The sequence below is a fragment of the Sulfitobacter sp. 1A15258 genome (assembly GCF_043557045.1).
GTDB lineage: Bacteria > Pseudomonadota > Alphaproteobacteria > Rhodobacterales > Rhodobacteraceae > Sulfitobacter > Sulfitobacter faviae.
Map to the genome: position 1 here is coordinate 56,388 of NZ_JBIFFK010000005.1, position 55,893 is coordinate 112,280.

Genomic DNA, 55,893 nt, shown 5'->3' on the forward strand with positions numbered 1-55,893 from the left:
GCCCGCCACTTTGCCTATGTCGATGGCGCATGGGTCGCGGGGGCGCAGAGCGATGATTTCAACGTGACCGATCCGGCCAGCGGCGCGGTGCTGGGCGCGGTGGCCAAGCTTAGCGCCGAAGACAGCCGCGGCGCGGTGGATGCCGCCCACGCTGCCTTTCCCCATTGGTCGGGCCTTCTGCCGCAAGAGCGCGGCGCGATCCTGCGGCGCTGGCGCGACCTGATGCTGGAGAACCGCGAAGATCTGGCGCGGATCATGACCGCCGAACAGGGCAAGCCCATCTCCGAGTCGCGCGGCGAGATCGACTATGCCGCGTCCTTCTTTGAGTTCTATTCCGAAGAGGCCCGCCGCCCGAACATCGAAGGCGTCACCTCGCATCTGCCGGACGCCGAGGTGGAAATCTGGCGTGAGCCGGTGGGCGTGGCCGCGCTCATCACCCCGTGGAACTTCCCCTCTGCCATGCTGACCCGCAAGGCGGGGGCGGCGCTGGCGGCGGGCTGCACCGTGGTGGCGCATCCTTCGGCAGAAACGCCCTTCTCAGCGCTGGCGCTGGCCGAATTGGGCGAACAGGCAGGGCTGCCCAAAGGGGTGTTCAACGTCGTCACCGGCGAGGCGCCCGAGATCGTGAAACCGTGGATGGAGGACACCCGCGTGCGGGCCATCTCTTTCACCGGCTCCACCGAGATCGGCAAGCTACTGTACCGTCAGGCATCGGACAGCGTGAAACGTCTGGTGCTGGAGCTCGGCGGCCATGCACCTTTCATCATGTTCGATGATGCCGATATGGACCGCGCCGTCGAAGAGGCGATCAAAGCTAAGTTCGCCACCTCAGGTCAGGACTGCCTCGGCGCGAACCGCTTCTTCGTTGCCCGCGACAGCTATGCCACCTTCTGCGCGCGTTTCACCGCCGCGACCGAAGCGCTCACCGTGGGCATCGGGGCGGATGACCCCGACATCGGCCCGTTGATGAACGAGAAAGCCGTGGCCAAACAGGAGGAACACGTCAAAGATGCGCTTGACCGTGGGGCGCGGCTGCTTTGTGGTGGCAAGCGTCACGCGGCGGGGCCGCTGTTCTTTGAGCCGACGGTGCTGGCGGACGTGCCGCCCGATGCGCTGATCATGCGCGAGGAAACCTTTGGCCCCGTGGCCGCCATCGCGGCTTTCGACAGCGAGGATGAGGCGATCCAGCGGGCCAATGACACGGAGTATGGCTTGGTGGCCTATGTCCACAGCCAAGACCCGCGCCGCATCTACCGCGCCAGCCGGGCGCTATGTTTCGGCATGGTGGCGGTGAACCGCACCAAGGTGACCGGCGCGCCGATCCCCTTTGGCGGCACGAAACAATCGGGGATCGGGCGCGAGGGATCGCGGCTGGGGCTCGAAGCCTTTACGGAAGTCAAATACGTCTGCCGTGACTGGGCCTAAGATTTGAAAGATACGGCGCAAAGCCGCGCCGGAAGAAAGGAAAGACCAATGCTGAAGAACGATATGCTCGAACAATGGGACCGTGAGAATTTCTTTCACCCCTCCACCCATCTGGCCCAGCACGCCCGCGGCGAAAGCCCGACCCGTGTGATCAAGACCGCCAAGGGCAGCCACATCACTGACCGCGACGGCAACGAATTGCTCGACGCTTTTGCGGGTCTCTACTGCGTGAACGTCGGCTATGGCCGCACCGAGATTGCCGAGGCGATTGCCGAGCAGGCGCATGAACTGGCCTATTACCACTCCTACGTCGGCCATGGCACCGAGGCGAGCATCACCCTGTCCAAGATGATCCTCGACCGCGCGCCCGAAGGCATGAGCAAGGTCTATTTCGGCCTCGGCGGGTCGGACGCGAATGAGACCAACGTCAAGCTGATCTGGTATTACAACAACATCCTTGGCCGCCCCGAGAAGAAAAAGATCATCTCGCGCTGGCGTGGCTATCACGGCTCGGGGCTGGTGACCGGCTCGCTCACCGGGTTGGAGCTGTTCCACAAGAAATTCGACCTGCCGCTGGCGCAGGTGGTTCACACCGACGCGCCCTATTACTACCGCCGCCCCGACGCCAACATGAGCGAAGCGGAGTTCACCGCCCATCTGGTGGGCGAGTTGGAAGCGCTGATCGAACGCGAAGGGGCCGACACCATCGCCGCCTTCATCGGGGAGCCGGTTCTGGGCACCGGGGGCATCGTGCCGCCGCCCGAGGGCTATTGGGCCGCCGTGCAAGAGGTGCTGAACAAGCATGACATCCTGCTGGTCGCGGATGAGGTCGTCACCGGCTTTGGCCGTCTGGGGTCGATGTTCGGCTCGGATTACTACGGGATGAAGCCTGACCTGATCACCATCGCCAAGGGGCTGACCTCGGCCTATGCGCCGCTGTCGGGCTCCATCGTGGGCGACAAGATGTGGAAGGTGCTGGAGCAGGGCACCGATGAAAACGGCCCCATCGGCCACGGCTGGACCTATTCGGCCCACCCCATCGGCGCGGCTGCGGGGATCGCGAACCTCAAGTTGATCGACGATCTGAAGCTGATCGAGAATGCCTCGGACGTGGGCGGCTATCTGAATGCGCAGATGAAAGCCGCATTGGGCGATCACCCCAAGGTGGGTGATATCCGGGGCGAAGGCATGCTCTGCGCCGTGGAACTGGTCGAAGACCGCGATGGCCGCACGCCCTTTGATCCGGCGCGCAAAGTGGTGCCGACCATCGTCGGCGATATGGTCAAGGCCGGTGTCATCGCCCGCGCCATGCCCCAAGGCGACATCATCGGTTTCGCGCCGCCCTTCTGCCTGACCCGCGAAGAAGCGGACAAGGTCGTGGGGGTGACCGCCGACGCGATCAAGGCGACCTTGGGCTAAGGCTCAAATCTACGAGACATTTAAGCGGCCCGGCGGAGACGTCGGGCCGTTTGCATTGGAGGGAATCACACCCCGCGAGAGGTGCTGCAGCTAGACCGATCAGAAATGAAAAAACGGTAAACAGGGCCGTTCATCGGGCCAAATTCCCCCGATATGGAAACAGTGCCCCGGTTTGTCGCCTATTTACTAAGAATTCGCCAAAATTAGGCCACAGTTCCCAGAGAAATTAGAAGAAAGCAGCGGTCCGTCCAGTTTGGGGCCCAAAGATTTTTATCTGTGGAGAGATGTAATGAGAATTCTGGCGGTGGATGACGATCCGATTATCCTCGAATTGCTTGGGCAATTTGTAGAGATCATCGGCGCGCATGACCTGACGACCGCCCCATCGGCTCTGCATGCGGTTGATATGTTGGGCGATCCCAATCTCGAGCCGATTGATTGCTTCATGCTTGATATTCAGATGCCGGGCATGGATGGGATCGAACTGGCGCAGCACATCCGCAATTCGGCGCGCCATGCCGATACGCCGATCTTGATGCTCACCGCGATGTCCGACAAACGCTATATCGACGCCGCCTTTGCCGCCGGGGCGACCGACTATGTGACCAAGCCTTTCGAGATTGCCGAACTGAAAGCCCGCATCGGGCTGGTCGAAGGCATGGTGAAAGAGCGTCAGCAGCGGACCAAGAAGATTTTCGCCGCCAAGACCATCGCCGATCAGGCGACGCATATGGAGCTGTTCGAGCCGGTCCCGATCTATGACGTGGACAATGTGATCGACTATACCGCGATGGAGAACTACGTCGCCCAACTGTCGCGCAGCGCGCTTTTCGGCTCCACCGCCTTCGCCTTCACCATCCGCGAGGTCGACGCTTTCCACGCGACGATGACCTCTTTCGAGTTCTATAGCCTTGTCTCAGATGTGGCCGAAATCCTGTCCGATACGCTCGTCGATCATCAGGTGCTGATGTCCTACGCGGGCAATGGCACTTTCGTATGCGTTACAGAGAGCGGCTGGCGCCCGAATATGGGCGGTTTGATGGATGCGGTTAACTTTGAGTTGTCTCAAACCGAATTGTTCGACAATAATGGCGAGCGTGTTCACCCGCGTGTCAGCGCGGGAGAGGCCGTGCGGCTGATCTGGAAAAGTGGCAATTCCGTCATGGATGCGCTGGCGCAGGCCCATGCAAGTGCAGAAGCCGCCAGTGAGGCGCATACGAGATCGCTCAATGATTTTTGGCAGAATGATCAACAAGCATGACTAAAATGTTAGCGGAACTTCCCGGCATAGAGCGCATCAGACAGCGCTTTGTCGAAATGCTGGACGAGCGTCAGACGCTGATCGCAACCCATGGTCTGGCCGCCTGGGACGGGACCACCGTGGACGAGATCAAAGGCAATCTTGCCAGCGCGCAGGCCATTCTGCACCAGATCGCGGGCAGCGCCGGGTCGCTCGGCTTTGAAGAGCTGGGCCGTCTGGCACGCAAATGCGAAACGCAGATTGTCGAGCATCTGGCCGGACCGCGCGCCAATCACGCGGATTGCCCGATCGAGATCATCTCGGAACTGGATGGGTTCGTCGCCCATTGCCGGCAGGAAATCGACGCCCACGCCTAAGGGCGCGGCGACCGGTATTGAGCCGGTCCAGAACTTACTGACAATTTACCGCAAACCCGCCCGGAAGGGCAGACCAAAGGCAAGTCGGCTTAGCCTGCTTGCATTGCCGCCTTGACCTGATCCGCCAGCGAGATCGGATCGAAGGGTTTGCTGATCACGTCAGCCGCCCCCAGATCACGAAGCTCTTCGATCTCATTATGCTGGGCGCGGGCGGTCATGAAGATCGCGGGCACGTCGCGCAGGCTCTCCATCTCGCGCATCTTCTCAAGCGTCTGGCGACCGGTCATGCCGGGCATCATCATATCGAGCAGGATCACATCGGGCGTGTAGGACTGAACCTGATTCAGCGCCGCTTCCCCGGTCTCGCATTGGACGACGTCGAAATCGCCGCTCAGCTCAAGCGCCATCAGCGCGATTTCACGAATATCGGCGTCATCCTCGACGTGCAGCAGTTTGATCATTCCATACTCTCTCTAGGAGGCTTCGCGCAGCAACGCGGCCGGTTCCTCTGCCGCTACCTGAGAATTTTTCTTCGGCAGGGTAAAGTAAAATGTCGTACCAAATCCCTCACGGCTGTCAAAACCTATTTTACCGCCGAGATTCTCGACAATGGCTTTGCAAACGCTGAGGCCCAGCCCGGTGCCGCCTTTGTCGGCCCGGTTGGAATTGGACAGATCGGCAAACCGCTGGAACACCTTGTGCTGCTCGGAAGCCGGAATGCCGGGGCCACGGTCGGCCACGGAGATGCGCAATTCGTCGTCATTCTCTTCGGCGCGGATGGTCACACGCTCCCCAGGTTTGGAGAATTTGGCCGCGTTCGACAGGAAGTTCGTCAGCACCTGAATGACCCGGTTCGGGTCCGTGGTGACCTTGTTCAAGTCCTCCGTCCCTTCGACGTGAATGCGCACGCCATGGCGCTGTTCGAGTGAGGCATTGGCGGCGCTGGTTTCGTGCAGAAGTTCCGCGATGTCGACTTCTTCAAGATTGAATTCTAACCGCCCGTTGGCGATTTTCTCAAGATCGAGGATGTCGTTGATGATCAGCACAAGCCGGTCGGCGTTGCGGTGGGAGATCTCCAGCAGGGCACGCGCCTTGCTGGGCAATTCGCCCGCCGCCCGCGACAAGAGCAGCCCCATGGAGCCCTTGATCGAGGTCAGGGGCGAACGTAGTTCGTGACTGACCATCGAGATGAACTCCGACTTCATCCGCTCTTCGTTGATGATATCCGAAATGTCATGCAGCATGATCAGGAACCGTCCCGCCGCCCCGCCGGTGGGCAGCAGCTTGATCGTAACTTGGAAATGGTTGCCAAACAGTTGCGTGTCGAACTGCGTCATCGCTTTGCCCGACTTTTTCAGCGCGCGGCAGGCGTCCAGCAGGGCCGGGTTGTCGCTTTCCTCGGTCAGGGTTTCGAGCGTTTGCGTGCGGTAGCTGTCCTTGCTCCAGCCGGTGCGGCTCATGGCGACGCGGTTCATATAGCTGAACCGCTCTGTCTCGGCGTCGACGATCCAGATGTCATCGCGCAACTCATAGAGCGTTTCCGCCGTGTCGCGTTCGGCCAAAAGTTCGTTGGCATGGGTCACATCGGTACGGGCCGAGATCGACCCGGCCCAAGCGCCCTTTTTGTCGAAAAGTGGCATCACGGTGCACTGCGTCTGGATCACCCGGCCATCGGCGCAGCGCAGCGGGGTTTCGCCCTGCCACGTCTTGCCTGCCATCAGGGTGGCACGGATCTCTTCGGCAAGTTCGCGAAACTCTTCTTGGTAAAGCATCGACACAGGCTGGCCGATCAATTGATCGCGGGTGTAGCCTGTCAGTTCGATGAAACGGTCGTTGACCTGTTCCAGCATCCCGCCCGTATCAACGATATTCACAATGGCATGGCTGTCGAACGCCTTAAGCCTTTGTTCCATATCTGAATTATCGGCAGGAGACTGCGGGTTTGGTTGCAGTGCGTTCGCGGCAAAGGGCGTCAGCCCCGCCAGAATGATCGCACCAACGACGGGGATAACCTCCCCCATTTGGCCCGCGAAAATTGCGGATGTTGCGGTGTACCAGCTGCCGGAAATGGCAGTGCCCAGAAAAAATGTGGCGGCGGTACGCTTGGTAAATGGCTTTGACGACACTTGGAATTCCTCGCCCCGAAGCGGACATGCTTAAAACTATAGCATGACTTGTGCATTGTAATTTAATCAAAATGCCAGAGCATATTGGCAATAATATGGCATGTCGCACTTTAGCGTCACTCCGCTGAAATGCCACGGTTTATAATGCGCCGGTTAAGAGGCGCGGGCGGTTGTCCCCGTAATTGAGTTGACCACCGAGCTGATACCGCTCCGTGATTTGACAAGGTTGATCCCCACGCGGGGGTCGGGTTCGCGGTTGTTGTCTGCGGAAAGGCTGATGATCTTGGCCGCGGGATGCAGGCGGGTGATGTCTTCCAACAAAGAACGTGCATCGCCATCGGGCAGCGACCAATCAAGGATCACGACGTCGAGTTCATCCTGGCCGATCATCTGCCGCGCTTGGGCAAGGTTGGTGACATTGGTCACCTCCGCCACGCTGTCCAACCCGGTGCGGATCACCTCGGCGAAGTCGATGTCGTCTTCGATATGCAGCACGCGCAGCTTGGTGTCCCGCTCCTCTGCTTCCACGTCGGGTGTGGCGGGCGTTTGCGCGGTCTGTGCCTCGGCGATGGGGCAGGTGAACCAAAAGACGGTGACGCCGTTGGGGATGCTTTCGAACCCGATGGTGCCGCCTTGGCGTTTGATGATCTGCCGCGTGATGTTGAGCCCCAGCCCGGTGCCGCCTTTGGCGCGGGTGTCGGAGCCATCGGCCTGCGAGAAAGCCTGAAAGATGCGCGGGCGGAAGTTTTCCGGCACGCCGGGGCCGGTGTTCTGGATAAAGACGATGGCCCGGTCCCCCAGCCGCTCGGCGCGGATTTGCACCTCGCTCTCGGCATCGGAGTATTTGCAGGCGTTCGAGATCAGATTGGCCAGCACCTGCCGGGTGCGGCTTTCATCCACCCGAACCGTCAGCGGCTTGTCGGGCAGTTGCAGGCCCAACGTGTTGTTATGGGTGATCGCAAAGGGCGACATTTCGTTGACCGAGTCGGTGATCACCTTGTTCAGGTCGACATCATGGAAGTCGAACTGCACTTCGCCCGATGAAATCTTCTCAAGGTCAAGAATGTCGTTCACGATATGCGACAGGCGGTCGGCATTGCTGCGGGCAATGTCGATCAGGCGGATATGCGCGGGGAGGAAGCGGCTGTTGTCCGTGGTGTCGATCAGCCCCAAAGCGCCTTTGATCGAGGTCAGCGGCGTGCGCAGCTCATGGCTGACGGTCGAGACGAACTCGCTCTTGATATGTTCCAGCTTCTTTTGGTCGGTGATGTCGTTGATCTGAACGATAAAGACATAGCCGCGGGCGTTCTTGTCATAGGTCCAAGAGACGTTGAACAGGCCCCAGCGTTCATAGCCCAGCTTGTGGGTAATGCGGTATTCGGCCTGATAGTTCTGCGAACTGCGGGAATCGACCAGCCCGCGCACCTCACCGTAGAGCTTTTGCAGATCGCCCTCGGGCATCAGATCGCCCAGTTTGGTATTCGACAGAAGCTCTTCTTCGCTATAGCCGCAGAGCGTGCAGAGCGCGCTGTTGACGCTGTTGAACACGCCGCCTTCGCCCAAGATCGCCATGCCCACCGGGGCCGCGGCCAGCACTTGGCGAAACCGCCGCTCGCTGGTTTCAAGGGCGTTGCGGGCGTGGACGATGTCGGTCACATCGGTCTGGGTGCCGACCATTCGCAGAGCGGTGCCATTCTCATCGCGTTCGGTCACCAGCGCGTCAGAGCGCATCCAGCGCCACTCACCGGTGCCGATCTTCAGCCGGTATTCGGTGACGGAACGTTGTTGCTGCCCCGAAATGCAGGCCTGATCGGTCTGGGTCAGCAGGGGCAGGTCATCGGGGTGGACACGTTTGAGGAATTCCCCCTGCGGGTCGGGCAGCCGCTCGAAATCCGCCATCCCCAGAATGCGCCGCCATGTGTCGGACACCTCGGATTTGCCGGTGCGCAGGTCGATGTCGAAAACCCCGATCTGCGCGCCTTCGAGGGCGAGGTCATAGAGCGCCTTGTTCCGCGCCAGCTCATCCTGCACCGCCAGTTCCGAGGTCAGGTCACGCACGATTGCGGTCACCCGCCGTTCGCCGGTGTGGGTGGTCCAATTGTTGCGTTGCAGATTAAGCTTGAGGTCTTGGCCAAAGCAGGTCTTGCCCGCCGCGTTGACCTGTTCGTGGTCGTGATCCTTAACCAGATCGGTGACGAGTTCGCTGAACTCCATTCCTTTGAGCGCCTCATGCCCATAGCCAAAGCAGACCAGCGCCGCTTGGTTGGCGAAGAGCACCCGGTCATTGCTGTCGAGCAAGAAGATGGGCGTTACCGCGTTCTCGATAACGGCGCGGTTTTCCTCTTCATGGGCGTCGATCTGGCGTTCGCGCAGCACGGCAAGCTCGCTCAGTGCGGCGCTGCGCTGGCGCAGGCTGCGGAAGGCCACGAAGAACAGGATCGCCAGAAGGATGCCAGAGACCAGCAGGATTTCCGGCACCGCGCTATGGGTGGCGCGGTCAAAGCTGGCGGTGCTGACATGCACAACGGTCCAGGGGCGGCCAAAGCGTTCGATGGTCTGGGTGATGCTGTGGTGGCCGGTGGCGATGCCTTCGGGCGTGCTGTCAAAAATCCGGTTTTCGGGGGCCGTGGTCAGCCCATCGTAGACTTGAATGTCATAGGACTCTCCCTGAGCTGGGGTCAGCCCGGACAGCAGGTTGGCCCCGACAAAGGGCGCATAGACCCAACCGATGAAACCGGCGGTCTCCTGCGCCGGGCTGTTGTCGGCGGCAAAGACCGGGCGCAGCAGGAGGAAGCCGGGCTGGCGGGTCTTGTCCTGCACCAGCAGGATGCGCGGCGTCAGCTTCGGCTCTCGCGTCTCGCGGGCGCGCAGGGCGGCGCGGCGGCGGTCTTCGTTAAAGCTGATATCAAGGCCCACGGCCTCTGCATTCGGCCCTTGGGGGTAGATATACTGGATCACCATCTTCTCGGCATTGCCGGTGTCGGGGTGAATGCGGAAACCCTCGATCCCGAGGGCGGTGACCTTTTCGATGAACGCCTCTTCGGTGCCTCTGGCGACGGGGGCAACAAAGCCGATGCCGTTGATGCCGGGCAGGAAGCTGTCGATCTCCAGCGTATCGACATAATGCGCGAAGTCGCTGGCCGTCACCTCGTCCGAGGCGTTCATGAAGGCGGCGATGCCATTGAGGCTTTGCAGATAGGTATGCATTCGCGCATCAAGGCTTTTCAGGCTTTCCTCGGCGATGCGATCAAAGGCCCGGTCGGCGGCGGCATCATTGCTGCGACTGCTGTAGAGGAACACCCCAAAGGTGATGGCGAGACATCCGAGAAAGAGTATGAATTCGGGTCGCCGCACCAGTTCAAGCCTTTGTTTCTGGCCACCAATTGGCGGCAAAATCTTTCCCCGAAATGAACGTCGCGCATCGCGGGAGGGGTATGTCCAATCCGGTCATATTCACTCATGGGTCGAAAAAATCAACAAACGGATTCGCCGCGCATGCAAAGCGCGGTGATTGTGGCTTTGCGGCAAAAGCCCCGGGGGTCCGGGCGATTTACGGCAGGGATTGTGACCCGTCACCGCGCGCTCTACCAATGACGGGCCGGGGAGGCGGGACAGAATATCGGGAGAGAGCACCATGAACGACGAGACGCAGCTAGAGGGCCGCTATGACTATATCATTGTCGGTGCGGGCACCGCGGGCTGTGTCTTGGCCAACCGTCTCAGCGCCGATCCGGCCAATCGGGTTCTGCTGCTCGAAGCCGGGGGGGATGACAATTATCACTGGGTGAAGGTGCCGGTGGGGTATCTTTACTGTATCGGCAACCCGCGCACGGATTGGATGATGAAAACCGCGCCTGAGGCGGGGTTGAACGGGCGCTCTCTGGCCTATCCGCGGGGCAAGGTGCTGGGCGGCTGCTCTTCGGTGAACGGCATGATTTACATGCGCGGGCAGGCGGCGGACTATGACCATTGGCGGCAACTGGGCAATGCCGGGTGGAGCTGGGACGACGTGCTGCCCTATTTCCTGAAATCCGAAGACCACCACGCGGGCGACAACGACATGCACCGCGCGGGGGGCGAGTGGAAGGTCAGCAAGCAGCGCCTGCGGTGGGACATTCTGGAGGCCGTGCAAGACGGCGCGCGGGAGTTCGGGATCGAGCCGCGGGCCGATTTCAACGATGGCGACAACGAAGGTTCGGGCTTTTTCGAGGTGAACCAGAAGGGCGGGGTGCGCTGGAACACGGCGCGCGGTTTCCTGCGCCCTGCGATGAAGCGCCCCAACCTGCGGGTGATCACCCATGCGCATACCGATGGGTTGGTCTTGGACGGCAAGCGTGTGACTGGCGTGCGTTTCACCCATAAAGGCCGCGCGATGCGCGCCGAGGCCGAGGGCGAAGTGTTGCTTTCGGCGGGGGCGATCAATTCGCCCAAGATCCTTGAGCTGTCGGGGATCGGGCAAGGTGACCTTTTGAGCGGCATGGGGATCAACACGCTGCACGATCTGCCCGGCGTTGGGGAGAACCTTCAGGACCATTTGCAAATCCGCACTGTCTATAAGGTGCAGAACACCAAAACGCTCAACACGATGACCCATTCGATCTGGGGCAAGGGCCGGATGGGGTTGGAATACCTCCTGCGCCGCAGCGGTCCCTTGGCGATGGCGCCCAGCCAGTTCGGCATGTTCACCAAGTCCGACCCCGCGCTTGAGACGCCGGATCTGGAGTATCACGTGCAGCCCCTGTCGACCGACAAGCTGGGGGATCCGCTGCACCCTTTCCCCGCGATCACCGTCTCGGTCTGTAACCTGCGGCCCGAAAGCATCGGCTCTTGCCATCTCACCAGCCGCGACAGCGCGGTGCAGCCCGATATCCGGCTGAACTACCTTTCTGCCGAGAATGACAAACGCGTGGCGGTCACGGCGATGAAACAGGCGCGTCACATCATGACGGCCAAGGCGCTGCGCCCCTATGCGCCCGAGGAAATCCTGCCCGGCCCCGCCGTGCAGAGCGACGAAGACCTGCTCGACAAGGCGCGCGACATCGCCACGACGATTTTCCACCCCGTCGGCACCTGCAAGATGGGCAGCGATCCGATGGCGGTGGTCGATAGCGATCTGCGGGTGCATGGCTTAAGCGGTCTGCGGGTGGTGGATGCGTCGATCATGCCCAAGATCGTCTCGGGCAACACGGCTTCGCCGACGGTGATGATCGCCGAAAAAGCCGCTGATGCCATTCTGGCGGGGCGGTAGGCGATGCTGACCACGCGGCTGACCAAACGACTGGGGATCGACCACCCGATTATCCAAGCGCCGATGGCCTTTGCCGCAGGCGGGCGGCTGGCGGCAGCGGTCTCAGGTGCCGGGGGCTTGGGCATGATCGGCGGGGCTTACGATTCCGGCGATTGGATCGCTGAGCAGCAGGAACTGGCGGGCAACCAATCGGTGGGCTGCGGTTTCATCACTTGGAAGCTGCGCGAGCATCCGCAGGCGCTGGAACAAGCGCTCGACCGTGATCCGGCAGCGATCTTTCTTTCCTTCGGCGACCCGGCAGTGTTCCTCCCCGCGATCCGCGCGGCAAAGGTGCCGTTGATCTGTCAGGTGCAAACCCTGCGCGATGCCGCCCATGCGATCGATCTGGGCGCCGAGATCATCGTCGCCCAAGGGGCCGAGGCTGGCGGCCACGGCGAGAAACGCGCGACCTTTACCCTCGTCCCCGAAGTCGCGGATCACATCGCCCGCCATGCGCCCGAGGTGCTGCTTTGCGCCGCAGGCGGCGTGGCGGATGGGCGCGGGTTGGCAGCGGCGCTAATGCTGGGGGCCGATGGTGTGGTCGTCGGCTCGCGCTTCTGGGCTTCGGAAGAGGCGCTGGTGCACCCCGCGATGCGAGAGGCCGCGCTCAAGGCCAGCGGTGATGACACGCTGCGGAGCACCGTGACGGACATCATGCGCGGCTATGATTGGCCCAAACGCTATACGGGCCGTGTCTTGCGCAACGATTTCACCGACCGCTGGCATGACGACCCCGACGGGTTGCGCGCCGCGCTGGCGGAAGAGTTGCCGCACTGGCAGGCGGCGGTGGCCGCGGGGGATGCTCGCACTGCCAACGCCTTTGTCGGAGAGGTGGCGGGGCTGATCGGTACGATCAGCCCCGCCGCTGATATTTTGCGCGATATCGTCCAAGGGGCCGAAGCGGCCTTGGGCCAGACCTTTACCCGGTAACGGGGCGGGGGCGGGCCAAGGCGGCTTAGCCGTGATCTTCGACCTCTTCGCGGCCCGGCACATGTTCGCGGGCGGGGGCGGTCTCCCAATTCTCGATCACCTCCATCGCTTCATCCGCGCTTTCGACAAAGCGGAACAGGTCGAGGTCTTCGGCTGAGATCGTGCCCGCATCGGCCAGCGCGTCCCAGTTGATGATCTTTTCCCAGAACTCACGCCCAAACAGTAAGAAGGGCACCCGGTTCATGCGGCCCGTTTGGATCAGCGTCAGCGCCTCAAAGAGTTCGTCCATCGTGCCGAAACCGCCGGGGAAGACGCAGATCGCGCGGGCGCGCATCAGGAAGTGCATCTTGCGGATCGCGAAGTAGTGGAAGTTGAAGCAAAGCTCCGGCGTGACATATTCGTTGGGCGCCTGCTCGAACGGCAGCACGATGTTGAGGCCGATGGAGTGGCCGCCCGCGTCGAGCGCGCCGCGGTTACCCGCCTCCATCACACCTGGCCCGCCGCCGGTGACGATGACATTCTCGGTGCCGCCGCTTTCCATCGACTTTTCGGTCATTAGCCGCGCAAAGGTGCGCGTCTCGTCATAAAAACGCGACAGATCGGCCAGCGTCTTGGTCCGGGCGGTGTGTTTTTCGGCTGGTTCAGGAATGCGCGCGCCGCCAAAGAGCACGATGGTCGATTGGATGCCATGGGCGTCCAGCAGCAGTTCTGGCTTGAGCAGTTCCAGTTGCAGACGCACCGGGCGCAGCTCATCACGGCACATGAAGTCATCGTCGGTAAAGGCCAGACGATAGGCAGGCGCGCGGGTTTGCGGCGTGTCGGGGGCGTCTTGGGCTTTGGCGCGGTCCACATTGGCGCGGCGCAGGGGGTGGCGGTGTTCGTCGGTCATCCTCGGGTCTTTCCTTGGTCTGGGGCTTGGCTCAGGTGGCGCGATGGCCGCTTAGGTCAAGATGCCCTGTTGTTCGGCGAATGACCACGCCCCTCATCGGCCGGCAATTGCACCCTAGGCAGTGCAAGGCTATAGCCCTCAAAAGGCCTTTTCATCATTCGGAGACTTGCCCCATGTCCAACGCCCAACTTGAAACCGCCATCGAAGCCGCTTGGGATACCCGCGATCAGATCACATCCGCCACCACTGGCGAAGTGCGCGACGCCATCGAAGAGACGCTGAACGCGCTCGACAGCGGCAAGCTGCGCGTGGCGGAAAAGCAGGACGACGGTCAGTGGCACGTCAATCAGTGGGCCAAGAAGGCCGTGCTGCTGGGCTTCCGCATCAAGGACATGGAACATCAAGAAGGCGGTCCGCAGGGCGCTGGCTGGTGGGACAAGGTCGACAGCAAGTTCAAAGGCTGGGGCGATGCCGAGTGGAAAGAGGCGGGCTTCCGCGCCGTGCCGAACTGCGTCGTGCGCCGCTCGGCCTATATCGCGCCGGGCGTGGTGCTGATGCCGTCTTTCGTCAACATCGGCGCCTATGTCGACTCCGGCACCATGGTCGACACATGGGCCACCGTCGGCTCCTGCGCCCAGATCGGCAAGAACGTGCACCTTTCGGGCGGCGTCGGCATCGGCGGCGTGTTGGAGCCGATGCAGGCGGGCCCCACCATCATCGAAGACAATTGCTTTATCGGCGCACGGTCAGAAGTCGTCGAAGGCTGCATCGTGCGCGAAGGCTCGGTGCTGGGCATGGGCGTCTTCATCGGCCAGTCGACCAAGATCGTCGACCGCGAAACCGGCGAGATCATGTATGGCGAAGTGCCCGCAGGTTCGGTCGTCGTGGCGGGCACCATGCCGTCGAAGAACAACGTGAACCTCTACTGCGCCGTGATCGTGAAACGGGTGGACGCCAAGACCCGCTCCAAAACCTCGATCAACGAGCTGCTGCGCGACTGAACGGAACCAAATACCCCGTCACGGCGTTGAGACCTGAATTTAAAGGAGATTGACGACATGACGGGTATCGGTTGGTTTGCCGCAATCATCGTGGGTGGCCTTGCGGGCTGGATCGCGGAAAAGATCATGAAATCGGACATGGGTCTGATCATGAATATCATCCTCGGCATTCTGGGTGCCTTGGTCGCGAACTGGCTCTTGATGCTGATCGTCGGCAGCACGCTGGGCGGTTGGTTCGGTCAGTTGGTGGTGGGCGTCATCGGTGCCTGCCTGCTGATCTGGGTCACACGGATGGTCCGCGGCAAGACTTAAGGGCAGGGGCGCGGCCCCTTTCCAAATCCAAGTGAAAAGGTTAGGGCTGCCGAAAGCAATCGGCGGCCCTTATCATGTCTGAACCCAAGAAAACCAAGAAACCTTCGCGCCAGCAGGTCTTTACCCTTTTGGTTCAGATTGGCCGCAAGGACGGTGACGGTCTGCCCGACAAGGCCACCGGTGCTGCGCTGATCTGTTTCGCCTCCGGTATCGACGAGGCCGAAGCCGTGCGAGAGACCGTGGCGATCCTCAAACAGGCAGATACCAACCCGCTTGACGTGACCGGCTACGGCACGCTGGAAGAGCGCGAAGCCGAAGGTCAGGAGATCGACGCCGAGGAACGCGCCCTGATGCAGCGCGCTTTGGAAGAAAACTCGGTCATCGTCGCGCAAATGACCCCCTTTTACGACTGACCCGCGCCCCACACGGGGAATTGCAATGCGCCCCCTTGGCATTGGCGCGATTTGCCCACACAAGTTACCGGACAAGCGATAACCCCTGAAAAGGAGCCGATATGTCCGGTCTCGACCCTGTTGATCTCACCGCGAAACTGGTGCGCTGCGCCTCTGTCACCCCTGCGAACGATGGGGCGTTGGAAGTGCTCGAAGAGGTGTTGGGCGCGGCGGGTTTCGACTGTACGCGCGTCGACCGGGGCGGCATCTGCAACCTCTTTGCCCGCTGGGGCAACAAGGGCAACACCAAGTCCTTCGGCTTCAACGGTCATACCGATGTCGTGCCCATCGGGGATGAGGCGGATTGGTCGATGCCCCCCTTCGGGGCCGAGATCAAGGACGGCATCATGTATGGCCGCGGTACCACGGATATGAAATCGGGCGTGGCGGCTTTCGTCGCAGCGGCGGTGGATTTCGTGAAGGACACGCCGCCCGATGGCTCCATCGTGCTGGCGATCACCGGGGATGAAGAGGGCGATGCCCTCGACGGGACCACGGCACTGTTGGACTACATGTCGGAGAACGGCGAGCGGATGGATGTCTGCCTTGTGGGGGAGCCGACTTGCCCCGAGACCATGGGCGATATGATCAAGATCGGGCGGCGCGGCTCGATGAACGCGCATTTCAAGGTGACGGGCAAACAGGGCCATGCGGCCTATCCGCACCGCGCGAACAACCCGCTGCCCGCGATGGTGCGGCTGATGGATCGTCTGGCCAGCCATGAGTTGGATCAGGGCAGCGATCACTTCGACCCTTCGACGCTGGCCGTGGTCACCGTGGATACTGGCAACAAGGCAACCAATGTGATCCCGGCGCAATGCCGCGGCGCGGTCAACATCCGGTTCAACGACCACCATTCGGGCGCGAGCCTCAGCGACTGGCTGCGGGGCGAGGCGGATAAGATCGCCGAGGAATTCGGCCTGCAAGTGGATGTAGAGATCACGATCTCCGGCGAGAGTTTCATCACCCCGCCGGGCGCCCTGTCCGATCTGGTCGCGGGCGCTGTTGAGGCTGAGACGGGCGTGCAGCCCGAGCTTTCCACCACCGGCGGCACCTCGGACGCGCGTTTCGTCAAGGCGCATTGCCCGGTGGTGGAGTTCGGTCTGGTGGGCCAGTCCATGCACCAAGTCGATGAGCATGTGCGGGTCGAACATATCGAACAGCTCAAATCCATCTACGGGCGCGTGCTGCGGAATTATTTCACGTGAAACCAACGCTTATCGTCATGGTGAAAGAGCCGCGTCCCGGTCGGGTGAAAACCCGTCTGGGCCGCGACATCGGCATGGTCGGCGCGGCTTGGTGGTTTCGCCATCAGACCCGCCGCCTGTTGCGTCGGATCGAAGATCCGCGTTGGCAGATGGTGCTGGCCGTGGCCCCGGACGTGGAAGGGCTGCAAAGCCGCGTCTGGCCCGCGCATCTGCCGCGCTGGCCGCAAGGGCGCGGCAACCTCGGTGACCGTATGGCGCGGATGCTGCGCAGCGCGCCGGGGCCGGCCTGTGTGATCGGGGCGGATATTCCGGGCATCAACCGCAAGGAACTGGCGCGGGCATTCGATGCGCTTGGCAACCATGACGCGGTGTTTGGCCCGGCGCCCGATGGGGGCTATTGGCTCGTGGGGCTAAAACATCCCCGCCGCGCGCCGCCCAGCCTGTTTGACGGGGTGCGCTGGTCTGGCCCCCATGCGCTGGCTGACAGCCGCGCGACCCTGCCGGGCTACCGCATCGCCGAAGTCTCTACCCTGCGCGACGTGGACGAAATTCACGATTTGCCATGACGACAGGGGGGCTGCGTGCTACCTGCTGAGGTATGAGTAAGATACCCAGCAAATCCGAGATCCTCGACTGGATCGAACAGAACCCAACGCTGACCGCCAAGCGCGACATCGCCAAAGCCTTTGGCATCAAGGGCGCGGCCCGGATCGACCTGAAGCGCGTGCTGAAAGAGCTGGAGGCCGAGGGCCATCTGGAAAAGCGCAAGCGCAGCTATCAGGATCCCGACCGCCTGCCGCCGGTCTCGGTACTGCTGGTCACGGGGCCGGACAGCGATGGCGATCTTTTTGCCAAGCCGATGGAGTGGCATGGCGAGGGGAAAGAACCTGTCGTCCTGCTGATCCCGCGCGAGAGTGACCCGGCGCTTGGCGAAGGTGACCGCATTCTGGCGCGGCTGACGTTGGTAAAAGGCGAAGATCACCACTATGAGGCCCGGCTCATTCGCCGCATCGGCTCCAACCCGCGCAAGGTGCTGGGCATTTTCCGCAAAGCGGCCGAAGGCGGGCGGATCGTCCCGATCGACAAGGGCACGGATCGCGAATGGCGCGTCGGTGCCGACCATACACATGGCGCGAAAGACGGTGAACTGGTCGAGGCCGAGCAGGCCGGACCGAAGGCGCGTATGGGTTCCCCCCGCGCGCGCATCGTCGAACGGTTGGGCGACCCGTCCGAGCCGCGCGCGGTCTCGCTCATCGCGATCCACCAGCATGGCATTCCGGACGAATTCCCCGACGATGTGATCGCACAGGCCGATGCGGCCAAACCACAAGGCCTCAAGGGTCGCGAAGACCTGCGCGACCTGCCGTTGGTCACCATCGACCCCTCCGATGCGCGGGACCATGATGACGCCTGCTATGCCCATGCCGACGACGACCCCAAGAACGAGGGTGGCCATGTCGTTTGGGTCGCCATTGCCGATGTGGCCGCCTATGTGACGCCGGGCTCGGCGTTGGACCGCGAGGCGCGCAAGCGCGGCAACTCCACCTATTTCCCTGACCGCGTGGTGCCAATGCTGCCGGATCGGCTCTCGGGTGATCTGTGCTCATTGCACGAAGGCGTGCCGCGCGCCTGTATCGCTGTGCGCATGGTGCTGGATGCCAAGGGCAACAAGATCGGCCATACGTTCCACCGGGGCCTCATGCGCTCGCCCGCCTCGCTGCATTACGAGGAGGTGCAGGACGCCATCGACGGCAACCCCAATGACCGCACCGGGCCGCTGTTGGAACCGGTGCTGAAGCCGCTTTACGCCGCCTATGACGCGCTGAAGACCGCCCGCGCCGAGCGCCAGCCGCTGGAGCTTGACCTGCCCGAACGCCGCATCGAATTGGGCGAAGATGGCAAGGTGAAGTCGGTGAACTTCCGCGAGCGGCTCGACGCGCATCGGCTGATCGAAGAGTTCATGGTCTTGGCCAATGTCGCCGCCGCCGAGACGCTGATCAAAAAGAAAACCCCGCTGCTGTTCCGTATCCACGAGGAACCCTCGCCGGAGAAGCTCGAATCCCTGCGTGAAACCGCACAGGCGGCGGGTTTCACGCTGGCCAAGGGGCAGGTGCTGCAAACCGCGCATCTCAACCGGCTGCTGGATCAGGCGGCGGGGACCAATGACGCGGAGCTGATCAATCTCAGCACCCTACGCTCGATGACGCAGGCCTATTACGGGCCGGCGCATATTGGGCACTTCGGCCTTGCCCTGCGTTCCTACGCGCATTTCACCTCACCCATTCGCCGCTATGCCGACCTTATCGTGCACCGCGCGCTGATCACGGCGCATGGCTGGGGCAAGGACGGGCTGACGCCCGAAGAGATTGAGGGGCTGGAGCAGACCGGCGCGCATATCTCCGACACCGAGCGCCGCTCGATGGTGGCCGAGCGTGACACGACCGACCGCTACCTTGCCGCCTTCCTGTCGGAGCGCGTGGGCAACGAGTTCACCGGACGGATCAGCGGCATCGCGCGTTTTGGTGCCTTTGTGAAGTTGGACGAGACTGGCGCGGACGGTCTGGTGCCGATGCGCTCGCTCGGGCGGGAGTATTTCCACCACGACGCCGAGGCGCAGACGCTGATGGGCTCGGACACCGGGATGACCATCGGCCTTGGCCAACGTGTCACCGTGCGGTTGGCCGAGGCGGTCCCCGTGACCGGGGGCATCGCGCTGGAACTGCTTGAGATCGAAGACCAAAAGGTCAAACAGGGCGGAGGTGGGGGGCGCCGCAGCCCGGCGGGCCGTAGCAAGCCGCGCGGCAAGGCCGTGAAGGCCAAGCGCAAGAAGGACAAGATCAAACGCAAAGTGACCCGCACCCGCCGCTGAGGCGGCAAACCGGCGGAGCTTCGCGGATGGCCGCCCCCCTCCCTTTCCACCGGGGCGGGGCGGGCATAGGATTTGCCGTAACTCTATGAGGTGAGGCGATTATGATCCGGCACTACGCGATGATTTCAGGCATTCTAGCGACCGCTGGCATGGGGGCTCCGGCCTTTGCGTCGGGTCCGGCTGAATCCTTGCGCCCCGCGCCGCGCGCGCCGCAGGCCGTGCTGGCCGCCGTGGCGCCAACGGCGCAGGAACCCGCGGCAGAGGCCAGCGGCGACGATGCCGGGCTGCGCGCTTGGGTGAAAGACTTCCGCCCCCGCGCCTTGCAGCAGGGCGTCGACCCGGATGTCTTTGACCGCGCGCTGGATACGGTCAGCTATGATCCGGAGGTGATCCGCCGCGACCGCAACCAATCGGAATTCACCAAAACGATTTGGGATTACCTCGACACCGCTACCTCGGACCTGCGGGTGCAGAATGGGCAGAAGGCGCTGGCCCAATGGCAACGCACGCTGGAAGAGATCGAAGCGGAATACGGTGTCGAGAAAGAGATCGTCACCGCGATCTGGGGGCTTGAGAGCGCCTATGGCAGCTTCCGGGGCGGGGATCGGGTGTTGGATTCACTGGCCACCCTTGCCTATGACGCGCGGCGGGCGGAATTTTTCGAAGGCGAGCTCCTCGACGCCCTGCGCATCCTCCAGGCGGGCGATACCGATGCCGATCAATTGCGCGGCTCTTGGGCGGGCGCGATGGGGCATACGCAGTTCATGCCTTCGTCCTTCCACGCCCATGCGGTTGATTGGGATGGCGACGGGCGGCGCGACATCTGGGGCGATGACCCCAGCGATGCGCTGGCCTCTACCGCCGCCTATCTCAAGCATTTCGGCTGGACCGAAGGGCAGCCTTGGGGTGTTGAGGTGGCTCTGCCGGAGGGGTTCGACTATCTGCTGGCCGACCGTGCGGTGACCAAGACCCCGGCGGAATGGGCTAATCTTGGCGTCACCGTGCTCGATGGCGGGGCGGTGGCGGATCATGGCCCGGCGTCGATCTTGCTGCCCGCGGGTGCGCAGGGTGCCGCCTTCATGATCTTCCCCAATTTCGCGGTGATCGAGCGCTATAACACGGCGGATGCCTATGTCATCGGTGTGGGCCATCTGGCCGACCGCATCGGCGGCGCGGGCGAGATACAGCAGGACTGGCCCCGCGAAGACCGCGCGCTGAGCTTTGATGAGCGGATCGAATTGCAGACCCTGCTGACCGAAGCGGGCTTTGACACGCAAAAGATAGACGCCAAGATCGGGCCGCTGACCGTTAATGCCGTGCGCAGCTATCAAAAGGCCGAGGGGATCGCGCCCGATGGCTATGCCTCCCCCCGTCTGCTGGCCCGACTGCGCGCAGAGTGAGGGGGCGCCCCCAATTGGGGGCAACCCGATGTTTTAGGACGCGGCCTTGAGCATGTCCTCGTCTTTCAGATCGGCATAGGTCGCATCCAGTGCCTTGGTCGCCCGTTCGGCGAAGATCTTGATCTCTTCCGGGGTAATGATCAGCGGCGGAGAGATGATCATCCGGTCGCCGACATGGCGCATCACCAGATTGTTGGCAAAGCAATGTTCGCGGCAAATGTACCCGGCGGTGCCGCTATCGGCGAATTTCGCGCGGCTTTCCTTATGCGGCGTCAGCGGCAGGGAGGCCATCAGGCCCGATACGTTCACCCCGCCTACCAGCGGATGCTCTCCCAGCTTGTCCAACGCCTCTTTCAGCGCGGGGGCGGCGACGTTTTGCACATGGGCGACGATGTTCTCTTCCTGCATGATCCGCAGGTTTTCCAGCGCCACGGCGGCGCAGACCGGGTGGCCGGAGTAGGTGTAGCCGTGGTTGAACTCGCAGGCGTTGATGACCTCGGCGACCTCGTCACAAACGATTGACCCGCCGATGGGCGCGTAGCCCGAGCTCAGCCCCTTGGCGATGGTCATGATATGCGGCTTGATGCCCATGGTCTGCGAGCCAAACCAATTGCCCGTCCGACCAAAGCCGCAGATCACCTCGTCAGCGATCAGCAGAATGTCGTGTTTGTCGCAGATGCGCTGAATCTCGGGCCAATAGGTGCTGGGCGGAACGACGACCCCGCCCGCGCCCTGAACGGGTTCGGCGATGAAGGCCGCGACCTTGTCCGCGCCCAGCTCGACAATCTTCGCTTCCAACTCCTGTGCGCGTTTCAGGCCGAAGTCTTCGGGCGACATATCCCCGCCTTCGGCATACCAATCGGGCTGGCCGATGTGGTGGATGCCGGGGATCGGCAGCCCGCCTTGCTCATGCATATAGGTCATGCCGCCGAGACTGGCCGAGCCGACCGAAGAGCCGTGATAGGCGTTTTTACGGCTGATAATATGGCTCTTCTCGGGTTTGCCCTTTTGCGCCCAATAGGTGCGGACCATGCGCAGGTTGGTATCGTTGGCCTCTGACCCCGACCCGGCAAAGAAGACGTGGTTCAGATCACCGGGGGCCAGATCGGCCAGTTCCTTGGCCAGCGCGATCGCGGGCACATGGGTCGTTTGGAAGAAGGTGTTGTAATAGGGCAGTTCGTTCATCTGTCGCGCGGCGACATTGCCCATCTCTTCGCGGCCATAGCCAAGGTTCACGCACCACAACCCGGCCATCGCATCGAGAATCTCATTCCCCTCGCTGTCGGTCAGGTAGATGCCCTTGGCCCTTGTGATGATGCGCGCGCCCTTGTCGCCCAATTCATCATTGGTGGTGAAAGGATGCATGTGATGCGCCGCATCCAGCGCCTGAAGGTCCGCGGTGGGGAGGTGATTCGTGATGGGCGGCATGGGTGTGCACCTTCTATTTGCATGAAAAATGAGCTTCGTCGCAGAATATGATCAAATTATAGCATGTCAATCGAATCAACGCGGAACGGGAAGGCCATCGAGGGCTGCGCGAATTTGGGTCATTCCTTGGGCGACATCGCCCGCCATGACCTCTCCCGCCAAAGCGGCGTTGCCCTCGGCAAAGGCCGCCAAAAGCTCGGCATGTTTATCGGGCAGATTGCTGGTGCCATAGCGACCGCAAACCACCCGAAGCGAGGGGCCGAAACGCAGCCAAAGACGGTCCACCGTCGCGGCCATGATCGGCGCTTCGGCAAGGTCGTAAATCATCCGGTGAAAGCTGTAGTTCTGCATCAAGTAACCGCCGACATCGCCCCGGTCGATGGCATGGTTCAGCGCGTTGTCACAGTCTTTCAAAGCGTTCAAACGCTCATCCGTCATGCGGTTTGCGGCGCGTTTGGTCAGTTCCGGCTCTAGCGTTTCCCGCATGAATCCCAGTTCTTCCAGCCCCGCATGGGTCAGTTCCGGCACGGTGACCCGGCGGTTGCCCAAATGGGTCAGCGCCCCTTCCGAGATCAGGCGGCGGATGGCCTCGCGCACCGGCGTCATGCCCGCATCCAAAGCGGCGGTCAGACCTTGGATCGTGACCCCCTGTCCGGGGGCCAGATCGCCGAAGAGAATCATCTTGCGCAGGCGTTCGTAAACATGCTGATGGATCGGTGTCTTGGCCGCCGCATCGGCGGCGGGAAGCAATCTCGGATCGGTTTTTTCTGAACCCATGGGAGCGGTCTTTCCGTCTTGTTTCGCCGTGTCTTGCAGCATTTCATTCTGCATGAAAGCATAAACCATCTTGCCCGAAGAGGCAAAACTTGATCAAATTGACGAAAGGTGGGGATCAACCCGACCTGTCTACCGGGAGTATGAAATGAAACATGTGCTACTAAGCAGCGTCGCCGTTGCCACCTTGATGGCAGGTGCCGCCACTGCCGAAACGGTCCGGGTCTATAACTGGTCCGACTATATCGATGAATCCTTGCTGGATAAATTCGAAGAAGAGACCGGCATCGAATTGGTCTATGACGTGTTCGACAGCAACGAGGTGCTGGAGACCAAAATGCTCGCCGGTGGGTCCGGCTATGACGTGGTCGTCCCCTCGGGCACCTTCCTGCAGCGCCAGATCACAGCAGGTGCATTCCAGCCGCTGGACACGTCCAAACTGCCCAATCTTGAAAACATGTGGGACGTGGTCTCCTCGCGGACCGAACAATATGATCCCGATAACGCCCATTCTATCAACTATATGTGGGGCACCACCGGCATCGGCGTGAATGTCGGCAAGGTGAAAGAAATCCTGGGCGAAGATGCCCCGATCGACTCCTGGGACTTGGTTTTCGACCCGGCCAATATGGAAAAACTGGCCGACTGCGGCGTGCATTTCCTCGACGCCCCGGCAGAGATGATCCCTGCCGCGCTGAACTACATCGGCGAAGATCCCAACAGCCATGACCCCGATGTGATCGCGAAGGCCGAAGAGGTCTTCATGCCGGTCCGCCCCTATATCCAGAAGTTCCATTCTTCGGAATATATCAATGCCTTGGCCAACGGTGACGTCTGCGTCGCGGTGGGCTGGTCGGGCGATATCCTGCAGGCCCGTGACCGCGCGGATGAAGCCGACAACGGTGTCGAAATCGCCTATAACGCCCCCTCCGAAGGCGCGCAGATGTGGTTTGACCAGATGGCCATTCCGGTCGACGCGCCGAACCCCGAGGGCGCGCATAAGTTCCTGAACTTCATCATGGACGCCGAGAATATGGCCGCCGCGTCGAACTATGTGTACTACGCCAACGGCAACAAAGCCTCGCAAGAGCATCTGGTCGAGGATGTGATCGGCGACCCGGCGATCTACCCCTCTGAGGCGGCGCTGAACAACCTGTTCACCACCACACCTTACCCGCCGAAAGTACAGCGCGTGGTGACCCGGCTCTGGACCAAGATCAAGTCCGGTACCTGATCTGAGACAGGGGGTGCGGCCAGTCTGGTCGCGCCCCTTTTTCTTGCCCCGCGACCCGATCAAAGCCTGAGCAAAGCCCGATCAAAGGATCTCTCAACCGTGAGCCCAACCGTCTTCGCCCCCTGGAACGACCCTGACGAAAAGCCGCTCATTCGCTTTAAGAATGTGACCAAGAAATTCGGCGAATTCGTCGCCATCGACGATCTGTCTTTGGATATTTACGCGCAGGAATTCTTTGCCCTGCTTGGGCCTTCGGGCTGTGGCAAGACGACGATGATGCGGATGCTGGCCGGGTTCGAAAGCCCCACCACCGGGCGCATCGAGTTGGCCGGGCAGGACATCGCCCCGGTGCCCCCGAACAAACGCGCGGTGAACATGATGTTCCAATCCTACGCGCTGTTTCCGCATCTCAGCATCTGGGACAACATCGCCTTCGGCCTGCGCCGCGACAAGATGGAGAAGGACGCCATCGCCGCCCGCGTGGCCGAGATGCTGAAGCTCACCCGGCTAGAGAAATTCGCCCGCCGCAAACCGCATCAGATCTCCGGCGGTCAACGGCAGCGTGTGGCGCTGGCGCGCTCGCTAGCCAAAGCGCCGAAGCTTCTGCTGCTTGATGAGCCCTTGGGCGCGCTTGATAAGAAGCTGCGGCAAGACACCCAGTTCGAGCTGATGGACATCCAAGAATCCACCGGCACCACCTTTGTCATCGTGACCCACGACCAAGAAGAGGCGATGACCGTCGCCTCCCGCGTGGCGGTGATGGACGAGGGGCGCGTGATTCAGGTGGCCACCCCGGCCGAGATCTATGAAGCGCCGAATTCCGTCTATGTGGCCGACTTCATCGGTGACGTAAACATCATCGAAGCCAGCACCAAGGCCATTGGCCAAGATCAATACCATTTGAACTGGATCGACGGGCAGCCGCCGCTGACCGCCACCTCTGCCGCGCCGTTCAGCGAAGGGCAGCAAGCCCATCTTGCGATCCGGCCTGAGAAAATCCGCATTTCGACCGAGAGGCCCGAGGATGCGCCCAATGCGCTACAGGGCAAAGTGCTCGACATCGCGTATCTGGGGAACCTCTCTACCTATCACGTCGAACTGCCCGGCGGGCAGGTGATCAAGGCGCAAACGGCCAACACCCGGCGCATCGCGCGCCGTGACATCACATGGGAAGACCCGGTCTGGATTTCATGGAGCGCCACCGCAGGCGTTTTGTTGGCGCAATGAACATGCGTCGTTTCGCCCTGATCGCGGTCCCGTACCTCTGGCTGTTGGCGCTGTTTCTGGTGCCTTTCCTGATCGTTTTCAAAATCTCCCTCTCCGATACGGCGCTGGCGATCCCGCCCTATACGCCGACGATCAAAGACGGCATCGGCGCCCTGATGGCCCAGTTGGATTTCGAGAATTTTACCTTCCTCGCCTCCGACGACCTTTATTGGAAAGCCTACCTTAGCTCCCTGCGCATCGCCGTTGTATCGACCGCGCTGACGCTCTTGGTCGGCTATCCCATCGCCTATGGCATGGCCCGCGCCCCCGAAGAGTGGCGCGCCACATTGATGATGTTGGTGATCCTGCCGTTCTGGACCTCCTTCCTGATCCGCGTCTATGCGTGGATGGGCATTCTCAGCAACGAAGGGCTGCTGAACCAACTCTTGATGGGGTTGGGTCTAACGGCAGAGCCTTTACAGATCCTTAATACCAATACGGCAGTCTATATCGGCATCGTCTATACCTACCTGCCGTTCATGATCCTGCCGATCTATGCCGCGCTCGACCGGCTCGACGAGTCGCTCAACGAGGCGGCGGAGGATCTCGGCTGCTCGCGTTTGCAAGCCTTCTGGCTGGTGACGATCCCGCTGTCGCGCAACGGCATCGTGGCGGGCAGCTTCCTTGTCTTCATCCCGGCTTTGGGTGAATTTGTGATCCCCTCGCTCTTGGGCGGGTCGGGCACGCTGATGATCGGCAAGGTGCTGTGGGAGGAGTTCTTCAACAACCGCGACTGGCCGGTGGCGAGTGCGGTGGCGGTGATCCTGCTGCTGATCCTGATCATTCCGATCATCCTCTTCCAGCGCAACCAGCAGAAACAGGCGGAGGCCGAACAATGAAGCGGATGACATGGTTCAACGTGACCTCGCTCACCTTGGGCTTCGCCTTTCTCTACCTGCCGATGATCATTCTGGTGATCTACAGTTTCAACGCCTCGAAACTGGTGACGGTCTGGGCCGGATTCTCGACCCGCTGGTATGGCGAGCTGTTGCAAAACGAAGCCTTCCTGAATGCGGCTTGGGTCACGCTGAAGGTCGCGGTGATCTCCTCCTCCATCGCCACGGTGCTGGGCACGATGGCGGCCTATGTGCTGGTGCGCGGCGGGCGCTTCATGGGGCGGACGCTCTTTTCCGGCATGATCTACGCGCCGCTGGTCATGCCTGAGGTGATCACCGGCCTGTCGCTCCTCTTGCTTTTCATCGGCATCGGGCTGGACCGCGGCGTGCTGACCATCGTGCTGGCGCATACGACCTTTTCGATGTGCTATGTCTCGGTCGTCGTCTCTTCGCGGCTGGTGTCCTTCGACCGTTCGTTGGAGGAGGCCGCGCTCGACCTCGGCTCCTCGCCATGGGAGGCCTTCCGCCTCGTGACCCTGCCGATCATCGCGCCTGCGGTGATCTCGGGCTGGCTTCTGGCCTTCACGCTCAGCCTCGATGATCTGGTCATCGCCTCCTTCACCGCCGGCCCGTCGGCCACCACGCTGCCGATCAAGATCTTCAGCGCCGTGCGCTTGGGCGTCTCGCCCGAGATCAACGCGCTTTCGACAATCATGATCGCCATCGTGACCGTGGGTGTCATCATCGCGTCGTTGGTCAGCAAACGCTCCAGCCTACGCGCGCAAGAGGAGGCCCGTGCGGCGGAACGGCCCGCCTCATGAGGCGCATCTACGCGGATTTCGCCTACTCCGAGGCACCGCGCGCGGGCTGCTGGTGGGATGAAACCTGCGCCGCGCCGGACCGCCCGGCGCAACAGGGCGACGCGCAGGCCGATGTTGTGATCATCGGTGGCGGTTTCACCGGCCTCAATGCCGCGCTGCATCTGGCGCAGGCCGGGGTCGGGGCCACGGTTCTGGAGGCCGAGCGGGTGGGCTTTGGCGCTTCGGGCCGCAACGGGGGCTTTTGCTGCTTGGGCGGCGGGATGCTGGACGACGCGGCGCTTGACCGGAAATTCGGGCGGGCAGAGCGGCTTGGCTGGCGGCAGGCCGAGGTGGCGGCGATCCGACAGGTGGAGGATTTCATCGCCGCCCGCGGCATCAATGTTGATCGGCATTCTCGAGGGGAAACCCAGCTGGCCCACCGCCCGCGCGATTTCGAAGAGATGCGCGGCAGGCTGGAGTACTACGCGGAGAATTACGGCGTCACGGCCCGGTTGACCGAAAAGGCCGATCTGGCCGCCGAGGGGCTGAACGCAGGCTTCGAGGGCGCGATCACCGTGCCGATTGGCTTTGGCCTCAACCCCCGCAAATATGTGACCGCCCTCGCACAGGCCGCGGAAGAGGCGGGGGCCGCGATCTATCACAACAGCCCGGCCACCGGGGTGACAGTGCGCAAGGGCGCGTTCGAGGTCACGACGCCGCAGGGCCGCATTCGGGCCGAGCGGGTGATCATCGCCACCAATGGCTATTCCTCCGAAGACCTGCCGCCATGGCTGGCCGCGCGCTACATGCCGACGCAATCCAGCGTGATCGTGACCCGCCCGATGACCGAGGCAGAGCTTTCCGCCCAAGGTTGGACCAGCCAGCAGGCCTGCTACGACAGCCGCCATCTGCTGCATTATTTCCGGCTGATGCCCGACAATCGCATGTTGTTCGGCGTGCGCGGCGGGCTGATGTCCAACCCCAATTCCGAACGGCGCGCGCTGGCCCGGGCCCGGGCGGATTTCGAGGCGATGTTCCCCGCGTGGCGTCATGTCGAAACGCCGCATGGCTGGTCCGGCATGGTCTGTATCGCGCGCAATCGCATGCCCTTCGTGGGGCAGGTGCCGGATCAGCCGGGGATCTTCGCAGGGCTGTGCTACCACGGCAATGGGGTGGCGATGGGCAGCTATTCCGGTGCGCTCTTGGCCGATCTGGTTCGCGGCATTACGCCCGAGCGGCCCTATCCCGCCCCCATGCGCGCCCCGCTTGCACGGTTCGAATTGGGCCGTTTTCGCCGGGCGGTCATGCCCTTTGCCTATGCAGGCTTCGCGCTGTCGGATCGCTGAGGGGGGCGGTCAGCCCTCTTCCCGCGCCGCGCGTTCCTTGGCCAGCGTCATCTGGCGCTGGCGTTCGCGGAACCGTTCCTTATCCTCTGCCGAGGTCTCATCCACACATTGATGACAGGACACCCCAGCCTCATAGGCGGGGTGCTGCGTATCTTCAGGCAGGATCGGGCGGCGGCATCCGTGGCAAAGCATATGCGGCCCCTCGCGCAGCCCGTGGCCGACGCTGACGCGGTTGTCAAAGACGAAACAGTCGCCTTCCCATGTGCTTTCCTGTTCGGGCACCTCTTCGAGGTATTTCAGGATGCCGCCTTTGAGGTGGAAGACATCCTCGACGCCCTGACCGATCAGATAGTTGGTCGATTTTTCGCAACGGATGCCGCCGGTGCAGAACATCGCGATTTTCTTGTTGTGGAAGCGGTCTTTGTTCGCCTCCCACCACGCGGGGAATTCACCAAAGCTCTCGGTCTCGGGGTCGACCGCGCCTGCGAAGGAGCCAATCGCCACTTCGTAGCTGTTGCGCGTGTCGATCACCGCCACATCGGGGGAGCGGATCAATTCGTTCCAGTCTTTGGGGTCGACGTAATGGCCCACCTTGGCGCGCGGGTCGACATCGGGCTGGCCCATCGTCACGATCTCGCGCTTGATGCGCACCTTCATCTTGCCGAAGGGCGGCTTGTCGCTGGTGGCCTCTTTCCACTCCAGATCCGCGCAGCCGGGCAGGGCGCGGAGATGGGCGATCACCGCGTCGATCCCGGCGCGCGGCCCCGCGATGGTGCCGTTCACCCCTTCGGCGGCCAACAGCAGCGTGCCCATGACCGATTGCGCCTCGCAAAGCGCCAAAAGCGCGGGTTTGAGCGCGGCGGGATCGTCGAAGCGGGTGAAGTGATATAGGGCGGCGATGGTATACATGAGCGTCAAATAAGCGCTTCGGCGGCAAAGCTCAATCCGGCGCGTGCCATTGACCTACCCCATCCGCAGCCCTACCCCTTTTGGTAAGGAGAATGCTCATGACCCATGCCCTGATCGTGATCGACGTTCAAAATGATTTCTGCCCCGGCGGCGCGCTGGAAGTGCCGCAGGGCGATGAGATTCTGCGCGGCATCAACGCGCTGATGCCCGAGTTCGACGCGGTGGTCTTGACGCAGGACTGGCACCCGGCGGGGCATTCGTCTTTTGCCTCATCGCATAAGGACAACGGGCCTTACGAGGTCATCACCATGCCCTACGGCCCGCAGGTGCTTTGGCCCGATCACTGCATCCAAGGCAGCATTGGCGCGCAGTTCCACCCCGAGTTGCAAACCGACCGCGCCGATCTGATCATCCGCAAGGGCTATAACCCCGACATCGACAGCTATTCGGCGTTTTTCGAGAATGACCACCGCACGCCCACGGGGCTCGAAGGCTACCTGCGCACACGCGGGGTCGAGCGGCTGACCATGGTCGGGTTGGCGCTGGATTTCTGCGTGAACTTCTCGGCTGTGGACGCGGCGAAGCTGGGGTTCAAGGTCGACGTGCGCGAAGACCTGTGCCGGGCGATTGATCTGGACGGATCGCTTGCCAAGGCCCGCGAAGGCATGCGCGCGGCGGGGGTGACGCTGGCCTGATCCGCCGCTTTCCCCTTGCCCATCTGCCCGACCCCTTGGCATGAAGGGGCACGCAATAAGGAACCTCCCATGGTCGACATCGCCACCCGCGTCTATAACCACAAGTGGAAAATCGACCCCATCGTGCGGTCGCTGATCGACACGGATTTCTACAAGCTCTTGATGTGCCAATCGGTGTTTCGCAACAAGCCGGACACGCAGGTCACCTTTAGCCTGATCAACCGCTCCACCCATATCCCGCTGGCCAAGCTGATCGACGAGGGGGAGTTGCGCGAGCAACTCGATCACATCCGCTCGCTCAGCCTCAGCCGGGGGGAGAGCACATGGCTGCGCGGCAATACCTTCTACGGCAAACGCCAGATGTTCCGCCCCGATTTCATGGAGTGGTTCGAAGGCATGCGCCTGCCGCCCTATCATCTGGAACGGAAGGGCGATCAGTATGAACTGACCTTTGAGGGCAAGTGGCATGAGGTCATGCTTTGGGAGATTCCCGCGCTGGCGGTGTTGATGGAGCTGCGCAGCCGCGCCGCGCTCGACCCGATGGGCAAGTTCGAGCTTCAGGTGCTTTACGCCCGTGCCATGACCCGCGTTTGGGAAAAGATCGAAGCGCTGCGCGAGGTCGACAATCTTTCGATCGCGGATTTTGGCACCCGGCGGCGGCATTCCTACCTTTGGCAGGATTGGTGCGTGCAGGCGATGCATGAGGGGCTGGGCGATGCCTTTACCGGCACCTCCAACTGTCGCATCGCCATGATGCGCGAGCTTGAGGCGATTGGCACCAATGCCCATGAATTGCCCATGGTCTATGCCGCTTTGGCCGAGGATGACGCCGCCCTTGCCCGTGCGCCCTATGACGTGCTGTCGGATTGGCATGATGAGCATGAGGGCAACCTGCGGATCATCCTGCCCGATACCTACGGCACTAAGGGCTTTCTCGATCACGCGCCGGATTGGCTGGCGGGCTGGACCGGCATCCGCGTCGACAGCGGCGATCCGGCCACGGCGGCGCAGACGGCCATTGACTGGTGGCGCGCCCGCGGCGAGGATCCGACGACCAAGCGGGTGATCTTCAGCGATGGGCTGGATGTGGACAAGATCAAGGAGTTGCACGCGCAGTTTGCGGGCAAGGCCAAGGTCTCTTTCGGTTGGGGGACGTTGCTGACCAATGACTTCCGCGGGCTGGTGCCGAATGATGCGCTGGCGCCCTTTAGTTTGGTCTGCAAAGCAGTCAGCGCCAATGGGCGGCCTACGGTCAAACTCTCAGACAACCCGAACAAGGCGATGGGTCCGGTGGATGAAATCGCGCGTTACAAGCGTGTTTTCGGGGTCGGAGAGCAGGCCGCGCAGCAGGTGATCGTTTGACGGTCAGCCTTCGCCAAGGGCGGCCACGGGGAACTCCGCCGTGGCGATTAACCCTTCGGGCTGCCAATCGTAGTGCAGGGTGCCACCGACCGCGCGGGTCAAGGACTGGATGATCCGCGAGCCGCTGTTGCGCGGAGACTTGATGACCTCCGGCCCGCCTGTTTCGCGCCAGACAAACCGCAGGCGGGCAGGCTCCTGAAGGATGGTGATATCGAGCGATACCCGCCCGGTATCGGAACTGAGCGAGCCGTGTTTCACCGCATTCGTCGCCAGCTCGTGCAAGGCCAGCGTCAGGGGGGAAACGAGGCGGTGCGAGATCAGCGGATTCGCCCCGGTGAGGTTGATCTGATCCTCGGTGGCCGAGGTGTAGGCCCGCATGATCGGCCCCATCAGCGTCTCGAAATCCACCTCATGCTGGTCGCTGCGGCCAATCGTGTCGAAATGCGCCGCGCCCAAGGCGGCCAGCCGCTCGATCACCTTGTCGGCAAAGGCCGCCGGGGTCGGCTCCTCACGGGCGGTCAGGCGGACCATCGCAGTCATAACGTTGACGATATTGCGCAGCCGGTGCAGCAATTCGTCATCGGCCAGTTGCCGGTGCTCCCGCTCCACCCGGCGGCGTTCGGAAACGTCGAGTTGCGAGCCGAAGAAGTAGATCAGATTGCCATCTTCGTCATTGATCGGCCCCAGTTGCAGGGCGTTCAGGAAGCGGCTGCCATCCTTGCGGTAGTTCACGATCTCAACCGTATCGACCCGGCGGTCCGCAAGGATTTCGCGCACGGCATCGACGCTTTCACGCGTCGTTTCGGGCCCTTGTAGAAAACGGCAGTTTTGCCCGACGATCTCATCCGAGCCATAGCCAGTCAGATCGGTGAACGCGTCATTCACATAGACGATGGGATTGTCAGGCAGGGTCGGATCGGTGATGCACAGCGGCAAGCGGGCGTAGCGCACGACCTTGCCTAGAACGTCTTCGGTCAGGGTCTGCCGAGCGGCGGAGACCGTGTTGTCGTTCATGAATTCCCGCCCTTTGATCGAAACTGGCCGTCAATGTGCCCTGCACGTGGCTTTTGGGTCAACCCGCATACTGGGGGTTGGGCCATATTTATCTACTAAATGCTGTATGCGCCATAAGGTTCCGCGAGGTTCGATAAATGCGGCTTGTCAGGAAGGGCCTAAAATGCGTAATTGAGGGCGCTTGGTGTCCCGAAAAGCGCCTTTGAGTGTGGGACCGAAAAGGGAATTCAGTAAGGGGTCGCCCGACCCTGAAGCCGAAGCCGCCCCCGCGACTGTAAGCGGTAAGCCAATGCCCCTCGTGCCACTTGTCCTTTCGGACGGGGAAGGCGGGCAAAGGCCACGACCCGCGAGCCAGGAGACCTGCCAGGCAAATGAAACGCTAGATGCCGTCGGGTGTGACGGTAAGGAGATTGAAGATGACGACGATGATTAAGACCGCCGGTGCCACGCGCAGCAAACTCGTACCGGCGCTGTTTGCCGCCGTATTGGGTGTGGCTCTGATGGCGCTGACCGGCCATGTGCAGGCCGCAGCACTGCATGATGCCGCCCATGACGTGCGCCACGCGACAGGCTTTCCCTGCCACTAAGCGCCGCGTTCGGTATTACAGGGGTCCGGGCTGCCATGCCGCAGTCCGGCTGTCTGTGATTCTGCCATTGATCAATGCCTGCCTTTCGCTGTTTTGCCCGCGCCCGCCGTTCGCTGCGTCGGGAGGGCTTTGGCACATCTTGAGGCTGGGTATGTCCTCGACCCGCGTTTCGCGCGGCGCTGAGTATCATTTCGCATCTAAGGATCATTGCGATGTTTTCACGTTTTCTGACTTCCGCCCTCTTTGCAGGGGCCTCTGCCGGCTTGTTGACCGGCCTGCTGCAACTCTATTTCGTGCAGCCCGTGCTGCTTCATGCCGAGCTTTATGAGACCGGCGCGCTGGTGCATTTCGGGGCCGACCCCGTCAGCGCGCACCCCGATTTGCCCGGTTTCGATGCCGTCCGCGATGGGTTGAGCCTGATCTTCACCATGTTGACCTATACCGCCTATGCGCTGATCCTTCTGGCCGCGATGAGCCTTGGCGAAGAGCGCGGCGCGGTAATCGATGGCCGTTGGGGCATCCTTTGGGGTGTTGCGGGCTTCGTCGCTTTCCACCTCGCGCCGGGGTTCAGCCTTGCGCCCGAAGTGCCCGGTGTGGCCGCAGCGGACATCACCGCGCGGCAAATCTGGTGGTTTGCCACCGCAGCGGCAGCGTTGGTAGCGCTTTGGTTGCTCGCCTTCGGCAAAGGCTGGGGCGCGTGGATCGGCGCGGCGGTTCTGCTGATGGCCCCCCATGTCGTCGGCGCACCCGAACCCGAAAGCTTCAGCGGCCCGGTACCGACAGAGATCGGCGCGCTCTTCGCCGCGCGTGCGCTTGGCATCGGCTTGGCCGCATGGGTGTTGCTGGGCAGTTTCGCCGGGTTCTTTTGGCAACGTGAAGGCGCGCAGAGCGCCTGAGGGAGGTCGAGATGGACAGATCACTGGCGCTATTCGCCATTGGATTGGTCTTTGGCGGTGGCATCGGTTTTGCCATCGCCGCAAGCAACGGTGTGACCTTTGACGGCCATGATCACGGCGACCCTGCCGCCCATGGCGGCGGCGGGCATGCGGCCATGGATCACGGTGGTGCGGATCACGCGCGCATGCATGGCCAGCCCATCGCGCTGGCCGCTGAAGTGGCCCCCAGCCTTGCCATCCGCGTAACCCCTGACCCGATGTCAGGCCATAACCTTTTTGTTGAGACCGAAGGCTTCGCCTTTGCCCCCCAGAACGCCAGCGGCGAAAATCAACCGGGCGAGGGCCATGCCCATGTCTATGTCAACGGTGCCAAGATCGGGCGGCTTTATGGCCCGTGGCTGCATCTGGCCGATCTGCCCAAGGGCGAGGTCACGGTGGAGGTCACGCTCAACGCCAATGACCACCGCCCCTTGGCGGTGAACGGTGCGCCGATTACGGCCCGTGAGGTGCTGACGGTTGAATAATCGCGCCGCCTCCCCTTTTCATGGCGGGCCGGAGCGCATACCCGGCACGCATAACCCGATGGGACAAGATCAATGAGCGCAACCCTACATGTCTGCATGACCTGCCGCGCCGGTGAGGTGCTGGAGGAAGACGCCCCGCGCCCCGGCGCGCAGCTTCATGCCGCCCTCGACGCCGCAGGCGCGCCCGAGGGCGTGACCATCGTGCCGGTGCAATGTCTTTCGGCCTGTTCGCAGGGCGCCGCCGTGGCGCTTTCTGCGCCGGGCAAATGGTCCTATGTCTATGGCCGCTTGACCAAGGAAGACGCCGCCGACATCCTTGCCGGAGCTGCCGCCTATGCCGCCACTCAAGACGGGCTCGTGCCATGGCGCGAACGCCCGGTCATCTTTCGCAAGCAAAGCCTTGCGCGTATCCCCCCTTTGACCCTGCCGCAGGAGCCTACCGTATGAGCGATCTCGCCAAAATCCCCGTTACCGTCATCACCGGCTTTCTCGGCGCGGGCAAGACCACGTTGATCCGCCATCTCATGACCAATGCAGGCGGGCGCCGCCTTGCGGTTCTGGTCAATGAGTTCGGCACCGTGGGGGTGGATGGGGACATCCTGAAATCCTGCGCCATCGACGACTGCCCGGCGGAGAATATCGTCGAGCTGGCCAATGGCTGCATTTGTTGCACCGTGGCCGATGATTTCATCCCCACCATCGAAGCGTTGATGGCACTGCCCACGCGCCCCGATCACATCCTGATTGAAACCTCCGGGCTCGCCCTGCCGAAACCGCTGCTCAAAGCCTTCGACTGGCCCGCGATCCGGTCCAAGATCACCGTCGACGGCGTCATCGCGCTGGCCGATGCCGAGGCCGTGGCCGCTGGCACTTTCGCCGCCGATGTCGCCGCCGTGGACGCGCAGCGTCTGGCCGATGACAGCCTCGACCACGAAACGCCGCTCTCCGAAGTGTTCGAAGATCAGATTTCCTGCGCCGATATCGTGCTGATGTCCAAGGCCGATCTCGCCGGTCCCGATGGCCTTGCCAAAGCCCGCAAGGTGATTGAAGAAGAAAGCCCGCGTGAGATTCCGATCCTTGAGATGACCGAAGGCGTGATCGACCCCAAGGTGGTGCTCGGCCTCAACGCCGCCGCCGAAGACGACCTCGCCGCGCGCCCTTCGCATCACGACGGCCATGACGATCACGAGCATGACGATTTCGAAACCGTGGTGATCCCGATGCCGGAAGTGTCGGATGTCAATGCGCTGGTGGCCTCGATCGAGCGGCTCGCGCGTGAGCAGAACATCCTGCGCGTGAAGGGCTATGTCGCGGTCGAGGGCAAGCCGATGCGCCTGTTGGTGCAGGCCGTGGGCGCGCGGGTGCGCCAGCAGTTCGACCGCCCTTGGGGCAGTGACACGCGCGCCGGGCATCTGGTGGTGATCGCCGAACATGACGACATCGACCTCGCCAAAATCCGCGAGACTTTGGGAGCCTGACCCCCCATGCATGTCGTCTTTCGCGAAAGCCACGGGTTGGAGGATACCGACACCCCCTATGATCCGGGGCAAACCCCCGCCGATCTGGTGGTGCTGTCGTTTTCCGACAGTGACCTCGGCGCTTTCGCGGCAGGCTGGCATCGCGGCGGCGGCAAGGAGGGCAAGCTGCCCTCGCTGCGGCTGTGCAACCTCGTGGCGCTGCGGCACCCGGCCTCGGTCGACAACTACATCGAACAGACGCTGACCGGGGCCAAGGGCATTCTGATCCGCCTCATCGGGGGGGAGAATTACTGGCCCTACGGCATCATGCAGGTCCAAGACTTCGCCCGCCGGAATGACATCGCGCTGGCCGTGCTGCCCGCCGATGGGCGCGAAGATCCGGTGCTAGACGCGCATTCGACTTTGCCGGTTTCCACGCTCCGCCGTCTTGCGCATCTCTGTGATGCAGGCGGGCCGGTGGCGGCGCAGGCCGCGCTGGCGCAGATGGCGCTGGCGGCGGGCTTTTACGCCGGGCCGGTCATGGGCACGAAAACGGTGCCGGATTGCGGCTATTACGACCCCGATCAAGGGGTGCTTCCCCTCGCCGACGCGGCGGGGCAGACTGTCGCGGTTACCTTTTACCGCAGCTATCTTCTGGCCGCCGATACCGCGCCCGTCGATGCGCTGATCCGCGCGTTGCGTGCGGCGGGGCTGAACGCGATCGGGCTTTTCGTGCCCTCGCTTAAATCCGATCCCGCGCGGGGCTTTCTGGGCGATGCGCTGGCGGCGATGAAACCCGTGGCCATCGTCAACGCCACCGCCTTTTCGGGGCGCGGGGATGATGGCACCTCCCCACTTGACGCGCCGGGCTGTCCGGTGTTTCAGGTGGCCCTCTCCACCGCCCGGCGGCGCGATTGGGACGAGAGCGAGCGCGGCCTTTCCCCCGCCGATCTGGCGATGCATGTGGTCTTGCCCGAGGTCGATGGCCGCATCTTCGGCGGCGTCGTCAGTTTCAAGAGCCCCGGAAAGCGCGACCCCGACCTGCAATATTCCCGCTTTGCCCACCGTGCCGAAGAGGCGCGGATCGAGGCTGTCGTCGCCCGTGTGCTGGGCTGGTATCGGCTGGCGCAGACATCGGCGGCCACGCGCAAGCTGGCACTGGTGCTCTCGACCTATCCGGGGCGGGACGATCAACTGGCTCATGCGGTCGGTCTTGATGCGCTGGCCAGCGTCGAAGACATGTTGATGCGGCTCGCGGGCGAGGGCTATGGCGTCACGCCGCAGATCGGCTTTGGCCGCAGCCTGACCGAGCAGCGCATCACTTGGCCCCTTGCCGACTATGAGGCGGCGCTGGCCGCTCTGCCGCAGGCGCTGCGCGATGACCTTCGCGACGCGTGGGGCGCGGCGGCGGATGATCCGCTGGTGCAGGACGGCGACTTTCACTTCGCCGCGCAAACCTGCGGCAACGCACTGGTCGCCCTGCAACCCGAACGGGGCGATCTGCAAGACCGCGAAGACAGCTATCACGACCTCGCCCGCACGCCGCGGCATTCCTATGTGGCCTTCTACCTCTGGCTGCGGGCGCAGGGGCATCACGCGCTGGTGCATATCGGCGCGCATGGCACGCTGGAGTGGCTGCCGGGCAAGGCGGTGGCCCTTTCGGGCGATTGCTGGCCCGAGGCGCTGACCGGTGATCTGCCGGTGATCTACCCCTTCATCGTTAACGATCCCGGCGAAGCGGCACAGGCCAAGCGGCGCATCGGGGCGGTGACGCTCGGCCATCTGCCGCCCCCGCTGAAAGACAGTGAAACGCCCGATGGGCTGTTGCGGCTGGAACGGCTGCTGGACGAATATTCCACCGCCGACGGGCTCGACCCCGCGCGCCGCGACCGGCTGGTCGACACGATCCGCGCCGAGGCGCAGGCGGCGGGGGTGGAAGATGACCTCGGCCTCGACGCCGCCAGTTCCTCGGCCGAGGCGCTAACCCGGATCGACGCCTTCGTTTGCGACATCAAGGAAAGCCAATACGGCGATGGTCTGCACGTCTTCGGCGCGGGGGCGGGCGAATGGGACGGTTTGCTGACCGCGCTGGCAGGGCGGCGCGTCACCTCCGGGCCTTCCGGCTCACCCTATCGCGGGCGGTCTGATGTGCTGCCGACGGGGCGCAACCTCTATGCCGTCGATCCGCGCGGGGTGCCCAGCCGGGCCGCCCATGCGCAGGGGGTGAAACTGGCCGAGGAATTGCTCAGGCGGCATCTGCAAGACAATGGCGACTGGCCGCGCGGGCTGGTGATCGACCTTTGGGGCTCCGCAACCATGCGCACGGCGGGCGAAGAGGTCGCCATGGCGATGCATCTCGCCGGGATCGCGCCGAAATGGGATGAGGGCAGTGAACGGGTGTCGGGTTTCGAGGTGATCCCGTTGACCCTGCTGGACCGTCCGCGCATCGACGTGACCCTGCGCATCTCGGGCCTGTTCCGCGATGTCTTTCCCGGCCTCGCGCAGCTTTTCGAAGCCGGGGCGGCGGCATTGGCCGAACGCGAAGAAGCGCCGGATATGAACCCCTATCTCACCCGAACCCCCCGTGTCTTTGGCCCCAAGCCGGGCCTTTACGGCGTGAATATGGAAGCGGCCTTGCAAGACTATTCCGAAGCGGGTCGCGCCGCAGCGGGTGAGGCGTGGCTCGCGGGGTCAGAATGGGCGATCAACGCCCAAGGCGAGGCGCATCAGGACCGCGCCGCGCTGGAGGCGCAGTTGCAGCGCGCCGATGGCTTTGCGCATGTGCAGGACTTGGCCGAAAGCGATATCCTGCTGGCCTCGGACTATGCCAGCCATGAAGGCGGCTTTGCCGCCGCGATGGCGCATCTGGGCGCGCAGAAACCGGCGATGTACCACCTTGACCACACCCGCGCAGGCAGCCCCCGCGCGCGCTCCATGCCCGAAGAGATCGCTCGCGTCGTCCGCGCCCGTGCGGCCAATCCCGGCTGGGCCAGCGGCATGATGCGCCATGGTTTTCGCGGCGCGGCAGAGGTGGCAGCGACACTCGACAACCTTGCTGCCTTTGCGCATCTGACGCGCGAGGTGCCTGCGCATCTCTTCGACCTCTATTTCGACGCCACACTGGGGCGCGAAGATCTCGTGGCCTTCATGGAGGCCGAGAACCCCGCCGCCTTGCAAGCCATGCGCGACCGTTTCGCAGCGCTGCGCGAGTCCGGCCTCTGGCTGACCCGCCGCAATTCGATCTCGGCCACATTGGACGGGGTGACGTGAGCGCGGCTCCGGCGATCAAGGGCTGGTGCCCCGGTGCGCTGCGTCCGATGCTCTCGGGCGATGGGCTGGTGGTGCGTCTGCGGGTGCCGCAGGGACGCTTGACCCCGGCCCAAGCCCGCGGCGTGGCGGGGCTGGCCACGCGCTATGGCAATGGCATGCTCGACCTGTCGAACCGGGGCAATCTGCAACTGCGCGGTGTCGATCCCGCGCGGCACGAAGGGCTGATCGACGCGCTGCGCGCGCTGGCGCTGATCGACGTGGATGAGCGGACGGAGCGGCGGCGCAACATTATGGTCAGCCCCTTTTGGCAGGCGGGCGATGATACGGATTCCCTTTGCCAAGCCCTCTCTGCCGCCGCGCAGGCCCATGCGCTGCCGGATGTCTCCGCCAAATTCGGTTATGCGGTCGACGCAGGGCCGCAGCCGGTGTTGCAGGCCGATCCCGCCGACATCCGGTTCGAGCGGTCGGTGGAGGGGCAACTGCTACTCTGCATCGAAGGGGCGCCGCGGGGCAAACCCGTAACCCGCGCGACTGCGGTGGCCGAGGCCATCGCGCTTGCCGAATGGGTGCGCGCGCAGGGGGTGCCCCGCGCCGCGCGCGCCACGGCCACGGGGGCGCCGCTTCCCGCCGGTTTTGACTGCCCGCGTCAGACAGGGCAGGGCACACCCGCCCCCGGCCTCTACCCAGCCGGGGCGCTTGTCGCCTGTGCTTTCGGGCAGATGGAGGCCGAAACGCTTGCCGCGCTCGCCGAGCTTGGCCCGCTGCGCCTGACCCCGTGGCGGAGGGTGCTGATCGAAGGTGCCACGCGGTTGCCTGATCTGTCCGGTCTTATCACCGCCGCCGATGACCCGCTGTTGCGCGTGGTTGCGTGTATCGGCGCGCCGGGCTGTGCACAGGGCCGGGGTGAGACGCGCGGGCTGGCCCGGCACCTTGCCGCCGTGGTGCCGAAGGGGCAACGCCTGCATGTCTCCGGCTGCGCCAAGGGCTGCGCCGCGCCGCGCGCTACCGACCTCACCCTGACCGCCACCGCGCCAGAGCGCTATGACCTCATCCACGATGGCCGCGCCGATGCCATCCCTGATCTGCGCGGGCTGACCCCCGCCGCCATCGCCTCTCACCTTAGAAAGTCCGCCGATGCCCCATAGTTATATCACCGACGGTGCCGAGATTTACCGCCAGTCCTTTGCCACCATCCGCGCCGAAGCAGCGCTAGCGCGTTTCACCCCGGAGGAAGAGATCGTCGCCGTGCGCATGATCCACGCCGCGGGTATGGTCGGGCTGGAAGAGCACATCCGCTTTTCCGAAGGCATGGCCGTGGCCGCGCGGGCGGCACTGGAGGACGGCGCGCCGATCCTCTGCGACGCCTATATGGTCAGCGAAGGCATCACCCGCAAACGCCTGCCGCGCGGGAATGAGGTGATCTGCACCCTGCGCGACCCTTCGGTGCCAGCACTGGCCGCGAAGATGAGCAACACCCGCTCTGCTGCCGCGCTGGAACTGTGGCGGCCCCATCTGCAAGGCGCCGTGGTGGCCATCGGCAATGCGCCCACGGCGCTGTTTCACCTGCTCAACATGCTCGAAGACCCCGATTGCCCGCGCCCGGCGGCAATCATCGGCTGCCCGGTGGGCTTCATCGGCGCGGCGGAATCGAAAGAGGCCTTAATGCAGGACTTGCCTGTGCCCTCGATGATTGTGCAGGGGCGTTTGGGCGGTTCGGCGATCACCGTGGCGGCGGTGAACGCCTTGGCCAGCAGGGTGGAATGACGATGGGCAAGGTAATCTGCGCGGGCCTTGGCCCCGGCGATCCGGAATTGATGAGTGTGAAGTCCGACCGTGCCATTCGCGGCGCGCGGCATCTGGCGTATTTCCGCAAGAAAGGCCGCGCCGGACAGGCGCGCCGCATCGTCGAGGGCATGTTGCGCGACGACGTGGTCGAATATGCGATGGAATATCCCGTCACCACCGAGTTGCGCTTTGATTCGCCCGAGTATCGCGCCCAGATGGTCGCCTTTTACGAGGAATGGGCCGACCGGCTCGAAGCGCTGGCGCAGGATCACGAGGTGGTCGTGCTGTGTGAGGGCGACCCTTTCTTCTACGGCTCCTTCATGCATTTGCACACGCGGCTTCAGGGCCGCGCCGAGGTTGAGGTGCTGCCCGCGATCCCCGGCATGGTGGGCTGCTGGAACGCGCTCGATACGCCCTTCACTTGGGGCGACGACGTGGTCACCGTCTTGATGGGCACGCTGCCCGAGGCCGAGTTGACCGATCACATGAAGCGCGCCGATGCGCTGGTGGTGATGAAGACGGGCCGCAACCTGCCGAGCGTGCGCCGCGCGCTGGCGGCGGCGGGCAAGTTGGAGGACGCTTGGCTGGTCGAACGCGGCACCATGCCCGACCAGCGGGTGGCGAGGCTTTCTGACGTGGCGGATGACGACTGCCCCTATTTCGCGATCGTCTTGGTCCATGGTCAAGGCCGCAGACCGGAGGCCGAGGCATGAGCGGCATCCTTCATATCGCGGGCCTCGGCCCCGGCGACGACGCGCTTGTCACGCCCGAGGTGACCGAGGCCTTGGCGCAGGCCACAGACGTTATCGGCTATATCCCTTACGTCGCCCGTGTCACCCCGCGCGACGGGCTGACCCTGCACCCCAGTGACAACCGGGTGGAGTTGGACCGTGCCGAACACGCATTGCAACTGGCGCAGGCGGGCGCGCGGGTGGTGGTGGTGTCTTCGGGTGATCCGGGCGTCTTTGCCATGGCCTCAGCCGTGTTCGAGGCGGTGGAGCGGGAACCGGCGTTTGAAAGCGTCGACATCCGCGTGCTGCCCGGCATCACGGCGATGCTGGCGGCGGCGGCGCGGCTTGGGGCGCCTTTGGGCCATGATTTCTGCGCGATCAACCTCAGCGACAACCTCAAGCCATGGGCGATGGTGGAGCACCGTTTGCGGATGGCGGCCCGGGCGGATTTCGCCATGGCCTTCTACAACCCCCGCAGCAAATCCCGCCCGCATCAATTCGCCGAGGCGTTGGACATTCTGCGCGCCGAATGCGGGCCGGGCCGGCTGATCACCTTCGCCCGCGCCGTGACCACGCCGGAAGAGGCGTTCAATACCGTCACATTGGGCGAGGCGACGCCCGAGATGGCGGATATGCGCACCGTGGTGATTGTCGGCAATTCCGCGACGCGGCGGGTCGGACGCTATGTCTATACGCCGCGCAGCGCGGTATGATGTAGCCAATGCATCACTTCGGTCACATCATTGGCGGCCACCTCGCCCGGCAGGGCGGGCCGGTCGGCCAAGATCACCGGCAGGCCAAGCGCGCGGGCGGCATCCAGCTTGGCCCGCGCGCCAGCGCCTCCGGCGTTCTTGGCGACCACATGGGTAATCGCATGGGTCTGCATCAGCGCGGTGTCACCCGCCACGTCGAACGGACCACGCGCCAGCACAAGGGTCGTTTGTCGCAGCGGCAGCGGGTCGCGCGGCGGATCGACAAGGCGCAGGAGGTAGCGGTGCTGCGGTTTCGCGGCGAAAAGCGCCAGTTGCTGCTTGCCGATGGCCAGAAACACCCGCGCCGGGCTGTCGGGCAGGGCGGCGGGCAGATCGCTGATGTCAGGCACGAAAGTCCAATCGTCACCCTCCTGCGGCTCCCACGGGGGGCGCTCGAACCGCACCAGCGGCAGGTCTTGTCGGGCGCAGGCGACGAAGGCATTGTTGCTCATCCCCGCGGCGAAGGGATGGGTGGCGTCGACAACATGGGTGATCGCTTCGGCTTCGAGATAGGCCACCAGCCCCGCCACGCCCCCGAAGCCGCCGACGCGGGTGGGCAGGGGCTGGGCCACGGGGCTGTCGGTGCGCCCGGCATAGGAAAACACCGCGTCGATCCCGGCTTTGGCCAAGGCGCGGGCCAAGGCGCTGGCTTCGGTGGTGCCACCCAAAAGAAGGACGCGCATGATGGGTGATCCTTGGCTCAGCTTCATCGGAATGCCCGACGATAACGCGGATGCCTTGCCCGCGGCAAGCCGCGCAGCGCTGGCAAAGGCCGAGGTGATCTTTGGCGGGCCGCGCCATCTGGAGCGGGCAGGCGCAGGCGCGCGCGGGCGGGCTTGGCCGGTGCCCTTCTCGGTCGAGCCGGTGTTGGCCGAGCGCGGCAAACGTGTGGCGATGCTGGTGTCGGGCGATCCCTTCTGGTTCGGCGCGGGCGGCAGCATCGTCGGCGCGTTGCAGCCCGACGAATGGCACAGCCTGCCCGCGCCCTCGACCTTCTCGCTGGTGGCCAATGCGCTTGGCTGGCGGTTGGAGGAGATTACCTGCCATGGGCTTCACGCCGCACCGCTGGCGCAGTTGCGCGGTGCCCTGCGTCCCAAGGGGCGGATGATCTGCCTGCTGCGCGATGGGAAAGCCCCTGCGGCGCTGGCGGAGTTTCTTTGCACACAGGGCGCAGGCGCGGCCAGGCTGCATGTGGCCGAACGGCTGGGCGGCCCCGACGCGCGGGTGCGGGCGGTGCAGGCGGATGGCTTCGATCTGTCGGATGTGCAAGCGCCGGTGGCGGTCGGGGTGGAATTGCCCAAGGGCATTGGCCTGCCGCGCGCCCCCGGCCTGTCGGATGACCATTTTGCCAGCGACGGCCAAATCACCAAGGCGCCGGTGCGGGCGCTGACGCTGTCGGCCCTCGCCCCTCGGCCCGGCGAGTTGCTGTGGGACATCGGCGCGGGCAGCGGCTCGGTCTCGGTCGAGTTCTGTCTTGCCGGTGGGCGCGCCATCGCCTTTGAGCAGCACGCCACGCGGGTCGAGAATATCACCCGCAACATCGCAGATTTCGGCCTGAACGCGCGTATGCAAGCGTTTCATGGCCGCGCACCAAATGTCTGGGCGGGGCAGCCTCTGCCGGATGTGGTCTTTGTTGGCGGCGGCGGCAACGCAGCGCTTTACGATGCCCTGCTGCCTGCGCTACCAGCGGGCACGCGGCTGGTCGCCAACGGTGTGACGCTGGAAACCGAGGCGCTTTTGGCGCAGTTGCAAGCGGAGCATGGCGGCACCCTGTTGCGGATCGAATTGGCGCAGGCGGCGCCTTTGGGCCGGATGCGCGGCTGGCAGCCGCTGCGGCCCGTGGTACAATGGAGCGTGACTTTATGAGGTTGGCCGGGATCGGATTTCGGGGCGCGGCGAGCGTCGCCTCGCTGCGCGATGCGCTGGCGCGGGCCAACCCAGATGGCACCAAGATCGACGCGCTGGTGACCGAAGCCGCCAAGGCCCGTGCGACCGTGTTTCGCGACTTCGCGCAGGAGTTGGGCGTGCCGGGGCTGGGCATCACCACCGAAGACTTGGCCCGCATGATAACCCCTACGCAATCGGCCCGGATCGAAGACCGTTTCGGCACCGGCTCCCTGTCCGAGGCCGCCGCATTGGCTGCCGCCGGGCCGGGGGCGGTATTGGTTGCCGAACGCGTCGTTTCGGGCGATGCCATGGCCACCGCGGCGATTGCCGAGAGGAAAGGATAGATACCGTGACTGTACATTTCATCGGGGCCGGGCCGGGGGCGGCGGATCTCATCACCCTGCGCGGGCGCGACCTGATCGCGGCCTGCCCGGTCTGCCTCTATGCCGGGTCGCTGGTGCCCGAGGCGTTGCTGAGCCACTGCCCCGAGGGGGCGCGGATCGTTAACACCGCAAGGTTGTCGCTGGATGACATCATGGAGAAAATCGCCGCCGCCGATGCCGCAGGTCATGACGTGGCGCGGCTGCATTCGGGCGACCTGTCGGTCTGGTCGGCGATGGGCGAACAGCTGCGCCGCTTGCGCGAGATGGGCATCGCCTATGACGTGACGCCGGGGGTGCCATCCTTTGCCGCCGCCGCGGCGGAACTGGGGGCCGAGCTGACCCTGCCGGGCGTGGCGCAATCGGTGATCCTGACCCGCACCTCGGGCCGCGCCACGGCGATGCCCGAAGGCGAGACGCTGGCCAATTTCGCCCGCACCGGGGCGACGCTGGCCATCCATCTGTCGGTGCATGTGCTCGATAAAGTCGTCGAAGAACTGACCCCGCATTACGGTGCCGATTGCCCCGTCGCCGTGGTCTGGCGTGCAAGCTGGCCCGATCAGCGCATCGTCAAAGCGACGCTTGCGACCCTGCGCACCGAGGTGGGCGAGGAAATGGCCCGCACCGCGCTGATCCTCGTGGGCCATGCCATCGGGGCCGAGGATTTCGGCGAGAGCCGCCTATACGCCGCCGATTATGACCGCCGCTTCCGCCCCGTCGGGGCCGAGCCGCGCTTTCCGGAGACCTCCTCATGATCCCGCCCGGCCTGCTGATTTCCGCCCCGGCCTCCGGCACCGGCAAGACAACCCTCATGCTGGGGCTGCTGGCTGCGCTGCGCGCCGAAGGTGTCGCGGTGCAGCCGTTCAAAAGCGGCCCCGATTACATCGATCCGGCCTTTCACACGGCGGCCTCGGGCCGGGCGTCTTTCAACCTCGACAGTTGGTCGATGGACCGCGCGCGGATCGAAGGGCTGGTCGGCAATGCCGATGGGGCCGAATTGATCCTCGGCGAGGGGTCGATGGGGCTGTTTGACGGGGTGGCCAAACCGGGGGCCTGTGGCAATGGCGCCAGCGCTGATGTCGCGGCGCTGATGGGCTGGCCGGTGGTGCTGGTGCTCGACGTATCGGGGGCGGCGCAATCGGTGGCGGCCACGGCGCTTGGTTTTCGCGAAATGCGGCCCGATGTGGAATTGGCGGGCGTGGTGTTGAACCGCGTCGCCTCCCCACGGCATGAGACGCTGGTGCGCGCGGGGATGGAGGCTGTCGGGATCAAAGTCTTCGGCGCACTGCCGCGCCGGGTGGAGATCGAAATGCCCGAGCGTCACCTCGGGCTGGTGCAGGCCGGAGAGCAGGAAAACCTGCCCGATCTGTTGGGGCAGGCGGCGGCCTTCGTCGCGGCCCATGTCGATGTCCCCGCCCTGCGGGCCGCCGCGCGGGGCACGTTGCAGAACCCACCCGCACCGGCGCAGATCACCCCGCCCGGGCAGCGCATCGCGCTGGCGCAGGACAACGCTTTCGCTTTTGTCTATCCGCATCTTTTGGCCGGATGGCGCGCGGCGGGGGCAGAGGTTCTGCCCTTCTCCCCGCTCGCCGATGAAGCGCCGGACGACAGTGCCGATTGCTGCTGGCTCCCCGGTGGCTACCCTGAACTCCACGCCGGCAGGCTCGCCGCCGCCGCGCAATTCCGCGACGGGCTGCGCGCCTTTGCCGACACCCGCCCCGTACACGGCGAATGCGGGGGCTATATGGCGATGGGCGCGGGTCTCATCGACAAGGAAGGCACCCAGCATGAGATGGCGGGGCTTCTGGGGCTGGAGACCTCTTTCGCCAAGCGCAAGATGCATCTGGGCTACCGTCAGGCCGACCTCAACGCGCCGATCCCCGGCCATTCCGCACGGGCCGAATTGCGCGGGCATGAGTTCCACTATGCCACGATCCTTGCCGAGCCGGACGCCCCGCTGGCGCGGATCACCGATGCCAATGATCTTGAAGTGCCCGAGACCGGCTCGGTCCGCGATTTCGCGGGGGGCGGGCGTGCCACGGGCACCTTCTTTCACATGATCGCGGCGCTGTGATGGGAGGCTTTGTTTCCTTCGTCTCCTCCGGCCCCGGTGACCCGGAGCTCTTGACCGTCAAGGCCGTGGCACGGTTGCAGGCGGCGGATGTGGTGCTCTTCGATGACCTCAGCGCAGGCCCGATTTTGGAACACGCGCGGCCCGATGCGGACCTGATCGGCGTCGGCAAACGGGCCGGGCGCGCCTCGCCCAAGCAAGACCATGTGAGCCGCGTTCTGGTCGATCATGCGCAAGCCGGGCTGAAGGTCGTGCGGTTGAAATCCGGCGACAGCGGCATGTTCGGACGGCTGGAGGAAGAAATCATCGCACTGCGCGCGGCGGATATCCCTTTCGAGATCGTGCCGGGTGTCACCGCCGCCTCTGCCGCCGCCGCCACCGCAGGCATCCCGCTGACCCGCCGCATGACGGCGCGGCGCGTGCAATTCATCACCGGCGCGGATGTGACCGGCGAATTGCCGCGCGACGTGAACATGGCCGCCTTGGCCGATCCGATGGCGACCACCGTGGTCTATATGGGCAAACGCACCTTCGCGGGCCTTGCTGCACGATTGATCGAACACGGGCTGCCAGGCCACACGCCCGCGCTGCTGGCCGAGGCGGTTTCGACCCCGGCGGAGAAGGTGCAGCGCTTCACGATCGAAACGCTGGCGCGCCATCTGGAGAGCTCCAGCAGCACCACGCCCGCGCTGATCTTTTACGGACCATTGGCCGAGTTCGAGACGTGAAAGCGTTCGTCTGCACCTCCTGCACCGCTGATGGCGGCTTTCTGGATGTGGTCCGCGCGGGTCTGTCCGAGGTGGAGGTCGAAGGCATCGACTGTATGTCAGGCTGCTCGCGGGGCCAGACCATCGCCTTTCGCGCGCCGGGCAAGGTGGCCTATCTGTTTGGAGAGATCACCGAAGCGGATATGGATGACCTGCGCCGTTTCGTGATGCTCTACCGCGCGTCGCCGGATGGCAAATTTCCTGATGCGCGGGTGCTCGGCGGGCTGCGGTTGAAAGCGATTGCGAGGATACCGGGATGAGCGCGCTTGAACTCACTTTGATCGGCATCGGCACCGGCAACCCTGAGCATCTGACCCTGCAAGCGATCCGGGCGATGAACGCGCAAGACCTGATCTTGATCCCGCAAAAGGGGGCGGGCAAGGATGATCTGGCGGGGCTGCGGCGGAGCATCTGCGACGAGGTGCTGACCAATGAGGCGGTGCAGGTCGTCGGCTTCGATCTGCCCGTGCGTGACCCGGCGATCGAAGATTACCGCGCCCGCGTTGACCACTGGCATGATGCGATTGCCGAGGCATGGCGCGGGGCGATGGCCCAGCATCCGACCGCCCGGCGGGTGGCGCTGCTGGTCTGGGGCGACCCATCGCTTTATGACAGCACCCTGCGCATCGCCGCGCGGCTGGAACCTGCGCCGCGTATCACCGTGATCCCCGGCATCACCTCATTGCAAGGGCTGACGGCGGCTCATGCGATCCCGCTGAATGAAATCGGCGCGCCCTTCATGGTGACCACCGGGCGGCAATTGCGCGATCACGGTTGGCCCGAAGGGGTCGATACGCTGGTGATCATGCTCGATGGCGATTGCGCCTTTCAGGCGTTGGACGCGGAAGGCGTGACGATCTGGTGGGGCGCCTACGTTGGCATGGCCGAAGAGATCATCCGCCATGGCCCGTTGGCCGAGGTTGCCGAAGACATCATTGCCACCCGTGCCGCCGCCCGCGCGGCGCATGGTTGGATCATGGACATCTACCTGCTGCGGCGCGGCTGATCCTTAACCGTCGGGATCGACCTTGCCGCGCATCGCCTTGACCTCGCCGCGCACCTTCTTGGCCTTGAGGCGGCGCTTTTTCGACCCCAGCGTCGGGCGGGTGGCGATGCGGCGTTTCGGCGGGGTGAGGGCACGGCGGATCAACTCGGCCAGACGCTCGCGCACCAGCTCGCGGTTGCGCGCCTGACTGCGGGTCTCGTCACATTGCAACACCAATGCGCCTTCGGTCGTCCAGCGCCGCCCGGCCAGACGGCGCAGCCGGTTCTTGACCGGTTGCGGCAGGGAGGGCGAGGTGGCGGCCTCGAACCGCAGTTCCACCGCCGAGGAGACCTTGTTCACATTCTGCCCGCCGGGGCCGGAGGCGCGCATGAAGCTTTCCGTCAGCTCCCAATCCTGAATGGCGATGTCATCGTTGATGTGCAGCATGGGCTCTCCTTGCCCCCGCAACATGCCAGCCCGCGCCGTAAGGGTGAAGGGGGAATGCGAAATGGGCCGCCCCTTGCGGAGCGGCCCAATCGAATGGTTTCAGGAGGGGGATCGGTTAGACCGACGTCTACCAGGTGGTTGCATTGCCAGGGGCTGCCCTAGCAGGAAACCCCGCTGGCTGTTCCGACACCTCGCTCCAATACCTTTCTTGACACTGGATCACCTCCTTTACAGTTGTTGAACTCACCCTGAGCGTTGCACAGGTTTTGAAATTCGCAAAGCGTTTTTTTAGAGGGGCGCGGCGGCAGGGGGTGGCCCCCTGCGCCAGTATCACGCGCGGGCGGTCAGCCGTGCGGTCAGCAGCCGGAAGGGGATCAGCGCGATCAGCGCGATGGCCAGTTTGACCGACCAATCCGCCACGGCGAGCGAGACCCAAAGCGGCGCGAGCGGGCCCGTGCCCAAAAGCGGCAGCGTCTCAGCGGCCCAAGCCACATCGGTGGCGGGGTGGATGAACGACAGGCTGGCCGAAAAAGCGATGGAGAAAAACAGCGCTGTGTCGATCGCGCTGCTGATCAAGGTGCTGACCAAGGGCGCGCGCCACCATGCGCCATCGCGGAAACGGTTAAAGATCGTCACGTCCAACAGCTGCGCCACGAGGAAGGCGGTGCCCGAAGCCACGGCGATGCGGATCGTCACCAGCGGGCCGAACTCGCCCATGATCTGCGTGCCAATGAGCGAGCAGATCAGGCCCACGACAAAGCCCACCAAAACGACCCGACGCGCGGCAGAGGCGCCGTAGAGACGGTTCATCACATCGGTGACGAGGAAGGCGAGCGGATAGGTGAAAGCGCCCCACGTCAGCCATTGGCCAAAGAGAAACTGAACAAGGATATTCGAGGCCACGACGATGGCGGCCATGGCAAGAATGCCGGGAAGATAGGTGCGTGTCATATGTGAACCGTTTTGTGCAAGGGTGCGGCGACTTGGCCTGCGGGGATCGCAGACGAAACGGCTTTAGTCGCCGGAACCCGGTTTGGCAAGGATCAGCTCGACCACCTCATTGCGCTGCATGACGAAGAAGTTGTCGTCCGACAGCAGGGTCAGCCGGGTTTGCCCCGCCGCATCCTGCCAAGTGCTGAGCGCTTCGAGGTTGTCATATTGACCGGGGCCGGAGGTCAGCAGTGTCTCTTCGCCAAGCGCAGGCGCGGTGAGGTCGAACCGGCGGATGCGGCTGCGAAAGCCCAGTGGCGTGATCGTCCGCTCCAGCAGGTAAAGCGTGCCATCCTCGGCAAAATCCGCATCCACGGGTAGGAACGGCCCCCGGCGCGGAACCTCCGCGGCAATCGTCCAACTGCTGCCGTCAAAGGCATAAAGCGGGAAGTCATCGGATGTGGGAACGCCGCCTTCGGGGACGGCAAAGAGCCGCCCATCGGGGTGGGCGGCCAAAGTCTCCATCCCCGCGTTTGGCTCGAACTTGGCGAAGTCGTCATGTCTGGGCAGCGGGGTGGTGACGCCGCTCTCGGGCGACAGCCGCGCGACATGGTGGTCGTGTTCGAATGAGACGTAGAGTTGCCCGCTGCCGTCACGCGCCAGCGCTTCGGCATCGCGCATCTTGTCGCGCAGGGGCTTGCCATCGGCATCTTTGAGCGGCGCATCCTCCTCAATCTCAAGCGCGACCAAACGGCCCGCCTCGCGCAGCATGCGCGCCTGCACGACACGGCCCCGGTCCGACACCGCCGTGAGGCGGGTGCCATCGGCATTCACCTCAACCCCGGAAAAGCCGCCGAACCACGGCGCCGGATGGCGCCATGTCAGCACGCTGTCCACCTGCACCACCGGCCCTGTCTGCGCGGCGGGGGCCACGCAGGCGATGAGCAGGAAGAACGGGAGGCAGGCGCGGATCAGTTTGCGTTCAAAACGGCGTTGCATTGGGCAGGCAGGTCCGCAAGCAGGATGTCGCGCTTGGGCTTGGGTTTCACCTTGGGCGCGCTCGGGTCGGGCTTTGGCGGGTTCAGGATATTGGCCTGCCACTGCCGCGCATCGGCGCAGCCGTCACCGGGCGGGGGCGGGGCCTGATCCACACAGCCCCGCGCGCCCTTGGGGCAGCTGATGCGGATGTGGAAGTGATAGTGATGCCCGTACCAAGGCCGGATTTTGCGCAGATAGCTGCGGTCGCCTTTCTCATCGGCGCACATCTGCACCTTGGCGCCGGGGAAGACGAAGATACGCGCGGTGCGGGGGTCTTGGGCCGCAGCCTTGATCACCTCGTGATGCGCAGGTGTCCAAGAGGAATTCACATAGGCCCCGCTCGCCCGGCGCATGGAGATCGAGGAGATATTCTCGCGCTGCGCCCGGCTGAGGTTCAGGGACTTCGGCGGCAGCATCCAGATGTCGGCATCAAGCCCGATCTGGTGGCTGGCGTGACCGGTCAGCATCGGCCCCCCGCGCGGTTGGCTCATATCGCCGACATAGACGCCTTCCCAACCGGGTTGCTGCGCGGCCTTGCGGCTGAGCTTTTTAACCATGTCGATCATCTCGGGGTGGGCCCAGTTGCGGTTACGCGACAGGCGCATGGCCTGCCATGTCGGACCTGTCTCGGGCAATTGCTCGGCCCCGGCAAGGCAGCCTTTGGAATAGCTGCCGAAAGCCGCCGGAGACTGCGCGGAGGCAAAGTTTTTGGCGCCGAAAAGCCGCTTGGCCTCGACCGTGCTCAATGCGCCGCCCGAAGAGCCGATGGTCGGCAGGGCGACCTTCTCACCGCTGATGTCGGTCTCGGTCCGGCCGCCCCCGCAGGAGGCGAGCGCGAAGGCAAGCGCCACGGAGGTGAGGGTGCGAAGCAGCGTCATGTGGCGAAATCTCCCTTGGGTTTGACCCAGGCTAACAGGATCAATCCGATGATGAAAAGCCCCACGACGGGGGTGATCCCCAGCCTTTGGCTGCCTGTGAGGTCGCTGGTCAGGGCAATCAGCGCCGGTGCGAGAAAGGAGGTGGCCTTGCCCGAGAGGGCGTAGAGGCCAAACGCCTCGGTCATCCGCTCGGGGTTTCCCTGCCGGGTCAGCATATTGCGCGAGGATGCCTGTAGCGCACCGCCCGCCGCGCCGATAGAGGCCCCGGCGACGTAGAACAGGATATCGGGCAGGGCAGAGCCTTCGGGCAAAGAAACGCCCATGACGGAATTCGGCCCCAGAGAGATGATCAGGCAGGCGGTGGCGATGAGGATGACGCAACAGGCCACGATCATCGGCATCGGGCCGATGCGCCGGTCGATCCGCCCGCCCAGCACGCAGAACACCGCGCCCGAGATGGCGGCGAGGATGCCGAAGATGCCGATCTCTTGGATCGACCAATCCAGCACCCCAAGCGCATAGACCCCGCCAAAGGTATACATCCCGTTCAGCGCGTCGCGGTAGAACATCGACGAGCCGAGATAGGCCAGAAGCGACGGGTGTTTCGGCAGCCCCCGCAGGGTGCGCACCAAATCCGCAAGACCCGCACCCACGCGATAGCGCACGGCGCCGGGTTTCGGCCTGTCGCGCACATAGAGGAAGAAGGGGATCATAAAGACCGCGTACCAGATGGCCGTCAGTGGCCCGACGATACGGGTGTCGGCCTTTGTCGCCGGGTCGAGCCCGAAAAGCGGCGTCAGCCCCGCCATGGTGCGCCCATTCGCGCCGCTTTGAAACAGGGCGATCATCGCGATCAGCGCCAGCACCCCGCCCGCATAGCCAAAGGCCCAGCCATCGCCGGAAATGCGCCCCCGCTCATCCGCGTCGGGGTGCAACTCGGGCAGGTAGGCATTGGTAAAGATCGTCGCGAACTCCATCCCGACCAAGCCGATGCCGAAAAAGAACAGCGCCCAAAGCAGAGAGAAATCCGCCGGGGCCGTCCACCACAGCGCGCCCGCGCCGACCACATACATGGCCGAGAAGAGCCTGATCCAAGGCATCCGCCGCCCCGAGGAATCCGCCACCGCGCCCAAGATCGGGGCCAGCACCGCAATCGCGACGCCCGCCAGCGCCAGACCATAGCCCCAGTATGCCTGCGCTTGGGCTTTGGCGGCGCCAAGCTCCATCCCGCCTCCGACCAGCGCATTGGTCGCGGTCTGAGCAAAGTAGGGGCCGAAGATAAAAGTCAGAAGCAGGGTGTTGTAAGGCTGGCTGGCCCAATCAAAGAAATACCATCCCCAGATGCGCTTGCGCCCGCCTGTCTGTGCCATGTTGCGCCCTTTCGCGGCCTGCCCTTTTTCAAGTTAGAGCAGGGCAGGGCGCAAGGCGCAAGCGTCAGTAAGGGCATGGGGTGAGGCAGAGGAGGGCGGTCGGCTCAGGCCGAAAGCGGCCCTGCCGCATCGGGGGTCGGGGCCGCGTCCTGCATCGGCGGCCAGGGGCGGTGCGCATCAGCGCGGATCCATTCGGCCACCCAGCCCGGCACCTCAGGCGAAGCTTGCTGCCGTCCCATCGCTTGCAAGACCTTTTCCGGCGGGATCAGCCCGTTACGATCGGTGACGGCGGAACGGTAGAGCACATGGCTCGCGCATTCGCCGTTCTTCTTCCACATGGATTGCTCAAGGTAGATGAACTTGTCGTCCCAACACAGGGTCCGGCTGCGCATCTCGAACTTCTCGAACATGCGGATGCGGCGGCGGAACCGCGTGCTGGAGCCTGCGATGGTGATCGCCCATTTGTTCTGGCGCAGCAGCGTGATCAGCCCGGCCCGCTGCGCCATGGCGGTGCGGCCCAGATCATAGAGCGACAGCGCCCGCCCGTTGTTCAACTCCATCCAGATATCGAGGTCATGCGGCCAGCAGATGTGATGGCTGACATGGGTGTCGGTCAGATTGTCCAGCGGTGCCTGCCGCGCGGCGACGATGACGTCTTTGGCCATGCGGATGATCGGGAACATGAGGCTTTCCTTTGTCGTGACGCCGCGGATCTGCGGCGGAAGCGCTGCGCGGTCAAGCATATACGTCGCGGCACTCTTGCCCTTTGAGGGCGGGGCGCTTAACTGTCTTGCGTCAAACCAAGGGGATATTCCATGACGTCGCTGTTCCAGATCCTGATGCTGCTTTTGAACATCGTTTGGTTCATCGTCATCGCCCATGTCATCATGTCTTGGTTGATCAACTTTCAGGTGCTGAACCTGCGCCAACCGCTGGTGGCGCAGATCTGGGACGGGCTGAACCGCATTCTTGAGCCGGTCTATAGCCGCGTGCGCAATGTGATTCCGCCGATGGGCGGTCTGGACCTCGCCCCCCTGATCGTGCTGATCGCCGTTGCCATGGCGCGGATCGTGCTGACCAACAACGCAGCGGCCTTTTACTGACCCGTGCCCCGGCCCGCCCGCGCGCCGATGTCGCGCTTATCCGGCCTTGTTCACGCTTTGTTAGTGTGGGAGTCTGCATAAAAAGAGCAGACAATCTTACAGGTTCTCCATGACAGGCGCTGCCACGCTTCTTCGTGATGTTTTCGGTTTCGACGGGTTCCGCCCCGGCCAGCAAGAGATTGTTGAGGCCGTGACCGAGGGCGAAAACGTGCTGGCCATCATGCCCACGGGCGGCGGCAAATCCCTGTGTTTCCAATTGCCTGCCCTGATGCGCGAGGGCGTGACGGTGGTCATCTCGCCGCTCATCGCCCTGATGCGTGATCAGGTCCGCAGCCTGCAAGAAGCAGGCGTCGCGGCAGGGGCGCTCACCTCGGGCAACACGCCTGAAGAGACCGATGCGGTTTGGAAGGCCTTGGAGGCAGGCACGCTCAAACTGCTCTACATGGCACCGGAACGGCTGGCTGCAGGCTCCGCCATGGGGATGCTGCGGCGCGTTGGCGTCAATCTCATCGCCGTGGACGAGGCGCATTGCGTCAGTCAATGGGGCCATGACTTCCGCCCCGATTACCTCCGCATCGGCGAGCTGCGCCGCACGCTCGACGTGCCGCTCGCGGCTTTCACCGCCACGGCGGATGCCGAAACCCAAGCCGAGATTGTCGAAAAGCTCTTCGACGGCACCCCGCCGCGCGCCTTCCTGCGCGGTTTCGACCGGCCCAACATCCACCTCGCCTTCGCCGCAAAGAACAAGCCGCGCGACCAGATCCTCGCCTTCGCCGGGGCGCGGCGCGGCCAGTCGGGCATCGTCTATTGCGGCACCCGCGCCAAGACCGAGGGGCTAGCCAAGGCGCTGCGCGATCAGGGGCAGGAGGCGCTGCATTACCACGGCGGGATGGAGGCCGAGGACCGCCGCATTGCCGAGCGCCGCTTTCAGCAAGAGGACGGGCTGATCGTCTGCGCCACCGTGGCCTTTGGCATGGGCGTCGACAAGCCCGACATCCGATGGGTCGCCCATGCCGATCTGCCCAAGTCGATCGAGGCTTACTATCAGGAGATCGGCCGCGCCGGGCGCGACGGGGCACCTGCCGAGACGCTGACGCTTTTCGGCCCCGACGACATCCGCCTGCGCCGCGCCCAGATCGACGAGGGGCTGGCCCCGCCCGAACGCCGCGCCGCCGATCACGGGCGGCTCAACGCGCTTCTGGGGCTGGCCGAGGCGCTGGAGTGCCGCCGCAAGACGCTGCTGGGCTATTTCGACGAGACCGAGGTGACCTGCGGGCGTTGCGATCTCTGCGATACCCCCGCGGAGGTTTTCGACGGCACCACGGCGGTGCGCAAGGCGCTCTCGGCCATGCTGCGCACCGACGAATGGTTCGGCGCGGGCCATCTCATCGACATCCTTTTGGGCAACGAGACCGAGAAGGTTCGCGAGCGCGGCC

The 55,893-nt window shown here is 63.8% G+C and carries 54 protein-coding genes and 1 riboswitch (2 of these 55 running past the window's edge); of the genes, 39 read left to right on the forward strand and 15 right to left on the reverse strand.

Annotation, left to right across the window (positions count from 1 at the left end; translation table 11 throughout):
- The 4 genes from ACGYK9_RS11850 to ACGYK9_RS11865 form a co-directional block, all read left to right on the forward strand.
- Positions 1-1,425: the 3' portion of an NAD-dependent succinate-semialdehyde dehydrogenase gene (locus tag ACGYK9_RS11850; RefSeq protein ID WP_394410834.1), read on the forward strand. It extends 60 nt beyond the left edge of the window; only the last 1,425 of its 1,485 coding nucleotides appear in the window; the start codon falls outside the window, past its left edge; its stop codon occupies positions 1,423-1,425.
- 48 nt (positions 1,426-1,473) lie between these two features.
- A complete protein-coding gene (locus ACGYK9_RS11855) occupies positions 1,474-2,844 on the forward strand; it encodes an aspartate aminotransferase family protein (RefSeq protein WP_394410837.1) in 1,371 nt (456 codons plus the stop codon).
- A 289-nt stretch (positions 2,845-3,133) separates the two neighbouring features.
- Positions 3,134-4,105 carry a PleD family two-component system response regulator gene (locus ACGYK9_RS11860; protein ID WP_394410840.1) on the forward strand — a complete coding sequence of 324 codons (972 nt, stop codon included), beginning with the start codon at positions 3,134-3,136 and terminating at the stop codon, positions 4,103-4,105.
- The gene (locus tag ACGYK9_RS11865) at positions 4,102-4,461 is read left to right on the forward strand and encodes an Hpt domain-containing protein (protein ID WP_394410843.1); all 360 of its coding nucleotides are present in this window, start codon (positions 4,102-4,104) and stop codon (positions 4,459-4,461) included. Before ACGYK9_RS11860 ends, ACGYK9_RS11865 begins: the two co-directional genes overlap by 4 nt.
- A gap of 89 nt (positions 4,462-4,550) precedes the next feature.
- On the opposite strand, the gene ACGYK9_RS11870 is transcribed toward ACGYK9_RS11865, so the two are convergent.
- From ACGYK9_RS11870 to ACGYK9_RS11880, 3 genes are all read right to left on the reverse strand, one after another.
- Positions 4,551-4,922, reverse strand: a complete 372-nt coding sequence (locus ACGYK9_RS11870) for a response regulator (RefSeq protein WP_067261066.1) — start codon at positions 4,920-4,922, stop codon at positions 4,551-4,553.
- Positions 4,923-4,934: 12 nt separating this feature from the next.
- Complete coding sequence (locus tag ACGYK9_RS11875) at positions 4,935-6,587, reverse strand: ATP-binding protein (protein WP_394422535.1); 1,653 nt, start codon at positions 6,585-6,587, stop codon at positions 4,935-4,937.
- Between the two features lie 153 nt (positions 6,588-6,740).
- Positions 6,741-9,941: a CHASE domain-containing protein gene (locus tag ACGYK9_RS11880; RefSeq protein ID WP_394422539.1), complete on the reverse strand. Its 3,201-nt coding sequence runs from the start codon at positions 9,939-9,941 to the stop codon at positions 6,741-6,743.
- 280 nt (positions 9,942-10,221) lie between these two features.
- Here ACGYK9_RS11880 and ACGYK9_RS11885 point away from each other — a divergent pair, with 280 nt between their 5' ends.
- Together ACGYK9_RS11885 and ACGYK9_RS11890 are read left to right on the forward strand one after the other, a co-directional pair.
- Positions 10,222-11,835: a GMC family oxidoreductase gene (locus ACGYK9_RS11885; protein WP_394410855.1), complete on the forward strand. Its 1,614-nt coding sequence runs from the start codon at positions 10,222-10,224 to the stop codon at positions 11,833-11,835.
- A 3-nt stretch (positions 11,836-11,838) separates the two neighbouring features.
- Complete coding sequence (locus ACGYK9_RS11890) at positions 11,839-12,804, forward strand: NAD(P)H-dependent flavin oxidoreductase (protein ID WP_394410858.1); 966 nt, start codon at positions 11,839-11,841, stop codon at positions 12,802-12,804.
- A gap of 25 nt (positions 12,805-12,829) precedes the next feature.
- Here ACGYK9_RS11890 and ACGYK9_RS11895 read toward each other — a convergent pair whose 3' ends face one another.
- Entirely contained in the window at positions 12,830-13,693 is an 864-nt protein-coding gene (locus tag ACGYK9_RS11895) for an LOG family protein (RefSeq protein WP_271688521.1), read from the reverse strand.
- 173 nt (positions 13,694-13,866) lie between these two features.
- Here ACGYK9_RS11895 and dapD point away from each other — a divergent pair, with 173 nt between their 5' ends.
- The 7 genes from dapD (at position 13,867) to ACGYK9_RS11930 (ending at position 20,935) form a co-directional block, all read left to right on the forward strand.
- Positions 13,867-14,694 (forward strand): 2,3,4,5-tetrahydropyridine-2,6-dicarboxylate N-succinyltransferase, encoded by an 828-nt coding sequence (dapD, locus tag ACGYK9_RS11900; protein ID WP_067261075.1) that lies wholly within the window; start codon positions 13,867-13,869, stop codon positions 14,692-14,694.
- A gap of 57 nt (positions 14,695-14,751) precedes the next feature.
- Positions 14,752-15,006, forward strand: a complete 255-nt coding sequence (locus ACGYK9_RS11905; RefSeq protein ID WP_067261077.1) for a GlsB/YeaQ/YmgE family stress response membrane protein — start codon at positions 14,752-14,754, stop codon at positions 15,004-15,006.
- Between the two features lie 74 nt (positions 15,007-15,080).
- Entirely contained in the window at positions 15,081-15,419 is a 339-nt protein-coding gene (locus tag ACGYK9_RS11910; RefSeq protein ID WP_394410861.1) for a hypothetical protein, read from the forward strand.
- Positions 15,420-15,520: 101 nt separating this feature from the next.
- Entirely contained in the window at positions 15,521-16,666 is a 1,146-nt protein-coding gene (gene dapE, locus ACGYK9_RS11915; protein WP_394410864.1) for a succinyl-diaminopimelate desuccinylase, read from the forward strand.
- Complete coding sequence (locus ACGYK9_RS11920; RefSeq protein ID WP_394410867.1) at positions 16,663-17,232, forward strand: TIGR04282 family arsenosugar biosynthesis glycosyltransferase; 570 nt, start codon at positions 16,663-16,665, stop codon at positions 17,230-17,232. The genes dapE and ACGYK9_RS11920 overlap by 4 nt, the downstream gene beginning before the upstream one ends.
- A gap of 32 nt (positions 17,233-17,264) precedes the next feature.
- Entirely contained in the window at positions 17,265-19,535 is a 2,271-nt protein-coding gene (rnr, locus tag ACGYK9_RS11925) for a ribonuclease R (protein WP_394410870.1), read from the forward strand.
- Positions 19,536-19,636: 101 nt separating this feature from the next.
- On the forward strand, positions 19,637-20,935 hold the full coding sequence (locus ACGYK9_RS11930) for a lytic murein transglycosylase (RefSeq protein WP_394410872.1): 1,299 nt from the start codon (positions 19,637-19,639) through the stop codon (positions 20,933-20,935).
- 33 nt (positions 20,936-20,968) lie between these two features.
- Here ACGYK9_RS11930 and ACGYK9_RS11935 read toward each other — a convergent pair whose 3' ends face one another.
- Both ACGYK9_RS11935 and ACGYK9_RS11940 read right to left on the reverse strand, forming a co-directional pair.
- Positions 20,969-22,363 carry an aspartate aminotransferase family protein gene (locus ACGYK9_RS11935; RefSeq protein ID WP_394410875.1) on the reverse strand — a complete coding sequence of 465 codons (1,395 nt, stop codon included), beginning with the start codon at positions 22,361-22,363 and terminating at the stop codon, positions 20,969-20,971.
- A 75-nt stretch (positions 22,364-22,438) separates the two neighbouring features.
- Entirely contained in the window at positions 22,439-23,140 is a 702-nt protein-coding gene (locus tag ACGYK9_RS11940) for a GntR family transcriptional regulator (RefSeq protein ID WP_394410878.1), read from the reverse strand.
- A gap of 145 nt (positions 23,141-23,285) precedes the next feature.
- Between ACGYK9_RS11940 and ACGYK9_RS11945 the strand changes: the two genes are divergently transcribed.
- The 5 genes from ACGYK9_RS11945 (at position 23,286) to ACGYK9_RS11965 (ending at position 28,619) form a co-directional block, all read left to right on the forward strand.
- Positions 23,286-24,371, forward strand: coding sequence for a polyamine ABC transporter substrate-binding protein (locus tag ACGYK9_RS11945; RefSeq protein WP_067265724.1), 1,086 nt, complete (start codon positions 23,286-23,288; stop codon positions 24,369-24,371).
- 99 nt (positions 24,372-24,470) lie between these two features.
- A complete protein-coding gene (locus ACGYK9_RS11950; protein WP_394410880.1) occupies positions 24,471-25,598 on the forward strand; it encodes an ABC transporter ATP-binding protein in 1,128 nt (375 codons plus the stop codon).
- A gap of 2 nt (positions 25,599-25,600) precedes the next feature.
- Positions 25,601-26,476: an ABC transporter permease subunit gene (locus tag ACGYK9_RS11955; RefSeq protein ID WP_394411381.1), complete on the forward strand. Its 876-nt coding sequence runs from the start codon at positions 25,601-25,603 to the stop codon at positions 26,474-26,476.
- Positions 26,473-27,294, forward strand: a complete 822-nt coding sequence (locus ACGYK9_RS11960; protein ID WP_394410883.1) for an ABC transporter permease — start codon at positions 26,473-26,475, stop codon at positions 27,292-27,294. The genes ACGYK9_RS11955 and ACGYK9_RS11960 overlap by 4 nt, the downstream gene beginning before the upstream one ends.
- Positions 27,291-28,619 carry an NAD(P)/FAD-dependent oxidoreductase gene (locus ACGYK9_RS11965; RefSeq protein ID WP_394410886.1) on the forward strand — a complete coding sequence of 443 codons (1,329 nt, stop codon included), beginning with the start codon at positions 27,291-27,293 and terminating at the stop codon, positions 28,617-28,619. Before ACGYK9_RS11960 ends, ACGYK9_RS11965 begins: the two co-directional genes overlap by 4 nt.
- A 9-nt stretch (positions 28,620-28,628) precedes the next feature.
- Here ACGYK9_RS11965 and ACGYK9_RS11970 read toward each other — a convergent pair whose 3' ends face one another.
- Positions 28,629-29,528, reverse strand: a complete 900-nt coding sequence (locus tag ACGYK9_RS11970; protein WP_394410888.1) for a rhodanese-related sulfurtransferase — start codon at positions 29,526-29,528, stop codon at positions 28,629-28,631.
- A gap of 98 nt (positions 29,529-29,626) precedes the next feature.
- On the opposite strand from ACGYK9_RS11970, the gene pncA reads away from it, so the two are divergent.
- Together pncA and pncB are read left to right on the forward strand one after the other, a co-directional pair.
- A complete protein-coding gene (gene pncA / locus ACGYK9_RS11975; protein WP_394410891.1) occupies positions 29,627-30,223 on the forward strand; it encodes a bifunctional nicotinamidase/pyrazinamidase in 597 nt (198 codons plus the stop codon).
- Positions 30,224-30,292: 69 nt separating this feature from the next.
- Entirely contained in the window at positions 30,293-31,585 is a 1,293-nt protein-coding gene (pncB, locus tag ACGYK9_RS11980) for a nicotinate phosphoribosyltransferase (RefSeq protein WP_394410894.1), read from the forward strand.
- Positions 31,586-31,588: 3 nt separating this feature from the next.
- Here the strand turns inward: pncB and ACGYK9_RS11985 are convergent, their stop codons facing one another.
- A complete protein-coding gene (locus tag ACGYK9_RS11985; protein ID WP_394410897.1) occupies positions 31,589-32,599 on the reverse strand; it encodes a PAS domain-containing protein in 1,011 nt (336 codons plus the stop codon).
- Between the two features lie 165 nt (positions 32,600-32,764).
- Positions 32,765-32,982, forward strand: a riboswitch (cobalamin riboswitch).
- Between the two features lie 33 nt (positions 32,983-33,015).
- Between ACGYK9_RS11985 and ACGYK9_RS11990 the strand changes: the two genes are divergently transcribed.
- From ACGYK9_RS11990 to cobJ, 10 genes are all read left to right on the forward strand, one after another.
- Positions 33,016-33,186 carry a CbtB-domain containing protein gene (locus ACGYK9_RS11990; RefSeq protein ID WP_082849519.1) on the forward strand — a complete coding sequence of 57 codons (171 nt, stop codon included), beginning with the start codon at positions 33,016-33,018 and terminating at the stop codon, positions 33,184-33,186.
- Positions 33,187-33,398: 212 nt separating this feature from the next.
- Positions 33,399-34,082, forward strand: coding sequence for a CbtA family protein (locus ACGYK9_RS11995; RefSeq protein ID WP_271688498.1), 684 nt, complete (start codon positions 33,399-33,401; stop codon positions 34,080-34,082).
- 11 nt (positions 34,083-34,093) lie between these two features.
- Positions 34,094-34,606 carry a hypothetical protein gene (locus ACGYK9_RS12000; RefSeq protein WP_394410900.1) on the forward strand — a complete coding sequence of 171 codons (513 nt, stop codon included), beginning with the start codon at positions 34,094-34,096 and terminating at the stop codon, positions 34,604-34,606.
- Positions 34,607-34,678: 72 nt separating this feature from the next.
- Positions 34,679-35,053 carry a DUF1636 domain-containing protein gene (locus ACGYK9_RS12005; RefSeq protein WP_209216755.1) on the forward strand — a complete coding sequence of 125 codons (375 nt, stop codon included), beginning with the start codon at positions 34,679-34,681 and terminating at the stop codon, positions 35,051-35,053.
- Positions 35,050-36,084 carry a cobalamin biosynthesis protein CobW gene (gene cobW, locus ACGYK9_RS12010; protein WP_394410903.1) on the forward strand — a complete coding sequence of 345 codons (1,035 nt, stop codon included), beginning with the start codon at positions 35,050-35,052 and terminating at the stop codon, positions 36,082-36,084. The genes ACGYK9_RS12005 and cobW overlap by 4 nt, the downstream gene beginning before the upstream one ends.
- A 6-nt stretch (positions 36,085-36,090) precedes the next feature.
- Positions 36,091-39,333, forward strand: coding sequence for a cobaltochelatase subunit CobN (cobN, locus tag ACGYK9_RS12015; protein WP_394410906.1), 3,243 nt, complete (start codon positions 36,091-36,093; stop codon positions 39,331-39,333).
- Complete coding sequence (cobG, locus tag ACGYK9_RS12020) at positions 39,330-40,478, forward strand: precorrin-3B synthase (protein ID WP_394410909.1); 1,149 nt, start codon at positions 39,330-39,332, stop codon at positions 40,476-40,478. Before cobN ends, cobG begins: the two co-directional genes overlap by 4 nt.
- The gene (locus tag ACGYK9_RS12025; protein WP_394410912.1) at positions 40,468-41,097 is read left to right on the forward strand and encodes a precorrin-8X methylmutase; all 630 of its coding nucleotides are present in this window, start codon (positions 40,468-40,470) and stop codon (positions 41,095-41,097) included. The genes cobG and ACGYK9_RS12025 overlap by 11 nt, the downstream gene beginning before the upstream one ends.
- Before the next feature lie 2 nt (positions 41,098-41,099).
- On the forward strand, positions 41,100-41,831 hold the full coding sequence (cobI, locus tag ACGYK9_RS12030) for a precorrin-2 C(20)-methyltransferase (protein WP_394410915.1): 732 nt from the start codon (positions 41,100-41,102) through the stop codon (positions 41,829-41,831).
- Complete coding sequence (gene cobJ, locus ACGYK9_RS12035; protein ID WP_394410918.1) at positions 41,828-42,562, forward strand: precorrin-3B C(17)-methyltransferase; 735 nt, start codon at positions 41,828-41,830, stop codon at positions 42,560-42,562. Before cobI ends, cobJ begins: the two co-directional genes overlap by 4 nt.
- On the opposite strand, the gene ACGYK9_RS12040 is transcribed toward cobJ, so the two are convergent.
- On the reverse strand, positions 42,538-43,287 hold the full coding sequence (locus tag ACGYK9_RS12040; protein ID WP_394411384.1) for a cobalt-precorrin-6A reductase: 750 nt from the start codon (positions 43,285-43,287) through the stop codon (positions 42,538-42,540). The two genes, cobJ and ACGYK9_RS12040, sit on opposite strands and share 25 nt — an antisense overlap.
- On the opposite strand from ACGYK9_RS12040, the gene cbiT reads away from it, so the two are divergent.
- From cbiT to cobF, 7 genes are read left to right on the forward strand one after another with little or no spacing between them, the layout of a single operon-like run.
- The gene (gene cbiT / locus ACGYK9_RS12045; protein WP_394410921.1) at positions 43,286-44,467 is read left to right on the forward strand and encodes a precorrin-6Y C5,15-methyltransferase (decarboxylating) subunit CbiT; all 1,182 of its coding nucleotides are present in this window, start codon (positions 43,286-43,288) and stop codon (positions 44,465-44,467) included. The two genes, ACGYK9_RS12040 and cbiT, sit on opposite strands and share 2 nt — an antisense overlap.
- On the forward strand, positions 44,464-44,832 hold the full coding sequence (locus ACGYK9_RS12050; RefSeq protein WP_394410924.1) for a cobalamin biosynthesis protein: 369 nt from the start codon (positions 44,464-44,466) through the stop codon (positions 44,830-44,832). The genes cbiT and ACGYK9_RS12050 overlap by 4 nt, the downstream gene beginning before the upstream one ends.
- A gap of 5 nt (positions 44,833-44,837) precedes the next feature.
- Positions 44,838-45,623: a precorrin-4 C(11)-methyltransferase gene (gene cobM / locus ACGYK9_RS12055; RefSeq protein ID WP_394410926.1), complete on the forward strand. Its 786-nt coding sequence runs from the start codon at positions 44,838-44,840 to the stop codon at positions 45,621-45,623.
- A complete protein-coding gene (locus tag ACGYK9_RS12060) occupies positions 45,620-46,942 on the forward strand; it encodes a cobyrinate a,c-diamide synthase (RefSeq protein ID WP_394410928.1) in 1,323 nt (440 codons plus the stop codon). Before cobM ends, ACGYK9_RS12060 begins: the two co-directional genes overlap by 4 nt.
- The gene (gene cobA / locus ACGYK9_RS12065) at positions 46,942-47,667 is read left to right on the forward strand and encodes a uroporphyrinogen-III C-methyltransferase (RefSeq protein ID WP_394410930.1); all 726 of its coding nucleotides are present in this window, start codon (positions 46,942-46,944) and stop codon (positions 47,665-47,667) included. The genes ACGYK9_RS12060 and cobA overlap by 1 nt, the downstream gene beginning before the upstream one ends.
- On the forward strand, positions 47,664-47,966 hold the full coding sequence (locus tag ACGYK9_RS12070) for a DUF1636 family protein (protein WP_394410932.1): 303 nt from the start codon (positions 47,664-47,666) through the stop codon (positions 47,964-47,966). Before cobA ends, ACGYK9_RS12070 begins: the two co-directional genes overlap by 4 nt.
- Entirely contained in the window at positions 47,963-48,712 is a 750-nt protein-coding gene (gene cobF / locus ACGYK9_RS12075) for a precorrin-6A synthase (deacetylating) (protein WP_394410935.1), read from the forward strand. The genes ACGYK9_RS12070 and cobF overlap by 4 nt, the downstream gene beginning before the upstream one ends.
- A gap of 3 nt (positions 48,713-48,715) precedes the next feature.
- Here the strand turns inward: cobF and arfB are convergent, their stop codons facing one another.
- From arfB to ACGYK9_RS12105, 6 genes are all read right to left on the reverse strand, one after another.
- Positions 48,716-49,138: an alternative ribosome rescue aminoacyl-tRNA hydrolase ArfB gene (arfB, locus tag ACGYK9_RS12080; RefSeq protein WP_067267837.1), complete on the reverse strand. Its 423-nt coding sequence runs from the start codon at positions 49,136-49,138 to the stop codon at positions 48,716-48,718.
- Between the two features lie 330 nt (positions 49,139-49,468).
- On the reverse strand, positions 49,469-50,089 hold the full coding sequence (locus ACGYK9_RS12085) for a queuosine precursor transporter (protein WP_271688480.1): 621 nt from the start codon (positions 50,087-50,089) through the stop codon (positions 49,469-49,471).
- Between the two features lie 63 nt (positions 50,090-50,152).
- Complete coding sequence (locus ACGYK9_RS12090) at positions 50,153-51,067, reverse strand: esterase-like activity of phytase family protein (protein ID WP_394410938.1); 915 nt, start codon at positions 51,065-51,067, stop codon at positions 50,153-50,155.
- Positions 51,040-51,984, reverse strand: coding sequence for a penicillin-insensitive murein endopeptidase (gene mepA, locus ACGYK9_RS12095; protein WP_394410941.1), 945 nt, complete (start codon positions 51,982-51,984; stop codon positions 51,040-51,042). The genes ACGYK9_RS12090 and mepA overlap by 28 nt, the downstream gene beginning before the upstream one ends.
- On the reverse strand, positions 51,981-53,354 hold the full coding sequence (locus tag ACGYK9_RS12100) for an MFS transporter (protein ID WP_394410944.1): 1,374 nt from the start codon (positions 53,352-53,354) through the stop codon (positions 51,981-51,983). Before ACGYK9_RS12100 ends, mepA begins: the two co-directional genes overlap by 4 nt.
- 104 nt (positions 53,355-53,458) lie before the next feature.
- Complete coding sequence (locus ACGYK9_RS12105; protein ID WP_067267849.1) at positions 53,459-54,037, reverse strand: acyl-CoA thioesterase; 579 nt, start codon at positions 54,035-54,037, stop codon at positions 53,459-53,461.
- A 132-nt stretch (positions 54,038-54,169) separates the two neighbouring features.
- On the opposite strand from ACGYK9_RS12105, the gene ACGYK9_RS12110 reads away from it, so the two are divergent.
- Positions 54,170-54,457, forward strand: coding sequence for a YggT family protein (locus tag ACGYK9_RS12110; RefSeq protein WP_067267829.1), 288 nt, complete (start codon positions 54,170-54,172; stop codon positions 54,455-54,457).
- Between the two features lie 109 nt (positions 54,458-54,566).
- Positions 54,567-55,893, forward strand: the 5' portion of a protein-coding gene (gene recQ / locus ACGYK9_RS12115; protein WP_394410947.1) for a DNA helicase RecQ. Its footprint extends 719 nt past the window's final position; only the first 1,327 of its 2,046 coding nucleotides appear in the window; its start codon is at positions 54,567-54,569; the stop codon falls past the right edge of the window.

Excerpts from the sequence above, each read along its gene's own strand:
- cobN (WP_394410906.1), top strand. The coding sequence starts at position 36,091 with ATGCATGTCGTCTTTCGCGAAAGCCACGGGTTGGAGGATACCGACACC.
- ACGYK9_RS12005 (WP_209216755.1), top strand. The coding sequence starts at position 34,679 with ATGAGCGCAACCCTACATGTCTGCATGACCTGCCGCGCCGGTGAGGTG.
- ACGYK9_RS11945 (WP_067265724.1), top strand. The coding sequence starts at position 23,286 with ATGAAACATGTGCTACTAAGCAGCGTCGCCGTTGCCACCTTGATGGCA.
- cobI (WP_394410915.1), top strand. The coding sequence starts at position 41,100 with ATGGGCAAGGTAATCTGCGCGGGCCTTGGCCCCGGCGATCCGGAATTG.
- ACGYK9_RS11895 (WP_271688521.1), bottom strand. The coding sequence starts at position 13,693 with ATGACCGACGAACACCGCCACCCCCTGCGCCGCGCCAATGTGGACCGC.
- dapD (WP_067261075.1), top strand. The coding sequence starts at position 13,867 with ATGTCCAACGCCCAACTTGAAACCGCCATCGAAGCCGCTTGGGATACC.
- pncB (WP_394410894.1), top strand. The coding sequence starts at position 30,293 with ATGGTCGACATCGCCACCCGCGTCTATAACCACAAGTGGAAAATCGAC.
- ACGYK9_RS11965 (WP_394410886.1), top strand. The coding sequence starts at position 27,291 with ATGAGGCGCATCTACGCGGATTTCGCCTACTCCGAGGCACCGCGCGCG.
- ACGYK9_RS12100 (WP_394410944.1), bottom strand. The coding sequence starts at position 53,354 with ATGGCACAGACAGGCGGGCGCAAGCGCATCTGGGGATGGTATTTCTTT.
- ACGYK9_RS11905 (WP_067261077.1), top strand. The coding sequence starts at position 14,752 with ATGACGGGTATCGGTTGGTTTGCCGCAATCATCGTGGGTGGCCTTGCG.
- ACGYK9_RS11935 (WP_394410875.1), bottom strand. The coding sequence starts at position 22,363 with ATGCCGCCCATCACGAATCACCTCCCCACCGCGGACCTTCAGGCGCTG.
- mepA (WP_394410941.1), bottom strand. The coding sequence starts at position 51,984 with ATGACGCTGCTTCGCACCCTCACCTCCGTGGCGCTTGCCTTCGCGCTC.
- ACGYK9_RS12025 (WP_394410912.1), top strand. The coding sequence starts at position 40,468 with ATGCCCCATAGTTATATCACCGACGGTGCCGAGATTTACCGCCAGTCC.
- arfB (WP_067267837.1), bottom strand. The coding sequence starts at position 49,138 with ATGCTGCACATCAACGATGACATCGCCATTCAGGATTGGGAGCTGACG.
- ACGYK9_RS11995 (WP_271688498.1), top strand. The coding sequence starts at position 33,399 with ATGTTTTCACGTTTTCTGACTTCCGCCCTCTTTGCAGGGGCCTCTGCC.
- cobJ (WP_394410918.1), top strand. The coding sequence starts at position 41,828 with ATGAGCGGCATCCTTCATATCGCGGGCCTCGGCCCCGGCGACGACGCG.
- ACGYK9_RS12090 (WP_394410938.1), bottom strand. The coding sequence starts at position 51,067 with ATGCAACGCCGTTTTGAACGCAAACTGATCCGCGCCTGCCTCCCGTTC.
- ACGYK9_RS11970 (WP_394410888.1), bottom strand. The coding sequence starts at position 29,528 with ATGTATACCATCGCCGCCCTATATCACTTCACCCGCTTCGACGATCCC.
- dapE (WP_394410864.1), top strand. The coding sequence starts at position 15,521 with ATGTCCGGTCTCGACCCTGTTGATCTCACCGCGAAACTGGTGCGCTGC.
- ACGYK9_RS11870 (WP_067261066.1), bottom strand. The coding sequence starts at position 4,922 with ATGATCAAACTGCTGCACGTCGAGGATGACGCCGATATTCGTGAAATC.
- ACGYK9_RS11985 (WP_394410897.1), bottom strand. The coding sequence starts at position 32,599 with ATGAACGACAACACGGTCTCCGCCGCTCGGCAGACCCTGACCGAAGAC.
- ACGYK9_RS11885 (WP_394410855.1), top strand. The coding sequence starts at position 10,222 with ATGAACGACGAGACGCAGCTAGAGGGCCGCTATGACTATATCATTGTC.
- ACGYK9_RS11990 (WP_082849519.1), top strand. The coding sequence starts at position 33,016 with ATGACGACGATGATTAAGACCGCCGGTGCCACGCGCAGCAAACTCGTA.
- pncA (WP_394410891.1), top strand. The coding sequence starts at position 29,627 with ATGACCCATGCCCTGATCGTGATCGACGTTCAAAATGATTTCTGCCCC.
- cobA (WP_394410930.1), top strand. The coding sequence starts at position 46,942 with ATGGGAGGCTTTGTTTCCTTCGTCTCCTCCGGCCCCGGTGACCCGGAG.
- cbiT (WP_394410921.1), top strand. The coding sequence starts at position 43,286 with ATGGGTGATCCTTGGCTCAGCTTCATCGGAATGCCCGACGATAACGCG.
- ACGYK9_RS12050 (WP_394410924.1), top strand. The coding sequence starts at position 44,464 with ATGAGGTTGGCCGGGATCGGATTTCGGGGCGCGGCGAGCGTCGCCTCG.
- ACGYK9_RS12085 (WP_271688480.1), bottom strand. The coding sequence starts at position 50,089 with ATGACACGCACCTATCTTCCCGGCATTCTTGCCATGGCCGCCATCGTC.
- ACGYK9_RS12105 (WP_067267849.1), bottom strand. The coding sequence starts at position 54,037 with ATGTTCCCGATCATCCGCATGGCCAAAGACGTCATCGTCGCCGCGCGG.
- cobW (WP_394410903.1), top strand. The coding sequence starts at position 35,050 with ATGAGCGATCTCGCCAAAATCCCCGTTACCGTCATCACCGGCTTTCTC.
- ACGYK9_RS11960 (WP_394410883.1), top strand. The coding sequence starts at position 26,473 with ATGAAGCGGATGACATGGTTCAACGTGACCTCGCTCACCTTGGGCTTC.
- ACGYK9_RS11860 (WP_394410840.1), top strand. The coding sequence starts at position 3,134 with ATGAGAATTCTGGCGGTGGATGACGATCCGATTATCCTCGAATTGCTT.
- ACGYK9_RS11910 (WP_394410861.1), top strand. The coding sequence starts at position 15,081 with ATGTCTGAACCCAAGAAAACCAAGAAACCTTCGCGCCAGCAGGTCTTT.
- ACGYK9_RS12000 (WP_394410900.1), top strand. The coding sequence starts at position 34,094 with ATGGACAGATCACTGGCGCTATTCGCCATTGGATTGGTCTTTGGCGGT.
- ACGYK9_RS11930 (WP_394410872.1), top strand. The coding sequence starts at position 19,637 with ATGATCCGGCACTACGCGATGATTTCAGGCATTCTAGCGACCGCTGGC.
- ACGYK9_RS11890 (WP_394410858.1), top strand. The coding sequence starts at position 11,839 with ATGCTGACCACGCGGCTGACCAAACGACTGGGGATCGACCACCCGATT.
- ACGYK9_RS11940 (WP_394410878.1), bottom strand. The coding sequence starts at position 23,140 with ATGGGTTCAGAAAAAACCGATCCGAGATTGCTTCCCGCCGCCGATGCG.
- rnr (WP_394410870.1), top strand. The coding sequence starts at position 17,265 with ATGAGTAAGATACCCAGCAAATCCGAGATCCTCGACTGGATCGAACAG.
- ACGYK9_RS12060 (WP_394410928.1), top strand. The coding sequence starts at position 45,620 with ATGATCCCGCCCGGCCTGCTGATTTCCGCCCCGGCCTCCGGCACCGGC.
- ACGYK9_RS11855 (WP_394410837.1), top strand. The coding sequence starts at position 1,474 with ATGCTGAAGAACGATATGCTCGAACAATGGGACCGTGAGAATTTCTTT.
- ACGYK9_RS12110 (WP_067267829.1), top strand. The coding sequence starts at position 54,170 with ATGACGTCGCTGTTCCAGATCCTGATGCTGCTTTTGAACATCGTTTGG.
- cobF (WP_394410935.1), top strand. The coding sequence starts at position 47,963 with ATGAGCGCGCTTGAACTCACTTTGATCGGCATCGGCACCGGCAACCCT.
- ACGYK9_RS11865 (WP_394410843.1), top strand. The coding sequence starts at position 4,102 with ATGACTAAAATGTTAGCGGAACTTCCCGGCATAGAGCGCATCAGACAG.
- ACGYK9_RS11955 (WP_394411381.1), top strand. The coding sequence starts at position 25,601 with ATGCGTCGTTTCGCCCTGATCGCGGTCCCGTACCTCTGGCTGTTGGCG.